Genomic DNA, 41,300 nt, shown 5'->3' with positions numbered 1-41,300 from the left:
CCCCCCCCCCCCCCCCCCCCCCCCCCCCCCCCCCCCCCCCCCCCCCCCCCCCCCCCCCCCCCCCCCACCCCCCCCCCCCAAATGAAGTACCTGGTCTCGTGGGCTCGGAGATGTGTATAAGAGACAGCCACCGGGCAAAAAACTACGATGCCGCAATAAACAGATCCCGCAGCTGATGCAGCTGATCGCGGATTTGCGCAGCCTCTTCGAACTCCAGATTCTGCGCGTGCTGCATCATCTGCCCTTCCAGCTCGTGGATCTTTTGCTGCAACGCTTTCGGGGTCAGCGCGACGGTATCCTCTTCCACCACTGAACGGGCCTTGCCGCGCCCTTTCGCTTTGGTCTTCGCAATGTTCTGACCCAGCGCCAGGATATCCACCACTTTCTTGTTCAGCCCCTGCGGCGTGATGCCGTGCTCTTCGTTATAGCGCTGCTGCTTCTCGCGACGACGTTCCGTTTCGCCAATCGCTTTGGCCATCGACGGGGTGATTTTATCCCCGTACAGAATCGCCTTCCCGTTGACGTTACGCGCGGCACGGCCAATGGTCTGGATCAGCGAGCGCTCGGAACGCAGGAAGCCCTCTTTGTCCGCGTCCAGAATCGCCACCAGCGACACTTCCGGCATATCCAGACCTTCTCGCAGAAGGTTGATACCCACCAGCACGTCGAACTCGCCCAGGCGCAGGTCGCGGATGATCTCCATACGCTCCACGGTATCAATATCCGAGTGGAGATACCGCACCTTCTCGCCGTGTTCTTCCAGATACTCCGTCAAATCCTCCGCCATACGTTTGGTGAGCGTGGTCACCAGTACACGCTCGTTGATGGCGGAACGGGCACGTATTTCCGAGAGCAGATCGTCCACCTGCGTCGCCACCGGACGCACCTCGATAATCGGATCCAGCAGCCCGGTCGGACGCACAACCTGGTCCACCACGTCATCACCGGATTTCTCCAGCTCGTAGTTGCCCGGCGTCGCCGATACGTAGATGGTCTGCGGAGCAAGCGCCTCAAATTCTTCAAACTTCATCGGACGGTTGTCCAGCGCTGACGGCAGTCGGAATCCGTACTCCACCAGCGTCTCTTTACGCGCGCGGTCACCGCGGTACATCCCGCCGATCTGGGGGATGGTAACGTGGGATTCGTCGATCACCAGCAGGCCGTCCGCCGGAAGGTAGTCAAACAGCGTCGGCGGCGCTTCGCCCGGCCCGCGTCCGGAGAGGTAGCGCGAGTAGTTTTCGATGCCGGAGCAGTAGCCCAGCTCGTTCATCATCTCCAGATCGAACTGGGTACGCTGGCTCAGGCGCTGCTCTTCCAGCAGCTTGTTGTTCGCCAGCAGCACCTTGCGGCGGTCTGCCAGCTCAATTTTAATCTCTTCCATCGCCTGTACGATACGCTCGCGTGGCGTCACGTAGTGCGTTTTTGGGTAGATGGTGAAGCGCTGGATCACCGACTCCACATGACCGGTCAGCGGATCGAACAGCGACAGGCGTTCAACCTCTTCATCGAACAGCTCCACGCGCAGCGCCATGTCGTCCGATTCCGCCGGGAAGATATCAATAACCTCGCCACGTACGCGGAAGGTCCCGCGCTGGAACGCCTGATCGTTACGGGTGTACTGCAACTCCGCCAGACGGCGCAAAATTGCCCGCTGATCGATGATCATCCCCTGCGTCAGGTGCAGCATCATCTTGAGATAGAGATCCGGATCGCCCAGGCCGTAGATCGCCGACACCGAGGCCACCACCACCACATCACGACGCTCCAGCAGCGCCTTGGTCGCCGACAAACGCATCTGCTCGATATGTTCGTTCACCGAGGCATCTTTCTCGATAAACGTGTCGGAGCTGGGAACGTAGGCTTCCGGCTGGTAGTAGTCGTAGTAGGAGACGAAATACTCCACCGCGTTTTCCGGGAAGAACTCTTTCATCTCACCATACAGCTGCGCCGCCAGCGTTTTGTTCGGCGCGAGAACCATCGTAGGACGCTGAAGATCGGCAATGACGTTGGCAATAGTGAAGGTTTTACCCGAACCGGTTACCCCCAGCAGGGTCTGGTGCGCCAGCCCGTCTTCCAGCCCCTCTTCCAGGCGACGAATGGCCTCGGGCTGATCCCCGGAAGGACGGAAAGCAGAATTCAATTTGAACGGTTTACTCATGGGCGACGACCTGATGACAGAATAAGCGGCAGGTGAGTAATTTTACTCGTTGTGGCCAGGATTGCCAGTAAAAAACACTGGATGGAAAACCAGTAGCGTGTCAGGATATTTAGCGTAGCGCAGAGAGGATTAGTGCGTTCGCGAGCTAAATTTCAACTGTGACAATATAAAACACCAGCCTCAGGGGGTTATCCCCAGAACTATTACTTTTTTAACATTTGTCAAGGGCGGTTATGAAAGTTTTATGGCAACAGGTGTCGCTGGCGCTGAGGGAATTGCTTTTATCTAATTCGTTAAAAAATATAGACTATTTCCTAAAGCCGCGTTTCGCATCAATTTGGGCGTAACCCGCGTGTTCTCTCGCTTATCGCGTGTTTTCTAACTCTAATGCACAAGGTTATCCACAGGAATAGTGGATAACTGCCTCCAGCCCGTACAGCATGCACTCCAGCAAATTCCCGGTTTTTCCCACGAAGCGGCAGTAAAAAATTTTTATCACTCTTTTTTGCCTGGAAAACGTTCATTTTTTCATAAGTAACCGGCGAGATCTTAATCACAATTCCGTCATTTTCCCTGCACCACGATTCGACACGCACGGCACCGGGAGCGTGCAATTCGAACAAACGTTAAGCTTTTAGCAGTGGGTTATTCCTAAAAATGGCTCTTTTTTAATCATTATTTTGTTTCTGGCAGGCGTTTTGCAGATATCAGCCTGAGCATTACCCCACACATTTTTAAGGAGAGAAAGATGTTGAGTCTGCGTGCTGTAAATCAGTTTTACGGAAGCCAACATACGCTATGGAACGTGAATATCGATTTCCCGCAAGGCATCTGTACGGGCATTGTTGGCCTGCCTGGCATGGGTAAATCCACGCTCATGAACTGCATTACCGGAAAGGTGCCCGTTGAGAGCGGCACCATCATCTGGCATGAGGCTGGCGCGCCGCCGCGTAATTTGCTCAGCCCTGCGTCAGCATTCACGGCGTCGCCAACGATAGGCTACGTCCCGCAGGATCGGCGGATATTTTCCCAGCTGACCGTCGATGAAAATCTTCATATCGCTATGCGGGCGACGGGGAAATCCGACCCGACATCAAAAAATGACGTGTACGCCCTGTTTCCGGAACTCTATCCGCTGCGACAGAGCCGTGCCTCTGCGCTGTCCCCCGACGACCAGTATCAGCTGGCCCTCGCCAGTGCGCTGGTTAATCGCCCGCGCGTGTTGATTCTGGATGAGCCCATGTATGGCGCAGGGCAAGGCTTCGCCCGCAGGCTGGGTCAACTGCTGGTACGGTTGAATCGGGAGCTGGGAATGACGGTGCTGTTAGCGGAGCAACAGCTGTCGTTTATCCGCCGGGTAGCGGATCGTTTCTGCATGCTCTATCGCGGGCGTAACGTGGCACAGGGCCACGTTAACGAGCTGGATGACGACCTTATTGCGCACTGGATGGCGCGGGACATAAGGCGCTGAGGTCAAGATAGCGTCCGGTTTCCGCCTGCTCTGCGCCGTCGGCAAGCCACGGGATCTCGCCGAGAAACGGCGCAGGCAGCACCCGCTTCAGCGTCGCCAGATACTCAGCATGACGTTTACCCGGCGCAACCACGTCATTGGCAATCCACCCTGCCAGACGCAACCCGGCCTGCTGCACGGCCTGAGCGGTCAGCATAGCGTGATTGATACAGCCAAGCTTCACGCCGACCACCAGAATGACCGGAAGCTGTTCGGCCAGCACCCAGTCAGCAAATGTCTGCTCGTCGGACAGCGGGGTAAACCAGCCGCCAGCCCCCTCCACCAGCACCCAGTCGGCCTGCGTTTCCAGGTTGCGTAATCCGGAAGAGAGCACCGAAAAATCAATCGGACGATCTTCATCGGCGCTGACGATGTGCGGCGAGGTGGGTTCAGCAAAGGTATAAGGGTTCACCGCAGAATAGGCCAGCGCAAGGCTGCTGTTACGCTGTAGCGCCAGCGCATCAGTATTGCGTAAGCCTTCCGGCGTCATCTCGCTGCCGGAGGCTACGGGCTTATACCCGGCCGTTGTTTTCCCCAGCAGACGCGCCGCCTGCAACAGCGCAGCGCTGGCAACCGTTTTACCGACCTCAGTGTCCGTACCGGTAACAAAATAACGTTCAGTCACGTTCAATAATCCCATGAAAAAGATGATAAGAGAGCGGGAACCGGCCTCGATCCTGCGGCCAGGCCAGCCCGAGACGCTGGAGTTGTCCGCGGGTAAGGGGTTTCTTCTCCCGACCGGCGTGCAGGTGCGTCGCGCCTATGCCCTTAAGAGAGCGCATGGCGCTTAACGCATCGCTAAATTCGAGGGTGACGGTCTGGACCTCGCTGCGATAACGCCAGCCTGCCAGCGCCTGAGTGACCTGTTCGTGCGAGAGAAACCGGTTGGCGTGCGGCTGCGCATCCACCGCCCTCCACGCCTGATTCAGCTCCGGCAACGAACTTTCCAGCAGGGTGGTAAAGGCCACCGCTCCGCCGGGCCGTGCCACGCGGTAAAGCTCGCGTAGCGCCTGCGACAGGCTGGTGCACCACTGCACCGCCAGATGGCTCCAGACGAGGTCAAACAGCGCATCCTCCAGCGGGATGGCCTCGATATCGGCCACCAGATAACGGTCTGCTGACTGCTGCTGGCGGGCTTCATCCAGCATCTGCGCGGATAAATCCAGCGCCGTGACGTGGCTGCCCGTTGCGCGCCAGTAGCGGCTATTGCCGCCTGGCCCGCAGCCCGCGTCCAGCACCTGCATAAAATGCCCCTCACCGAGCGCGGCCAGCAGCCCGCGCGCGCTCAGGCGTTGCAGCTCATCGTGCTGTGAATAGCTTTGCGCTGCCCGGCCAAACGCGGCGGCAACGGCCTGTTTATTGACGGGAGACATACAGTGCCTCCAGAAGCGTATCGATATCCTGCGGCTCGTGCGCTGCCGTAAGCGTCAGACGCAAGCGCGCGGTGCCTGGCGGCACGGTGGGTGGGCGGATCGCCGTGACCCACTGCCCGCGTTCTCGTAGCGCCTGTGCCAGCATCAGCGCCCGATGGTTTTCACCCACAATCACGGGCTGAATGGCGCTGTGCGAGTCGGTAAGCCGGTAAGGCAGTTCGCTTACCCCCCGGCGAAAACGCTGAATATGGTCGGCCAGGCGAGCCCGGCGTTCAGCGCCGTCTTCGCCGCGGATCACCGCAAGCGACGCAGAGAGTGCCACGGCCTGCGCCGGGGGCATGCTGGTGCTGTAGATCAGGTGCCGGGCGAACTGCACCAGGTAGTCGGCCACCGGCTCGCAGCACAACACCGCGGCACCGCTGACGCCGAAGCCTTTTCCAAAAGTGACCACCAGCAGTTCCGGCCTGACGCCCTGCTGATAAGCGCTTCCGCGTCCCTCCTCGCCGGTGACGCCAATGCCGTGGGCATCGTCGACCAGCAGCCAGGCGTTCTGCTGTTTTGCGACGTCATGCAAGGTGGCAAGGGGCGCGCTGTCGCCGTCCATGCTGAATACCCCTTCCGTCACCGCCAGCTGAAGCCCAGAACAGGGTTTACCCAGCAGGACGTTCAACTGAGAGGCATCGTTATGGGCAAAACGCCGCAGCTGCGCCGGGCTGAGACTGGCCGCTTCAAGCAGAGACGCGTGGCTCAGGCGGTCCGCGACGATGCGGTCGTCTTTGCCCATCAGGGCGGCAATCACCGCCTGATTCGCGGCAAAACCGGAGATAAACAGCAGCGCCCGCGGGTACCCCAGCCAGTCGGCCAGCTCTTCCTCCAGCGCGTGATGCGCCGTGGTGTAGCCGCTGACGTGCCCGGAGCCACCGCTGCCCACGCCGTAACGATCCGCGCCCTGCTGCCAGGCACGAACGATTTGCGGGTGCTGGCTCAGGCCCAGATAATCGTTGCTGGAGAAATTACAGAACCGCTCTCCTTCCCGGGTGAGAAAACGGCCTGCACCGTTTTCCACTACCCTGCGTACCCGAAACGCATCCGCCGCCCGCCGCTCGTCGAGCGCGGTCCTGATACGTGCCTGCCAGGTCATACGGCTGCCGCGTTGTAGAACTGGTCAGTGTCGGCGTTGAAAATCTGCTGCTCCAGCTGCTGCTGTTGCTCGTTATCCCCCGCCTGTACCCCAGTCTGGTGTGGGTTCAGCCCCAGCTTGCGGAACAGCTGAACGTCTTTGTCCTCTTCCGGGTTTGGTGTGGTCAGCAGTTTGCAACCGTAGAAGATGGAGTTGGCCCCGGCCATAAAGCACATCGCCTGGGTCTGCTCGCTCATCTGCTCGCGACCGGCAGAGAGGCGAACGTAAGAGGTTGGCATCATGATGCGCGCCACCGCGATGGTGCGGATGAAATCGAAGGCATCCACGTCCTCATTATCCGCCAGCGGCGTGCCTTTTACCTTCACCAGCATGTTGATGGGCACGCTTTCCGGAGGGGTCGGCAGGTTCGCCAGCTGTAACAGCAGGCCGGCACGATCTTTTACCGTTTCGCCCAGTCCCACGATCCCGCCGGAACAGACCTTGATCCCCGCATCACGCACTTTATCCAGCGTGTCCAGACGCTCCTGATAGGTGCGCGTGGTGATGATGTTGCCGTAGAATTCCGGCGAGGTATCGAGGTTGTGATTGTAGTAATCCAGCCCTGCCGCCGAGAGGCGCTGCGCCTGCTCCTCGTTCAGCGTACCCAGGGTCATGCAGGCTTCAAGCCCCATCTCCTTCACCCCCTTCACCATCTGCTCCAGATAGGGCATGTCGCGCTCATGGGGGTTTTTCCACGCCGCGCCCATGCAGAAGCGGGTTGAGCCAGCGTTTTTGGCCTTGCGCGCTGAGTCGAGCACCTGCTCGACTTCCATCAGGCGCTCGGATTCGAGACCGGTTTTATAGCGCGCGCTTTGCGGGCAATATTTGCAGTCTTCCGGGCAAGCCCCGGTTTTAATCGACAGCAGCGTGCTGACCTGAACATGACGCGGATCGAAGTGCTGGCGGTGCACCTGTTGCGCCTCAAATATCAGCTCCAGGAAAGGTTTGTTGAATAATTCAGTGACTTGCGACATCGTCCAGCGTGCGTGGTGAGCCATCGGGCTTCTCCAAAGGGTTTTGTTAATTGTCGGTTCGGTTTATACTTGTAAACCTAAAACTTTTCAAAATGGTTTACAAGTCGATTATGACCCAGGACGATCTCGCCTTCGACAAGCAGCATATCTGGCACCCTTACACCTCCACGACCCGCCCCCTTCCCGTCTATCCGGTAGCCTCGGCCCACGGCTGCGAGCTGCATCTCGCCAGCGGCGAGCGGCTTGTTGACGGGATGTCCTCCTGGTGGGCGGCGATCCATGGCTACAACCACCCGCGTCTGAACGCGGCGATGAAAGCGCAGATTGACCATATGTCACACGTGATGTTTGGCGGGATCACGCATCAGCCCGCGGTGGATTTATGCCGTCGCCTGGTAGCGATGACGCCTGAATCGCTGGAGTGTGTTTTCCTGGCTGATTCCGGCTCGGTGGCCGTGGAAGTGGCGATGAAAATGGCGTTGCAGTACTGGCATGCGAAGGGCGAAACGCGCCAGCGGTTCCTCACCTTCCGCAACGGCTATCACGGCGACACCTTCGGGGCGATGTCGGTGTGCGATCCGGACAACTCCATGCACAGCCTGTGGAAAGGCTACCTGCCGGAAAACCTGTTTGCGCCAGCCCCGCAGAGCCGCTTCGACGGCGAATGGGACGAGATGGACATGGTGGGCTTCGCGCGGTTGATGGCGGCCCATCGCCACGAGGTTGCCGCCGTTATTCTCGAACCGATTGTGCAGGGCGCGGGCGGAATGCGGATGTATCACCCCGAGTGGCTGAAGCGCATTCGGAAGATGTGCGACCGCGAAGGGATTTTGCTGATTGCCGATGAGATCGCCACCGGCTTTGGTCGTACCGGGAAGCTGTTTGCCTGCGAGCATGCGGGGATCGCGCCGGATATTCTGTGCCTGGGGAAAGCGCTCACCGGCGGCACCATGACGCTCTCCGCCACGCTCACCACCCGCCAGGTTGCCGACACCATCAGCGACGGCGACGCGGGCTGCTTTATGCACGGCCCGACGTTTATGGGCAACCCGCTGGCCTGCGCCGTGGCAAGTGAAAGCCTCGCCATTCTGGAGAGCGGCGAGTGGCAGACGCAGGTGGCGGCGATTGAGGCGCAGCTGAAGCAGCAGCTAAGCGTGGCGGCGGATGCGGAATACGTCGCGGACGTCCGCGTGCTGGGCGCCATCGGGGTGATCGAGACAACGCATCCGGTGAACATGGCCGCGTTGCAGCGCTTCTTCGTTGACCAGGGCGTTTGGGTGCGACCTTTCGGTAAGCTGATTTACCTCATGCCGCCGTACAGCATTTCTCCGGATCAGCTCCACAAGCTGACCGGGGCAGTGGTTAAAGCCGTTAACATATCAGCGCATTTCACGATTTAACCCCATGCGTTACACTTTCTGAATGAGTGAGTAACGAGGGAAATAGGATGAAAATCATCAGTAAAGATTTGCGCGACGGCGAAAAGCTGCCGGAACGTCACGTGTTTAACGGGATGGGTTATCAGGGAGATAATATCTCTCCCCATCTGGCGTGGGACGATGTACCAGCGGGAACCAAAAGTTTTGTCGTGACCTGCTACGATCCAGATGCGCCAACCGGCTCGGGCTGGTGGCACTGGATCGTGGCAAACCTGCCCGCCGACACCCGCGTGCTGCCGCAGGGTTCCGGTTCCGATCTGGTTGCCCTGCCCGACGGTGCGATTCAGACCCGCACGGACTTTGGCAAAGCGGGCTACGGCGGCGCGGCGCCGCCAAAAGGGGAAACGCACCGCTATATCTTCACGGTGCACGCGCTGGATGTGGACAAGATTGAGGTTGACGAAGGGGCGAGCGGGGCAATGGTAGGCTTTAACGTCCATTTCCATTCGCTGGGCAGCGCGTCGATTACGGCGATGTATTCATAAAAAAAGCCGGGTGGCGGCTACGCCTTACCCGGACTACATTTCGTATTCGTAGGCCCGGTAAGCGCAGCGCCACCGGGCAAAAAAATCACAGCACGGAAGGTAGCAGTCCTGCAAGGGTTTCTTCTTCCAGAAGCTGTATCGCCTTATCAATATCCGGCGCAAAAAAGCGGTCCTCATCGTAGTGCGTAACGTGCTCGCGCAGCGTATGACGCGCCTGCTCCAGCAGCGGGCTGGATTTTAGCCCTTCGCGTAAATCAATACCCTGACACGCCGCCAGCCATTCCACCGCCAGCACGCCGCGGGTGTTGGAGGCCATCTCCCACAGTCGACGCCCGGCAGCCGGGGCCATCGAAACGTGATCTTCCTGATTTGCTGACGTTGGCAGGCTGTCCACGCAGTGCGGATGCGACAGGGCTTTGTTTTCGCTTGCCAGTGCTGCGGCGGTGACCTGGGCGATCATAAAGCCCGAGTTCACGCCGCCGTTGCGCACCAGGAATGGCGGCAGCTGGGACATGTGTTTATCCATCATTAGTGCGATTCGACGCTCGGACAACGCTCCGATTTCGGCCATCGCCAGCGCGATATTATCTGCGGCCATCGCCACCGGCTCGGCGTGGAAGTTGCCGCCGGAGACCACCTCGTTTTCCTGAGCAAACACCAGTGGGTTGTCGGACACCGCATTGGCCTCCACCAGCAGCACTTCTGCCGCCTGGCGAAGCTGTGTCAGGCATGCGCCCATCACCTGCGGCTGGCAGCGCAGAGAATACGGATCCTGCACCTTCTCGCAGTTATGGTGTGATTCGGCAATGTCGCTGGTATCGGTAAGTACGTGGCGGTACATGGCTGCGGCATCAATCTGACCACGCTGGCCGCGCACCTCGTGGATGCGGGCATCGAACGGACGACGCGAGCCGAGCACCGCTTCAGTGGTCAGCGCACCACACACCACCGCGGAGGCGAACAGATCTTCCGCTTCAAACAGGCCGCGCAGCGCAAAGGCCGTCGACGCCTGCGTACCGTTGAGCAGCGCCAGCCCTTCTTTTGCCGCGAGGGTGATCGGCGCTAAGCCGGCTTTTTTCAGCGCCTCTTTCGCAGGCAGCCACTCCCCTTGCCAGCGCGCCTTGCCTTCACCCAGCAGGAGCAGCGACATATGCGCCAGCGGTGCCAGATCGCCGGAAGCTCCGACGGAGCCCTTCGCCGGGATCCACGGATAAACTTCAGCATTCACCAGCGCCATCAGCGCCTGGATCACGCTCAGACGAATGCCGGAAAACCCACGCGCCAGGCTGTTGATTTTCAACACCATCATCAGGCGGACGATCTCATCGTCCAGCGGCTGGCCAACCCCCGCCGCGTGCGACAACACCAGCGAACGTTGTAAATTCTCCAGATCGTGCGTGGCAATGCGGGTCTGTGCCAGCAGGCCAAACCCGGTATTGATGCCGTAGGCGGTGCGCCCCTCCGCTACAATCGCCTCCACGCAGGCCACGCTGTCGTTAATGGCACGGTGGGCGCTTTCATCAAGGGCGAGTGTCACCGGCTGACGCCAGACGTGACGCAGCTGTTTGAGCGACAAAGAGCCGGGAGTAAGTGTTAACGCGTTCATGCAGGCTTTCCTTGTGTGGCGGGGATCATCGGCAGGTTCAGGCCCTGCTCTTTGGCACAATCAATGGCAATCTCGTAACCCGCATCCGCGTGGCGCATTACGCCGGTTGCCGGGTCGTTATGCAGCACGCGAGCAATACGTGCCGCCGCTTCGTCGGTACCGTCACAGACGATGACCATCCCGGAGTGCTGGGAGAAGCCCATCCCGACGCCGCCGCCGTGGTGCAGCGACACCCAGGTTGCGCCGCTGGCGGTGTTCAGCAGGGCATTCAGCAGCGGCCAGTCGGAGACCGCATCCGAGCCGTCGCGCATGGCTTCGGTTTCACGGTTCGGACTGGCGACAGAGCCGGAGTCCAGGTGGTCGCGGCCAATGACGATCGGCGCGGAGACTTCGCCGCTGCGCACCATTTCGTTAAAGGCGAGGCCGAGTTTTTGCCGCCACTCCAGCCCGACCCAGCAGATACGCGCCGGCAGGCCCTGGAAGTTAATGCGCTCGCGCGCCATATCCAGCCAGCGATGCAGGTGTTCGTCGTCGGCGACAATCTCTTTCACTCTGGCGTCGGTTTTGTAGATATCCTCCGGGTCGCCGGACAGGGCAACCCAGCGGAACGGCCCGATGCCGCGGCAGAACAGCGGACGAATATAGGCGGGCACGAAGCCGGGGAAGTCAAAGGCGTTATTCACCCCCATCTCTTTCGCCATCTGGCGGATGTTATTCCCGTAATCAAAGGTCGGAATCCCCATCTTACTGAAGGCGAGCATCGCGGAGACGTGTTCCGCCATGGCGCGTTTAGCCGCCAGTACCGTGCCCTCAGGATCGGTTTCCGCTTTTTGCTGGTAGTCTTCCCACGTCCAGCCTTTTGGCAGATAGCCGTGGAGCGGATCGTGAGCGCTGGTCTGGTCGGTGACCAGATCCGGACGCACGCCGCGCGCCGCCAGTTCCGGCAGAATATCCGCCGCGTTGCCGCACAGGGCAACCGACACGGCTTTGCCTTCAGCGGTGTACTTTTTGATGCGCGCCAGCGCGTCATCGAGGTTGTCGGCCTGTTCATCGACATAGCGGGTACGCAGACGGAAATCGATGCGGCTCTGCTGGCACTCAATGTTCAGGGAGCACGCGCCGGCCAGCGTCGCGGCCAGCGGCTGCGCGCCGCCCATGCCGCCCAGTCCGGCGGTGAGCACCCAGCGGCCTTTCAGTGAGCCGTTATAGTGCTGTCGGCCCGCTTCCACGAAGGTTTCATAGGTGCCCTGCACAATCCCCTGGCTGCCGATGTAGATCCAGCTACCCGCGGTCATCTGGCCGTACATGGCCAGCCCTTTTGCGTCCAGCTCGTTGAAGTGTTCCCACGTCGCCCAGTGCGGCACCAGGTTGGAGTTGGCAATCAGCACACGGGGCGCATTTTTATGGGTTTTGAATACGCCAACCGGCTTGCCGGATTGCACCAGCAGCGTTTCGTCGTTTTCGAGATTCGTCAAAGACTCGACAATCGCGTCATAGCACGCCCAGTTGCGCGCGGCGCGGCCAATGCCGCCGTAGACCACCAGCTCATGGGGATTCTCTGCTACCTCAGGATCAAGGTTGTTCATTAACATGCGCAGCGGTGCTTCGGTGAGCCAGCTTTTTGCGGTGAGCGTGGTGCCGCGCGCGGCGCGGACATCCTGCTTGCGGTATTTATCTGACGACATTGTGTGTTCCTCATAAGGGACAGGTGATGCATTTAGATATACTTGTATAGACAAGCACACACAAGGTCGGATTTAACAAAAAAGATACAATTTTGCTATATTGCGTTAGCGATCACGCTTATAAAACTTATGACATAAAGTGGCCCTGCAACCGGTAACGATTCCCCGGGAACAGCAGCTTCGCATGCGATACAATTTGCGAGGACGACCAGGTACGACGGCGGATCAGCAGGCAGGGATCGTGCTCTTTAATACGCAACAACTCGCACTCCTGAGGCGTGGCGCGCACGGCCTCCACGATATGCTCCCCTTCCGTCAGCGGGGCGACGAGCGAGAGATACGCATGCGGTGTGGTTTGGGTGTAATCCTGGTTCAGGTAGTCCGGGATCCGCTCCGCGTTGACGCAGCGATCTTCAATCTGGACCGGAATATCGTTCTCATAATGCACCATCACCGAATGGAAGATCCGGGTGCCCTCTTTAACGTTCAGCTCGATGGCCTGTTCGGCGCTGGCCTGCGTCGCTTCAAGCACCAGCACTTCGCAGTGGTGCTGATGGTTGCGGGCGGCAATTTCATCGGCAATGCTGCGGATTTCAAACAGCGCCGACTGTCCTTTTGGCTCGGCGACAAAGGTTCCGACACCCTGCAAACGCACCAGCAACCCTTCATCGGTCAGTTCCCGCAGCGCCCGGTTAATGGTCATTCGACTAAAGCCAAACTGCGCGACCAGTTCAGCTTCGGAGGGAATACGGTCGTGCGGACGCCAGACGCCGGCAGCAATTTTTTCGCTGATCGCCTTTTTCACCTTCTCATAAAAAGGTGCGGGTGGGCTGGAGGGTTGCTGCGGTGAGCGTGAAAACATGCTGACTCCTGTAATGTGGTTATGCCCACCAGTGAGCAATTTGCCAGGCCAGTCGGGCGGCAAGCTTCGCCCCCTGACCGTCCCGGTCGTAGTGCGGATTATATTCCACCAGATCCGCCGCCTGTAGTTTACCGCTTCGGCAGATACGCTCAATCACCGGGAACAGATCCAGCGCCGGGATCCCCAACGCCGCAGGGGCGGATACGGCGGGCATTTCTGCGGCGGGCAGCACATCGAGGTCAACGGTGAGATAAACCCGGTCTGCCTGCGCAAGCACGCTATCCAGCGCGGATAGCGCATCCCGGCGAAAATCGAGATCTTCAACCAGCATCACGTTCAACCGTTCAGCTTCCTCCCACAGCGCCTGGGTATTCGCCGCACGGCTTACCCCCAGGCAGGCGTAGTGAAACGACCGCGACTGCGACGCGCAGTAGTGCGCCAGCTGGCGGAACGGCGTGCCGGACGTAGCCCGTTCAGCCTTACGCAAATCGAGATGCGCATCCAGGTTGATCACCGCAATGCAATCGTTCGGAAAGGCATCCAGCACGCCGCGCCCGTGCGCCCAGGCGGTTTCATGTCCACCGCCGAAAACCAGAGTACGCATCCCGGATTGCTGGCACGCGGTAATGGCCTCGCTCAGCGCCTGCTGTGCCGCCTCCAGCGCATTGCCTTCAACAAAAATGGAGCCCATATCCACGAGGCGCGCATGCCCCTGATGGCTCGCCATATTCGCCAGCGCGCCGCGCAGCACATCGGGAGCCTGTGCAGCACCGGGCCTGCCCTGGTTACGCTTAACCCCTTCATCACATTCAAAGCCCAGCAGGGCGATGCCTGACGGCACGGGTGCAAAGTGTTCGCGCTGCTGTATGGTCTGGAAGAGACGTTTCGCGGTGCTGGATTCGGCGCTGTCGTCACGACCCTGCCAGACCTGCGGGGAAACGGGATGCCACAATTTCATGCTACCTGCCCCCGAAACACGCGTTGATATAAAGGATTCCGCCCCGGCTCGTAAACCATCTCAACCGGATGATTCGCCTCCCAGACGACGAAATCAGCCACATAACCGGGCTTTAACTGCCCGTGCGTCGCGCCACGACCTAGCGCCTGCGCCGCATGCCGCGTCACGCCAGCCCAGGCCTCTTCCGGCGTGAGGCCAAACTGGACGCAGGCCATGTTCATTGCCAGATGCAGGCTGGCAAACGGGCTGGTGCCCGGGTTGTAGTCGGTAGCCACCGCCATCGGCACGCCCTGCTCTCTGAGCTGCGCCACCGGTGGACGCTGGCGCTCCTGAAGAAAATAGAACGCGCCGGGGAGCAATACCGCCACCGTGCCGCTTTGCGCCATCGCCTGAATACCTGCATCATCGAGATACTCAATATGATCGGCCGACAGCCCCTTATACTGGCTGACCAGCGCCGCGCCGCCCAGATTCGACAGTTGCTCTACATGCCCTTTAACCGGTATCCCGAGCGCGGCGGCGGCCTGGAACAGGCGCTCGGTTTGCGCCGGGGTAAAGCCGACGTTTTCACAAAATACGTCCACCGCTTCAAATAACTCTTTTTGCCACAGCGTGGGCATGATCTGCTCAGAGACCAGCGTGAGATAGGCATCCGGATCCTGTCGGTACTCGGCAGGAACGGCGTGCGCGGCCAGCAGCGTCGGGCTGATATCGACCAGATTGTTCAGGCTGAGCTGGCGGGCAACCAGCAGCATTTTCTCTTCGGCCTGGACGTTCAGTCCGTATCCCGATTTGATTTCAATGGTCGTTACGCCTTCATTCATCAGCCGCTGGAGCCGCTGCTGCGCCACCGTCAGGAGCATTTCCGGCGAACTGTTGCGGGTCGCCGTGACCGTGGCGTTAATACCGCCGCCCTGCGCGCTAATGGTCTGATACGACACGCCGTTAAGCCGTTGTTCCCATTCCGCTGCGCGATCGCCGCCGAACACCAGATGGGTGTGGCAATCGATCAGGCCGGGAGTAACCAGACGCCCGCCGAGATCGACACACTGACGATGCCCGGAGGGGATCTCGGCTTCAGGAATAACGGCCGCAATCGTCTGGCCGCGCACGACGAGGGCATGTTGTTCTTTCAGACCATAGGGTTCCGGCTCACCTGTTGCCAGGGTCGCCAGTCGCGCATTTCGCCATATCACATCATCGGGATGAAGCTGCTGCATGTGCCTTCCGCTTGTCATGGGTTGTATAGACATTTATTTTCATCTGTCACCTGCTGTCAACCGCCTTGCAGGAAAATGTTATTTATTTGTGATGACTTTCCCGTCGCCTGCGGGCAAAAATGCAACTTTTCCCGTTTTTATCTTCCCGTTTCGCTCAACTTAGTATAAAAAAGCAGGCTATTTCGTCTATTCAGATAAGACTTGCATACCCAGGAGCATAACCTTGAATATTTCCAGGATTTCCCGTCTGGCGTTGGCACTCGCCTTTGGCGTGACTTTATCCGCTTGCAGTTCAACACCACCGGATCAGCAACCTTCTGAGCAGGTTGCTCCGGGCACCGCTTCCCGTCCGATCCTGTCAGCGGCTGAAGCGAAGAACTTCACCCGTGCGCACTATTTCTCGGCGATGGATCCCAATGCAGCCCCATGGACGCCTTCTTCTATTAACCTGCCGAAACAGCCAGACTTCGTTGTCGGCCCGGCCGGAGCAGAGGGCGTTACGCACACCTCAATTCAGGCAGCTGTTGATGCCGCAATCACCAAACACAGCGCATCTCGTCAGTACATTGCCATCCTGCCGGGTGAATACGAAGGAACCGTTTATGTTCCGGCTGCACCGGGAAGCATTACGCTTTACGGACTTGGCGAAAAAGCGGTCGACGTGAAAATTGGCCTGGCGATTGATTCAGAGATCGACAGCACCACCTGGCGCCATCTGGTGAACCCGGCCGGTAAATACATGCCAGGTAAACCGGCGTGGTATATGTTTGATAACTGCCAGCGCAAACGTGCCGCCACCATTGGCGTGATGTGCTCGGCAGTATTCTGGTCACAGAACAACGGCCTGCAATTGCAGAACCTGACCATTCAGAACACCCTGGGCGACAGCGTTGACGCCGGTAATCACCAGGCCGTGGCGCTGCGTAGCGATGGCGACAAGGTACAGATTAACAACGTCAATATCCTGGGCCGCCAGAATACCTTCTTCGTGACCAACAGCGGCGTGCAGAATACCCTTCAGAACAATCGTCTGACGCGTACTCTGGTCACCAACAGCTACATTGAAGGCGACGTGGATATGGTCTCCGGTCGCGGCGCGGTGGTATTTGATAACACCGACTTCCGCGTGGTGAATTCACGTACGCAGCAGGAAGGTTACGTCTTTGCCCCGGCCACGCAGTCCAATCTGTTCTATGGCTTCCTGGCCGTGAATAGCCGCTTTACTGCTGCTGGCGATGGCGTGGCGCAGCTTGGCCGCTCTCTGGACGTGGACTCCGCCACTAACGGCCAGGTCGTGATCCGCGACAGCGTGATTAACGAAGGCTTTAACATGGCGAAACCGTGGGCGGATGCGGCGATCTCGAAACGTCCTTTCTCCGGCAACACCGGCACGGTGGATGATAAAGACAACGTGCAGCGTAACCTGAACGACGCTAACTTCAACCGCATGTGGGAATACAACAACCGCGGTCTGGGTAGCAAAGTGGTTGCTGAACCGAAGCAGTAAAATGCCTGCTGCCGGGTGGCGGCTACGCCTTACCCGGCCTACCTCATGCATTAACCACGCATAAAAAAACCTCGCATGTGCGAGGTTTTTTTTCGTCTACGGATCAGTGAGCGTTAATCACAACCCACATCGGCCCTTGTCCGACCGCATAGCGTCCTTTCTCTTCCAGTAGACCCTGCACGCCTTTGATTTCATAGAGCGCGATGTGGTGGGATTTCTGCCCCGCCGCAATCAGGTATTTGCCGCTGTGATCGACATTAAAGCCGCGCGGCTGGGTTTCTGTCGGCTGGAAGCCCTCAACTGCCAGAACGCTGCCGTCTTCTGAGACGCTGAAGATGGTGATCAGACTGGAGGTACGGTCACAGGCATACAGGTGGCGGCCATCCGGCGTGATGTGAATGTCTGCCGCCCAGCGTGTGTCGGAGAAATCAGCTGGCATCATGTCCAGCGTCTGTACGCACTCGATCTGCCCGTTAGGATCGTTCAGCTCCCAGACATCTACCGAGCTGTTCAGCTCGTTAACGACATAGGCATACTGCTGATTCGGGTGGAAGACCATGTGGCGCGGGCCTGCGCCTTCCACGGTGGTGACTTCCGCCGGGCTCTGCGCGACCAGATGACCGTCATCGCTCAGGGTAAACAGGCAGATGCGATCCTGCTTCAGCGCTGGCACCCACAGCGTGCGGTTATCCGGCGAAATGTTGGCGGAGTGGCAACCCTCAAGCCCTTCTACCACGTCGACGGTTTCAACGGGAATACCGTCTTCCAGGCGGGTGACGCTCACGCAGCCTGCATTGTAGGAGCCGCTGAAGATAAAGTTGCCTTTATGGTCGGTAGAAATATGGGTCGGGCTGCCCGGCAGCGGCGCTTCTGCGGTATAGGTCAGCGCGCCGTCATCCGGGGAGATGCGGTATGCGAGTACGCGGAATTCCGGGCGTACCCCGACATAAAGAAAACGTTTATCCGGGCTGACGACCATCGGCTGCACCTGGCCTGGCACATCAACAACCTGAACCAGCGTAAGCGAACCTTCTGTATTCAAACGCCAGACATGGATCTGCTGACTTTCAGGACTGGCGGTATAAACGGTTTGTTTCATGAATACTCCTGATTATTTTTAACGGTGAATGCTGAATTGTAGTCCGGGATTTTGCAGGGTTCCGCTCTCGGTGTACCATCCCGACAGACCTTAAATTCAACATTAACCCGGAAGAAAAAATGACCTCGCGAGTGATTGCCCTGGATTTAGACGGAACACTGCTTACCCCTCAGAAAACCCTGCTCCCCTCTTCTCTTGAGGCCCTCAAACGAGCCCGGGAAGCGGGGTATCAACTTCTCATCGTAACGGGTCGACATCACGTAGCCATTCATCCTTTTTATCAGGCACTGGGCTTAGATACACCTGCAATTTGTTGTAATGGCACTTATTTGTATGATTATCAGGCAAAAAAGGTTTTAACCTCTGATCCGCTTCCCGTTCCGCAGGCGCTGCAATTGATTGATTTACTGGATGAGCACGCGATTCATGGCCTGATGTATGTGGATAACGCCATGCTGTATGAACGCCCTACCGGCCATGTGATCCGCACCAGCAACTGGGCCCTGTCTTTGCCGGAAGCGCAGCGACCGGTGTTTACTCAGGTTTCCTCCCTGCGCCAGGCGGCGGAAGACGTCCAGGCAATCTGGAAATTTGCCCTGACCGATGAAGACACCGCCAAACTGAACACCTTCGCAAAACATGTCGAGCATACGCTGGGTCTGGAATGTGAATGGTCCTGGCACGATCAGGTTGATATCGCCCGTAAAGGCAACAGCAAAGGAAGGCGTCTGACCCAGTTCGTTGAATCGCAGGGCGGATCAATGCAGGACGTGATTGCCTTCGGCGATAACTATAACGACATCAGCATGCTGGAAGCGGCCGGAACGGGCGTGGCGATGGGCAACGCCGATGACGCGGTGAAAGCGCGCGCTGACGTGGTGATTGGCGATAACATCACCGACAGCATCGCGCAGTATATTTATACCCACCTGCTGTAATCAGGCGGTGATAGAGACGCTCTTGATTTGCGCGTAAAGCCACAGGCCAGGCTTGATGCCTAACTCATCCCTGGCCCACGGGCTGATGCGCGCCCACAGCGTTCTGTTGCCTACTTCCAGCTGCACTTCCACCTGGCCGTTATCATCAAAACACTGCGCCACTTTTGCGCGCAAAATATTGCGGATACTGGTTTGCAGCGGCGGTTGCAGCACCAGGGAGACATCCGACGCCTGAATGCGGATCCGTAACGTGGACTGAATCGGCGTATCGATTTTATTCACCCACAAATGCTGGTCACCCAGCGCCAGCGCGGTCATCGCATAATGTGGATGGTGCTCCAGCACGCTCACCTTCAGAATGCTGCTCTGCTGCTCCTTTGGTAGCCACGGATGCATAACGCTGCTGCCCCATACCTCTTCCAGATTGCCGAATGCCTTCACCCTGCCCGCTTCCAGCACCAGCACTTTGTCGGCCAGATGTAAAATCTCATCCAGCGAATGGCTGACGTAGAGCATGGGCACGTTGATTTCCCGCGCCAGACGTTGCAGATACGGCAGCAGCTCGCGCTTGCGCGGAATATCCAGCGAGGCCAGCGGCTCATCCAGCAGCAACAGTTCCGGCGCGGTTAACAGGGCGCGGCCAATCGCCACGCGCTGTTTTTCACCACCCGACAGCGACGACGGGAGACGATCCAGCAGCGGTTCGATGCCCAGCAGCGCCACCAGCTTATCGAACTGTCCGGCCATGCTTTTTGCCATGCCGTAACGCAGGTTCCCGCGAACGCTGTAGTGCGGAAACAGGCGCGCATCCTGAAACACATATCCGATACGGCGTTTGTCCGGTGACAGGCAGACCTTCTTCTCCGCGTCATTTAAGACGCGGTTATTTAGCACAATACGGCCAGACTGGGGACGCGTCAGGCCGCTAATCGCATTAATCAGAGACGTTTTCCCCGCCCCGGACACGCCAAAAATGGCGGTGATACCGCTGGCAGGCAGCGTTTCGTTGAGCGTCAGAGTGTGACTGCCCAGGGTTTGCGTAAAGTTGAGTTCCAGCATCACGATTTCCCCATCCGTTCACGGCTGAGGCGCGCCAGCCACTCAGACACCAGCAGCGAGACCAGAGCGAGCACAATCGAAATAATACACAGCCGGGCCGCCGCACCTTCGCCGCCCGGGGTCTGAATCAGGGTATACATGGCCGACGGGATGGTCCGCGTCTCGCCGGGAATGTTCGACACAAAGGTGATGGTCGCGCCAAACTCACCCAGCGAACGGGCGAAGGCTAACACCGTACCGACGATAATGCCCGGTAACGTAAGCGGAAGCGTAATGGTCAGGAATACTCGCCAGCGGCCTGCACCCAGCGTGCGGGCGGCCTGCTCTAGCCGGATATCCACCCCTTCCAGCGCCAGGCGGATAGCGCGCACCATTAGCGGGAAGGACATTACTGCCGCGGCCAGAACCGCGCCGCGCCAGCTGAAAGCAAAGGTCAGGCCGAACCAGTCGTACAGCCATTCGCCGATAAAACCGCGTCGCCCCATGGAGATCAGCAGCAGATAGCCGACCACCACAGGCGGTAACACGAGCGGAAGATGGAGAACACTGTCGAGCAGGGCTTTGCCTGGAAACTTCACGCGAACCAGTAACCAGGCAAAGAACACCCCAAAGGGCAAACTCAGCGCAACCGCCAGGGAAGAGACTTTCAGGCTCAGCAGCACGGCCTGCCATTCAGGTTCGGTCAATATCATTCGTGAGTCGTAAATCCGTAACGTTTAAAGATAGCGGACGCTTCAGGCCCCTTCAGGTAGTCAACGAAGGCCGTCACGGTCGCATTTTTATGTCCATCAACTATCGCAACAGGATATTCTACTTTCTTATGCGAGTCTTCCGGGAAGGTACCGACCACCTTCACACCTTTACTGGCGACGGCGTCGGAGCCGTAAACGATCCCGAGTGGCGCTTCGTTACGCTCCACAAGCGCCAGCGCGCCGCGCACATCTTCTGCGGGAGCCAGCTTCGGCGATAAGGTCTCCCATGCGCCCAGTTTTTGTAGCGCTTCTTTCGCATAAATCCCGGCAGGAACATGCTCCGGATCGCCCACCGCCAGACGGCCACCGTTGAGCAGACGGGTCCAGTCCGTCTGTTTGTTGATGGCGATGTCGCCCTGCTTGCTGTTTGCGGGCGCGACCACCACCAGGCTATTTCCCAGCAGCGTTTCGCGGCTAGCCGTATCAACAGATTTTTTCTCCACCGCGTAGTCCATCCATTTCTGATCGGCAGAGATGAACAGATCAGCCGGTGCTCCCGCTTCGATCTGGCGGGCCAGCGTCGACGAGGAGGCAAACGACGAAACGACCTCGACGTTTTTCTCTTTTTTGTATACCGCAGCAATATCCTGCATCGCGTTAGTCAGCGACGCCGCCGCAAAGACCGTGATTTTTCCTTCATCCGCCAGCGCGTGGCCAGTGAGTGAGAGAGTCAGCGTTGCCCCTGCGAAAAGGCGTACCCATGAACGTGCCATTTGAAGCTCCTGTGCGTATCGTTATATACAAACAAATATAACGACATATCGCAGGCGTTCCTAGCGCTAAATCGTACCCATTAATGCGTAAACTCAAGGAACGTTGTAAAAGATATCGGCGGGAGAGGAATAAACTTGAGAGCAAAACGCCCGGGCTGGCCGGGCGTTTTGGAGGAAATCATTGCTGCTTTTTAGGCTGGTCACGACGATGACCAATGTTCGAAAAGACGTTGAACACTTCACCCAGGCCGTAGATGGCACCGAGGATGATAGCCATCACTACTGGCACCATGATTACCGCGAATACCAGACTTTTCAACAACTCTAACATGGTTTTCTCCAGATCTTGTGAACGGCTTATTCTACCCTGAAAAGTAAGAAAAACATCCCCTTTTGTGCGGTGCGCTTTCCGCACCCGGACATTTGGGTCACAATAACCTTTTTGCCGGGACATTGTTATGCAGGCCGAAATTCTCCTCACCCTACGACTTCAGCAGAAGCTTTTCGCCGATCCGCGACGCATCGCCCTGTTAAAACAAATAGAACAAACTGGCTCGATTAGCCAGGGAGCCAAAAACGCCGGCATCAGCTATAAAAGCGCCTGGGATGCGATTAACGACATGAACACCCTGAGCGAACAAACGCTGGTAGAGCGCGCCACCGGCGGAAAAGGCGGCGGCGGCGCCGTGTTGACGCGTTACGGGCAACGCCTGATCCAGCTCTATGACTTACTGGCGCAGATCCAGCAAAAAGCATTTGATGTGCTGAGCGATGACGACAACCTGCCGCTGGACAGCCTGCTGGGCGCCATCTCCCGCTTCTCTTTGCAGACCAGCGCCCGCAACCAATGGTTTGGTACGGTGACGGGGCGCGATCATTCGCAGGTGCAGGAGCATATTGAGATCCTGCTCGCGGACGGCACAACGCGCCTGAAAGCCGCCATCACCGCGCAAAGCGGTCAACGCCTCGGGCTGAACGAAGGTCAGGAAGTGCTGGTATTACTCAAAGCGCCCTGGATCAGCATCACGCTTAACCCTGAGCAGGCCGCCGAGGCCGACAACCAGCTACGCGGGCGTATCAGCCACATCGAGCGCGGCGCAGAACAGTGTGAAGTGCTGATGACCCTGCCGGATGGACAGTCGCTCTGCGCCACCGTTCCGGTGAACGACGCGACCGAATTAGATGAAGGTGCTGTGGTGACCGCATATTTCAATGCAGACCGGGTAATTATCGCCACATTGTGCTAAGCGCATTGACAACCCCACCAACACTGAGTATCCCTGACATCTGTTGCTGCAAAAAATGGGATAACACATGTCATCATTGCATATTTCGCAAGGCACGTTTCGTCTTAGCGATACCCGTACCTTATTGTTGCCAGAATTAACCTTACGCGCCGGAGAAAGCTGGGCGTTTGTGGGCACGAATGGCAGCGGAAAATCCGCGCTGGCCCGCGCTCTGGCAGGCGAATTAACCCAGCTGAAGGGTGAGCGTCAGTGCACCTTTACCCGGCTGACGCGCCTTTCCTTTGAACAGCTGCAAAAGCTGGTCAGCGATGAGTGGCAGCGTAACAATACCGATTTGCTCAGCCCCGGCGAAGAAGATACCGGCCGCACGACGGCGGACATTATCCAGGATGAGATAAAAGATCCTGCCCGCTGTCAGCAGCTGGCGGAGCAATTTGGCATTACCGCCCTGCTTAACCGCCGCTTTAAATATCTCTCTACCGGCGAGACGCGCAAAACGCTGCTGTGCCAGGCGCTGATGAGCGAGCCGGAACTCCTGATTCTGGATGAACCGTTTGACGGACTGGATGTGCAGTCCCGCGCGCAGCTGGCAGCGTTGCTGGCGTCGCTTAACCAGCAGGGATACACCCTTGTGCTGGTCCTTAACCGCTTTGATGAGATCCCGGATTTCGTACATTACGCGGGCGTGCTGGCGGACTGTAGCCTGACCGAAACCGGCGAGAAAGCCGTACTGCTCCGGCAGGCGCTAATTGCACAGCTGGCCCACAGCGAGAAACTGGACGGTATTGCGCTGCCGGAGCCGGATGCCCCTTCGGCACGCCACGGGCTGGATCCTGACCAGCCGCGCATTGTGCTGCGCGATGGGGTGGTTGCTTACGACGATCGCCCTATTCTTAATCATCTCAGCTGGACGGTTAATCCTGGTGAGCACTGGCAGATCGTCGGCCCCAACGGGGCGGGTAAATCCACGCTGCTAAGCCTGATCACTGGCGATCACCCGCAGGGTTACAGCAACGATTTGACCCTCTTCGGCCGCCGCCGCGGCAGCGGGGAAACCATCTGGGATATCAAAAAGCATATCGGTTATGTCAGCAGCAGCCTGCATCTGGACTACCGGGTGAGCACTACGGTGCGAAACGTGATCCTCTCTGGCTTCTTCGACTCCATTGGTATTTATCAGGCGGTATCCGACAAGCAGCACAAGCTGGCGCAGCAGTGGCTGGATATTCTGGGTATGGACAACCGGGTAGCCGATGCGCCATTCCACAGCCTGTCGTGGGGGCAGCAGCGGCTGGCATTGATCGTCCGCGCGCTGGTTAAGCATCCTACTCTGCTGATTCTTGATGAACCGTTGCAGGGGCTGGATCCCCTCAACCGTCAGCTGATCCGCCGCTTTGTGGATGTCCTGATTAGCGAAGGTGAAACCCAGTTGCTGTTTGTCTCCCACCATGCTGAGGATGCCCCATCTTGCATCACCCATCGGCTGGAATTTGTGTCTGACGGCGAGCATTACCGCTACCTGCTGAGCAAAATCGATTAACGCGTGGAGGGCGCTGCCCTCCGCTTTTCAGACAACCTGCAACAATACATCTCTATCTCTTTGATCTACAATGCACTCAGTCTGTGAAAAAGCGCCTGTGAAAACCAGTGTAAACGATACCACTATTTTATCCCATGTCACACTTTTCGCGTCTCTGATATGCTATGGTTAATTCATACCATAAGCCTAATGGAGCGAAATATGCGAGTTCTGGTAACAGGTGGTAGCGGTTACATAGGAAGTCATACCTGCGTACAACTTCTGCAAAGCGGCCACGATGTCGTCATTCTTGATAACCTGTGCAACAGTAAGCGCAGCGTGCTGCCGGTCATTGAACGCCTTTCGGGTAAACAGCCGACTTTCGTGGAAGGAGATATCCGCAATGAAGCATTGATGACTGAAATCCTTCACGATCACGCGATTGAAACCGTTATCCACTTCGCGGGCCTGAAAGCGGTGGGCGAATCGGTAGCAAAACCGCTTGAGTACTACGACAACAACGTCAACGGTACCCTGCGTCTGATCTCCGCCATGCGTGCGGCGAACGTTAAAAACTTTATCTTCAGCTCTTCCGCGACCGTCTACGGCGATCAGCCAAAAATTCCTTACGTTGAAAGCTTCCCGACCGGTACGCCGCAAAGCCCGTATGGCAAAAGCAAGCTGATGGTCGAGCAGATCCTGACCGACCTGCAAAAAGCCCAGCCTGAGTGGAGCATCGCGCTGCTGCGCTACTTCAACCCGGTTGGCGCGCATCCGTCAGGCGACATGGGTGAAGATCCGCAGGGCATTCCAAATAACCTGATGCCGTATATCGCGCAGGTTGCCGTAGGGCGTCGCGACTCCCTGGCGATTTTTGGTAACGATTATCCCACCGAAGACGGCACCGGCGTGCGCGATTACATTCACGTGATGGATCTGGCCGACGGCCACGTGGCGGCGATGCAGCAGCTGGCGGATAAACCGGGCGTGCATATTTACAACCTCGGCGCCGGCGTCGGCAGCAGCGTGCTGGATGTGGTGAATGCCTTCAGTAAAGCCTGCGGCAAGCCAGTGAAGTATCACTTCGCGCCGCGTCGTGATGGCGACCTCCCGGCTTACTGGGCCGATGCCACCAAAGCGGATAAAGAGCTTAACTGGCGTGTTACCCGCACGCTTGATGAAATGGCACAGGATACCTGGCACTGGCAGTCACGCCATCCGCAGGGTTATCCGGATTAAGGATTTGTCATGACACAATTCAATCCCGTTGATCACCCGCATCGTCGTTTTAACCCGCTCAGCGGGCAATGGATTTTAGTTTCACCGCATCGCGCCAAGCGCCCCTGGCAGGGGGCGCAAGAGACGCCTGCCAAACAGTCGCTGCCGCAGCACGATCCGGACTGCTTCCTCTGTCCGGGCAACACGCGCGTGACGGGCGATACAAACCCGAACTACAAAGGCACCTTCGTTTTCACTAACGATTTTGCGGCGCTGATGACCGACACGCCGGACGCGCCGGAAAGCCATGACCCGCTGATGCGCTGCGAAAGCGCCCGCGGCACCAGCCGCGTGATCTGCTTCTCTCCCGATCACAGCAAAACGCTGCCGGAGCTGAGCGTTGAGGCGCTGAAAGAGGTGGTCAGCACCTGGCAGGCGCAAACGGCGGAGCTGGGCCAGACCTATCCGTGGGTGCAGGTATTTGAAAATAAAGGCGCGGCGATGGGCTGCTCTAACCCGCATCCGCACGGCCAGATCTGGGCGAACAGCTTCCTGCCGAACGAAGCCGAACGTGAAGACCGGCTGCAAAAAGCCTATTTCGCCCAGAACGGTTCGCCGATGCTGGTGGATTACACCCAGCGTGAACTGGCGGACGGCAGCCGCACTGTGGTGGAAACCGAGCACTGGCTTGCGGTAGTCCCTTACTGGGCGGCGTGGCCGTTTGAAACGCTGCTGCTGCCAAAGGCCCATGTTCAGCGTATTACGGACCTCAGCGACGCCCAGCGAGACGACCTTGCCCTGGCGCTGAAAAAATTGACCAGCCGCTACGACAACCTGTTCCAGTGTTCCTTCCCCTACTCCATGGGCTGGCACGGTGCGCCGTTTAACGGCGAAGAGAATCAACACTGGCAGTTACATGCACACTTCTATCCGCCGCTGCTGCGTTCTGCGACGGTACGTAAATTCATGGTGGGCTATGAAATGCTGGCGGAAACCCAGCGCGACCTGACGGCGGAACAGGCGGCAGAACGCCTGCGTGCCGTTAGCGACGTCCATTACCGCGAATCAGGAGTTTAAAAATGAGTCTGAAAGATAAAACACAATCCCTGTTTGCTGAAAAATTTGGCTACCCTGCCACCCATATTATCCAGGCGCCAGGCCGCGTTAATCTGATAGGCGAGCACACCGACTATAACGACGGTTTTGTCCTGCCGTGTGCCATCGACTACCAGACGGTGATCGCCTGCGCGAAACGTTCAGATCGTAACGTGCGAGTGATCGCCGCGGATTACGGCAACGAAATTGACGAATTTTCCCTCGATGCGCCGATCGTGACCCACGACAGCCAGCAGTGGTCGAACTATGTTCGCGGCGTGGTGAAGCATCTTCTGAAGCGTAACAAGAATTTCGGCGGGGCCGATCTGGTGATCAGCGGCAACGTGCCGCAGGGGGCGGGATTAAGCTCTTCCGCATCGCTGGAAGTGGCGGTCGGCACCGTGTTCCAGCAGCTTTATCATCTGCCGCTGGACGGGGCGCAGATCGCCCTCAACGGTCAGGAAGCGGAAAACCAGTTCGTGGGCTGCAACTGCGGCATTATGGATCAGCTGATTTCCGCGCTGGGCAAGAAAGAACATGCTTTGCTGATTGACTGCCGTTCTCTCGGAACCAAAGCGGTTCCGCTGCCAAAAGGTGCGGCTGTGGTGATCATCAACAGCAACTTCAAACGCACCCTGGTGGGGAGCGAGTACAACACCCGCCGCGAGCAGTGTGAAACCGGCGCGCGCTTCTTCCAGCAGCCAGCCCTGCGTGATGTCTCACTTGACGAATTTAACAAGGTTGCCCACGAACTGGATCCGGTTGTCACGAAGCGCGTGCGTCACGTGCTGACGGAAAATGCCCGTACCGTAGAAGCCGCCTCCGCGCTGGCGAAAGGTGACCTGAAACGGATGGGCGAGCTGATGGCCGAATCGCATGCCTCCATGCGCGACGATTTCGAAATCACCGTGCCACAAATCGACACCCTGGTTGAAATTGTGAAAGCCACGATTGGCGACAAAGGCGGCGTGCGTATGACCGGGGGGGGATTTGGCGGCTGTGTCGTCGCCCTGGTGCCGGAAGAGCTGGTCCCTGCCATTCAGGACGCGGTGGCTAAACAGTACGAAGCCAAAACGGGCATCAAAGAAACTTTCTATGTCTGCAAAGCATCACAAGGAGCCGGACAGTGCTAAACGAAACACCTACTCTCGCACCGGATGGTCTGCCGTATCGCCTGTTAACCCTGCGCAACAGCGCCGGGATGGTGGTTACGCTGATGGACTGGGGCGCAACGTTACTTTCTGCCCGCGTACCAATGCCTGACGGCAGCGTGCGCGAAACCCTGCTCGGCTGCGCATCGCCCGAGCAATATATCGAGCAGACCGCTTTTCTGGGCGCATCCATAGGCCGCTACGCCAACCGCATCGCCAGAAGCCGGTTTACGCTGGACGGCGTAACCTATTCCCTGCTTGCCAGCCAGGGTGAAAATCAGCTGCACGGCGGCCCGGAAGGGTTTGATAAACGTCGCTGGAAGATTGTGCAGCAAAATGACGGTGAGGTCTGGTTCTCTCTGGACTCCCTCGACGGAGACCAGGGCTTCCCGGGCAATCTCACCGCAACCGCGCGCTTTACCCTGACCGAAGATAATCGTATCGCCATTGAGTACCGCGCGACCGTCGACAAGCCGTGCCCGGTCAACCTGACTAACCACGCCTATTTCAACCTTGACGGCAATCAGACCGATGTCCGCAGCCACAAACTCCAGATCCTGGCGGACGCGTATCTGCCGGTCGATGAGATGGGGATCCCTTATCAGGGGCTGAAACCGGTAAGCGGTAATAGCTTTGATTTCCGTCAGCCGAAAACCATCGCCCAGGATTTCCTGAGTGATGACGATCAGCGCAAGGTGAAAGGCTACGACCACGCTTTCCTGTTGCAGGCGAAAGGCGATCTTTCTCAACCTGCCGCACAGGTCTGGTCTGCGGATGAGAAGTTACAGATGACGGTCTACACCACCGCCCCTGCCCTGCAGTTCTACTCCGGTAACTACCTGGAGGGGACCACGGCACGTGAACATAACGACTACGCCGCCTGGCAAGGTCTGGCGCTGGAGAGCGAGTTCCTGCCGGACAGTCCTAACCATCCTGAATGGCCGCAGCCTGACTGTGTGCTGCGTCCGGGTGAAGAGTACGTAAGCGTCACAGAGTATCATTTCATTCCGCGCGCATAATGTCCGGCGGCGCTACGCGTGCACGGGCCTACGAATGTAGGCCGGATAAGCGAAGCGCCATCCGGCAAAAAGCCTGGCCCTCACCGCGAGGGCTTTTTTCCGCTCAGCTTGCTGAAAATAGCGGCGATCGCAGACAAAATCATAACCCTGGATTCACATGCATCTTACACTCTCGAACTATTTTCGCTATGGTTAGGGTTAAGCGTTGCTGCTGGCACAGTCACGGCAATATAATGAGAATTGTTATCATTCAAAATGCTTGAGGAGTAAGAAATGGCTAATACTAAGCTTGTCCTGGTGCGCCACGGCGAAAGCCAGTGGAACAACGAAAACCGCTTCACCGGTTGGTATGACGTTGATCTGTCCGAGAAAGGCGTGAGCGAAGCAAAAGCGGCAGGTAAACTGCTGAAAGAAGAAGGCTTCACCTTTGACTTTGCTTACACCTCTGTGCTGAAACGTGCCATCCATACCCTGTGGAACATTCTGGACGAGCTGGATCAGGCCTGGCTGCCGGTTGAGAAATCCTGGAAACTGAACGAGCGTCACTACGGTGCGCTGCAAGGTCTGAACAAAGCAGAAACCGCAGAAAAATACGGTGACGAGCAGGTTAAGCAGTGGCGTCGTGGTTTTGCGGTCACGCCTCCAGAGCTGAGCAAAGATGACGAGCGCTACCCGGGCCACGATCCGCGTTACGCGAAGCTGACTGAAGCTGAACTGCCGCAGACCGAAAGCCTGGCGCTGACCATCGACCGCGTTGTGCCTTACTGGAACGAAACCATTCTGCCACGCCTGAAAAGCGGCGAGCGCGTCATTATCGCTGCTCACGGTAACTCCCTGCGTGCGCTGGTGAAATACCTGGACAACATGGGTGAAGATGAAATCCTCGAGCTGAACATCCCTACCGGCGTGCCGCTGGTGTACGAGTTCGACGAAAACTTCAAGCCAGTTAAACATTACTACCTGGGTAACGCCGACGAAATCGCTGCAAAAGCGGCGGCCGTGGCGAACCAGGGTAAAGCGAAGTAATTTTCGCCGGACATAAAAAAAGCGTGGAGCAATCCACGCTTTTTTATTGCCCGCGATAAACTTAACCGCGACGCGCTTTTACCGCATCCGCCAGCTGACGCAGGATCGCATCGGTATCATCCCAGCCAATGCAGGCATCCGTCACGCTCTTACCGTAGACCAGCGGCTCGCTGCCCTCCAGGTTCTGATTGCCTTCCACCAGATGGCTCTCAATCATCACCCCAATCACTGCGCGTTCACCGTTGGCGATTTGCTGACAAACGTCTGCACCAACTTCCATCTGCTTTTTGAACTGTTTGCTTGAGTTCGCATGGCTGAAATCGATCATGATCTGCGGCGCCAGTCCCGCTTTCTCCAGACCCGCCTTCACTTCCGCCACGTGTTTTGCGCTGTAGTTAGGCTCTTTACCGCCGCGCAGAATGATATGGCAATCGCCATTACCGCTGGTATTCACGATAGCCGAGTGGCCCCACTTAGTCACCGACAGGAAGCAGTGCGGCGCGCCAGCCGCATTGATGGCATCAATAGCGACTTTGATGGTGCCATCAGTGCCGTTTTTGAAACCCACCGGGCATGACAGGCCAGACGCCAGCTCACGGTGAACCTGCGATTCAGTCGTACGCGCACCAATAGCGCCCCAGCTCATCAGGTCAGCCAGATACTGCGGGGTGATCATATCGAGGAATTCTCCGGCAGCAGGCAGCCCGCTGTCGTTAATCTCCAGCAGCAGCTTACGCGCAATACGCAGGCCGTCGTTGATCTGGAAACTGTTGTCCATGTGCGGATCGTTGATCAACCCTTTCCAGCCCACGGTGGTACGCGGTTTTTCGAAATAAACGCGCATCACAATTTCCAGTTCGCCCTTCAGCTCTTCGCGCAGGGTGAGCAGACGTGACGCGTACTCTTTGGCCGCAGCAGGATCGTGAATGGAGCACGGTCCGATGACCACCAGAAGACGATCGTCGCTACCTTTCAGGATCTTGTGGATCGCCTTGCGGGCATGAGACACCGTGTTGGCGGCATTTTCGGTGGCGGGGAATTTTTCAAGGAGCGCTACGGGAGGTAATAACTCATTGATCTCTTTAATGCGTAAATCGTCGTTCTGATAATTCATCTTCTTTCCGGCTCTGCCATATCTTTAGTAATGAAAGCAATGCTTTCAATCTAACTTGTCGATCACGAAGTGTAAACGGGATTTTACACTTCGCGCAGATAATTCCTGGAATTCGCCTAAAATACGCAACAAAATAGCGAAAAATGAGATCTCGCCTAAGCTTTTTACTTGTAACGACTGTTTTTAAATATTTATACGCGATTCCATCCTGACATAATTCAGGAATCTGGGATCTTTCGCCACTGAACAAGATGCACTGTTGGAGAATGTTATCCAGCGTAACGATAAGAACAGGAGCACCATGATGAAAATGACGAAACTGACTACGCTTTTCCTGACGGCAACCCTTACCCTGGCAAGCGGTAGCGTACTGGCAGCCGATACAGGCTCCTCCGGCAGCAACGGCGACGCGAATGCCGCTGCCGAAGCGGGCCAGGTTGCGCCGGATGCAAAACAGAATATCGCGCCAAATAATGTTGATAACAGTAATATCAACACGGGCAATACCAACACCGGCGGTACGAATACCGGCACGATGAACCATGACGGTATGAGCACTGACGAAGTTCACAAAAACTCAATGTGTAAAGACGGGAAATGCCCGGACCCGAATGACAAAGTGGGCAGCGATGCCAATACCAAAACGGACGGTACTACCCAGTAACCTTCCGTAAGGTAAAAGAGGGAGAGCGAATGCTCTCCTTTTTTATTTAAGCTCTTAAAAACGCTACACTAAAAATAATAATAAATCAGGAACGATACCATGCCGCACTCCCACTCCCATTCCCACTCCACTGGCGATGAAAATGCCAAACGGCTTCTGCTGGCTTTTGGCGTCACTGCCACCTTTATGATTATTGAGGTGACAGGCGGACTGATCTCCGGATCGCTGGCGCTGCTGGCCGATGCCGGGCATATGCTGACCGACGCTGCCGCGCTCCTGTTTGCTCTGCTGGCCGTGCAGTTTGCCCGTCGCCCTCCCAATGCCCGCCACACCTTTGGCTGGCTCAGACTGACCACACTTGCTGCGTTTGTGAATGCGATTGCACTGGTGGTTATTACCATTCTTATCGTCTGGGAGGCGTTTCAGCGCTTTCGTCATCCACAACCGGTAGCCGGAACGACGATGATGGTGATTGCTATTGCCGGGTTGGTCGCCAATATTCTGGCATTCTGGATATTGCACCGCGGCAGCAGCGAAAAAAATCTGAACGTACGGGCCGCGGCGCTTCACGTGCTGGGCGATCTGCTGGGTTCCGTAGGTGCCATCGTCGCCGCGCTGATCATTATGGGTACGGGCTGGACCCCCATCGACCCGATTCTTTCCGTGCTGGTATCGTGCCTTGTATTACGCAGTGCCTGGCGGCTGTTGAAAGAGAGCGTGAATGAACTGCTGGAAGGCGCTCCCACGTCGCTGGATATTGGCGAGCTAAAACGCAATCTGTGTCGTTCCATTCCTGAAGTCCGTAACGTTCACCACGTTCACGTCTGGCTGGTGGGTGAGAAACCGCTTATGACGCTGCACGTTCAGGTTATTCCGCCCCACGATCACGATGCGTTGCTTGAACGTATTCGGCACTTCCTTGAGCATCACTACGAAATTGCGCACTCCACCATCCAGATGGAGTATCAGCCCTGTAACGGGCCAGACTGTCACCTGAACGAGGCGCAGTCCGGCCACTCACACGAGCATCACCATTAGCGGGAAAGCGCGCGAGAGCCACGCTCACGCGCGCTGTTGATCCACATGCGGCTACCGTTCAGGGCAATGACGGTCAGCAGCATATACTCCAGCGACATGGCATAAACGCCCTGACGGGCAAAAATCACCACGCTAATCACGTTGATGACCACCCACAGCAGCCAGTTTTCAACGTATTTACGGGTCATCAGGATCATTGCGGCAATCGACAGCACCATCATGCAGGAATCCCAGAACGGGAAGGCATCAGGCTGAAGCTCAGGCATCGTCACGTTTAATCCCAGACCCGACATGACCGAGACCGCCACGCGCGTCAGGAAGGCAAATACCGGGTCAATAAAGATGGTCATAAAGCCGATTGCCACCACGCAGGCCGCGAGCCAGGCAATGGCTTTTGGCAACGGCAGCCAGCGGATTTGCAGCTCCGCCTCCTGCTGACTGTTTTGCCGCGACCAGGCGTACCAGCCATAGATATTGGCCGCGAAGAAGAACAGCTGCAGAAGCAGGCTGGCGTAGAGCTGGATCTGGAAGAAGATGATCGCAAACAGCGTGACGTTTATCAGCCCGAACGCATAGTTACTGATCTTCTCAAGGCTGGCCAGCCAGATACAGAGTAAACCGGCCAGCGTACCTACCGCTTCAATCCACGACAGGTCATAGCCGCCCGCACCAATCGGGATATGAACCAGGATGTTCTGTGTGCTAAAAAAATCCATTTTTTCTCCGGGGCGTAATAAGTTAAGTACGTAGTGTAGCCGCAAAATCCAGCATACGGTTAAGCGGAATTAACGCGCCTTCGCGCAGGGCGGCGTCCACGTGGATCTCATGCGCTGCGCCCCCGTTTTCCAGCCCCTCCGCAATCGGCTTAAGCCCATTCATCGCCATCCACGGGCAGTGCGCGCAGCTTCGACAGGTCGCCCCTTCTCCGGCGGTTGGCGCTTCGAGCAGCTCTTTTTCTGGTACGGCCTGCTGCATTTTATAGAAGATACCGCGATCGGTCGCCACGATGAGCTGCTTATGCGGCAGGGTTTTTGCCGCGTTTATCAACTGGCTGGTTGAGCCGACGGCGTCCGCCATCTCAACAATCGACTGCGGCGACTCCGGATGCACCAGAATTGCGGCCTGCGGGTATAAGCGTTTCATCCTGGTCAGTGCCTGGGTTTTAAACTCGTCGTGAACGATACAGGCGCCCTGCCAGCACAGTACATCCGCACCGGTCTGTTTTTGTACGTAGTTTCCCAGGTGACGATCGGGCGCCCAGATGATTTTCTCCCCCAGGCTGTCCAGATGTTCAATCAGCTCAACGGCAATACTGGACGTTACTACCCAGTCTGCCCGGGCTTTCACCGCCGCAGACGTATTGGCATAGACCACCACGGTACGGTCAGGGTGGGCATCACAGAAGGCGGTGAACTCATCAATCGGGCAACCGAGGTCAAGAGAACATTCGGCATTCAGCGTAGGCATCAGAATCGTTTTTTCCGGGCTGAGGATTTTTGCCGTTTCACCCATAAAACGAACCCCCGCGACCAGCAGCGTGGAGGCTGAATGCTTAGCACCGAAACGCGCCATCTCCAGGGAGTCTGAGATACAGCCGCCCGTCTCTTCCGCCAGCTGCTGAATTTCCGGGTCGGTGTAGTAATGCGCCACCATCACCGCATCACGCTCTTTAAGGAGGCGCTTGATTTTTTCACGATAGAACTGCTTCTCATCCCGGCTTAGCGGAGCTGGCTTCGGCGGGAAGGGATAGATTGCGGTTTCGGGATCAAACATCACACTCATTATGGCTTCTCGTTTTACTGGCTTAACAATATTGCCTTTGTTTTGCATGAGATAACAAAAATGAGGCAATGGTGTTTTGTATACTAAACAAGATAGCGAATTTGAGGGGGAATGTCATCGGGAATTGATGCCGGTAGCATCTGTCGGGTGGCGGCTTCGCCTTACCCGACTTACAAGGCACTGGCGAACGACAGATAGCAAAAAGGCGCCTTTAGGGCGCCTTTCTACATTGGTGGGTCGTGCAGGATTCGAACCTGCGACCAATTGATTAAAAGTCAACTGCTCTACCAACTGAGCTAACGACCCCTTGCGGGATGTACTTCAAATCTATTCAGGCTGGTGGGTCGTGCAGGATTCGAACCTGCGACCAATTGATTAAAAGTCAACTGCTCTACCAACTGAGCTAACGACCCATTCGGGTGTTGCCTGAATTATCACTCGGAACCAATAAAATTGGTGGGTCGTGCAGGATTCGAACCTGCGACCAATTGATTAAAAGTCAACTGCTCTACCAACTGAGCTAACGACCCGAGTGGTGGGTGATGACGGGCTCGAACCGCCGACCCCCTCCGTGTAAAGGAGATGCTCTACCAACTGAGCTAATCACCCACTCTGTACTGCCGGAACTGCTTTAAGTGGTGGGTCGTGCAGGATTCGAACCTGCGACCAATTGATTAAAAGTCAACTGCTCTACCAACTGAGCTAACGACCCACTTTTGCGCTGCTTTCACGTTGTTTGATATCCCGTGGCAACGGCGGCATATATTACTGATTTAAGAATTCTGCGCAACAAAAATTTCGATGAAGATCACTTAACTGCTTAGGAATCATGCTGCACGACCAGAAATAACGCGATTTCTGGTCATGCGATAATCAACCCATCGAACTCAAACGTTTTTGCGCTTGTTTGGCGCCGTCTGTACCCGGGAATTTTGCAACCACCTGCTGATAAACCGCTTTGGCTTTTGCAGTGTCGCCTTTGTCCTGCATGATCACGCCGACTTTATACATCGCATCAGGCGCTTTCGGTGATTTCGGGTAATTTTTCACCACAGAGGCAAAATAAAACGCCGCATCATCCTTTTTACCCTTGTTGTAATTCAACTGACCCAGCCAGTAGTTCGCATTTGGCTGGTAAGTGGAATCAGGGTACTTCTTAACGAAGTTCTGAAACGCAACGATAGCATCGTCCTGGCGCGATTTATCCTGCACCAGGGCAATGGCCGCGTTATAGTCCGTATTCGCGTCACCGCTCTGTACAGGCGCACCAGACGACGCGGAGGCATCTGCCGCAGGTGCAGGCGTTGCCGCACCGCTTTGATCGCCTGCTGCTGGCTGTGCTGCTGCTCCGCCGCTGTTCAGGCTATCCATCTGCAACAAAATTTGCTTCTGGCGCTCCACAACCTGATTAAGCTGATACTGACTCTCCTGGATCTGACCACGAAGGGAATCAATATCATTCTGGTTATCGGAAAGCTGCTGCTGGAGTTGAGTTAAAAGCTGGCTGTGAGCGTTAGAAATACGCTCGAGTTGAGTGACCCGGTCTTCTACCGAGCCTGAGCCGACACTACTGATTGGTGCCTGAGCAAAAGCGGCCCAGGGGGCCGCTATTCCAACCAGTAACGACAGACTCATCAGATGATGTCTGAAGTTACTGCTCATGCAATTCTCTTAGTAAACGAGTACGGCACGACGGTTTTTGGAGTAAGCCGCTTCGTCGTGACCCAGTACTGCTGGTTTTTCTTTACCGTAAGAAACGATGGAGATCTGGTCAGCAGAAACGCCTTTACCCTGGAGGTACATTTTAACAGCGTTTGCACGACGTTCACCCAGGGAGATGTTGTACTCCGGAGTACCACGTTCGTCCGCATGACCTTCTACGGTGACTTTGTAAGACGGGTTGCTACGCAGGAAGTTTGCGTGCGCATCCAGCATTGCAGCGAAGTCAGAACGGATGTCGTATTTATCCAGATCGAAGTAAACGATGTTGTTCTGCTGTAACTGCTGCATCTGAAGACGCGCTTGCTCTTCAGAAGACATATTGCCATTGCCGTTAGCGTCCATACCGGTGCCGGCACCCATCATGCCTTCGCCGCTCTGGTCATTGCTTGCGTTCTTGTTAGAAGAACACGCTGCGATTGCCATAACAGGCAGAGCGATCATCAGCCCCTTCAGCACTTTGTTCAGTTGCATTTCTAAGATTCCTTTAGTAATCAATTAATTATTATTACAGATACGGCGACCAGGCAGGTGATTTTACCTGTCCATCAGTTGCCGGAAGACGCGCTTTGAAACGCCCATCTGTAGAAACCAGATTCAGCACGGATCCCATCCCCTGAGAAGAGCTGTAGATTACCATGGTGCCGTTAGGTGCCAGACTTGGCGTTTCATCCAGGAACGTTGACGACAGTATTTGTACGCCTCCCGTTACCAGATCTTGTTTGGCAATGTGCTGCTGACCACCCGCAGTGCTGACCATTACCATTGTTTTACCATCGGCACTGACGTCAGCATCCTGGTTCTGAGAACCTTCCCAGGTAATACGCTGCGCTGCTCCGCCGTTGATATTCACTTTATAAACTTGTGGACGACCCGCCTGGTCGGACGTAAAGGCCAGATTCTGGCTGTCCGGGAACCAGGTTGGTTCAGTGTTATTGCTACGACCATCCGTGACCTGACGGATCTGACCAGAACCAATATCCATTACGTACAGATTCAGGCTACCGGTTTTAGACAGGGCAAACGCCAGTTTGGTACCGTCCGGAGAGAACGCAGGTGCACCGTTGTGACGTGGGAATGACGCAACCTGACGCACGGCACCGTTAGAGAGCGTCTGGATGACCAGCGCGGAGCGGCCGCTTTCGAAGGTCACATACGCCAGCTTTGAGCCGTCCGGAGACCATGCCGGAGACATCAGCGGCTGCGGTGAACGGTGTACGGTGAACTGGTTGTAACCATCGTAGTCAGAGACGCGCAGCTCATAAGGGAACTGGCCGCCGTTGGTCTGTACCACGTACGCGATACGGGTACGGAACGCACCTTTAATACCGGTCAGCTTCTCAAACACTTCGTCACTCGCCGTGTGGCCTGCGTAACGCAGCCACTGCTTGTTCACTTTATAGGTGTTTTGAGCCAGAACGGTACCCGGCGCACCGCCGGTATCCACCAGCTGATAAGCGACGTTATAGCCGCCGTCTGGCGCAGGGGTAACCTGCCCGACAACTACCGCATCAATACCCAGCGCAGACCATGCAGCAGGCTGAACGTCCTGCGCAGTACCCGGCTGCTGAGGCAGACGAGAACGATCTAAGGGGTTAAATTTACCGCTGTTACGCAGGTCAGCGGCAACGATGCCGCCAATATCTTCAGGCGCAGCGCCCGGGCCTGCCCACTGGAACGGAACGACACCAATCGGACGCGCCGAGTCCACCCCTTGGGTGATTTCGATACGTACTTCTGCGTGCAGTACAGCTGCCCACAGCATTAAAAAACTAACTGCTACACGTAATGCCTGCTTCATCATATCTCCCTTATCTGGGTAACCTTACCCACGATAATTTAGCAGAATGTTAACAAACCCAAATAGACAAAACTACTTATCCTGTTTACGACCATAGACTGTTTTTCATACTTCCGTTAGAAGAGTTGATTACAGCTTAAAGTCCAGTTTGGCATCTTTTATCCTTTCATAAACAGCCTCGCTAGGCGGTTTAGGAATGTTCGCCGATCTGGCTGCGGCCAGCGCAGCCTGACAGAGCGCAGGATCGCCCCCTTCAGACGTCACGCTTTTCAACCTGCCGTCTGGCGCAAGATTGATGTGCAGTACGCATTGCTTGCCCTGATACAGGCCTGCATCAAAGAGTCGGCTCTGAATCGCAACCTGGATCTGTTTGGCATAAGCACTGATATCTGCACCTGTTGCCCCACCGTTGGCTCCGGAGGTACCGCTGTCTTTTGACGGCTGTCCATTTCCTTTCGCCCCACCGCCCGTTTTCGGTGCATTCTTACCGGAACTCAGGTCGCCCAGCAGATCGTCAACTCCTGCGGCTGCGGCAGCTTTCTCAGCGGCAGCGGCCTTTTTAGCAGCGGCTTTTTCGGCTGCTGCTTTCTTATCGGCAGCGGCTTTCTCAGCTGCAGCTTTTTTATCAGCAGCGGCTTTTTCCGCAGCGGCGGCTTTTTCTGCCGCAGCTTTCTCAGCGGCAGCCGCTTTCTTCGCCGCTTCGGCGGCCGCTTTTTTCTCTGCTTCCTGGGCGGCTTTCTTCGCGGCTTCTGCTTCGGCTTTCTTCTGTGCGTCAGCAGCGGCTTTTTTCGCGGCTTCGGCTTCCGCTTTCTTCTTCGCATCAGCAGCCGCTTTCTTTGCGGCTTCTGCTTCGGCCTTCTTCTGCGCGTCAGCAGCGGCTTTTTTCGCTGCTTCTGCGGCTACTTTCGCCTGAGCATCTGCCTGCGCCTTCGCATCTGCTGCGGCCTTGGCTGCCGCCTCTTCCGCTTGCTTCTGCTGTTCCTGAGCTTTCTTCGCGGCGGCTTCAGCCTGTTTCTGCTGCTCCGCCTGCTCTTTCGCCGCTTCCTGTGCCTGCAAACGCTCTTTCTCAAGCTGCTTCAGACGCTCCTGCTCGGCTGCCTGCTTTTCACGTAGCTCTTCCGCCTGCTGTTGCGCCTGTTTTTCACGCTGCTCTTCAGCGCGTTTTGCGCTCGCCTGCTGCTGTTGCTGACGATTATAGTTCTGCACTACCGCACCGGGATCTACCATGACGGCGTCGATGGATGAGCCTCCACCACCGCCCGATGCATCAATGTGCTCATCGAACGAACTCCAGATCAGCGCTGCAAAAAGAATCACGTGCAGCACTGCGGAGACGATTATCGCTCGCTTAAGCTTGTCGTTCTGTTCGGTTGCCTTTGACACTATCGGTTCCCAAAAACTACGCAGATGATCAAATAGGCTGAGTCATTAAGCCAACTGACTTAACGCCCGCGCTATGTAGCAAGTTCAGCGCTTTGATAATTTCATCATATGGTACGTCTTTCGCACCACCGATTAAGAAGACCGTCTTCGGATTTGACTCCAGGCGTCGTTGCGCTTCAGCAATAACCTGCTCTGGGGGGAGCTGATCCATACGATCCTTCTCGACCACCACGCTGTACTGCCCTACGCCGGAAACCTCAATGATGACCGGAGGATCGTCATTGGTGCTTACCGCCTGTGATTCTGTCGCATCCGGCAGATCCACTTCCACGCTCTGGGTGATGATGGGGGCTGTCGCCATAAAGATCAGCAGCAGCACCAGCAGCACGTCCAGTAACGGAACGATATTGATTTCGGACTTGAGCTCGCGACGACCTCGTCCACGCGATCTGGCCATGGTTTACCCCTTGTTGCTCTCGGTGCTGGTAAACGCCTGACGATGCAGAATCGCGGTGAACTCTTCCATAAAGTTGTCGTAGTTCAGTTCCAGTTTATTCACGCGCTGGTTCAGACGGTTATACGCCATTACCGCCGGAATTGCCGCGAACAGACCGATTGCGGTCGCGATCAGTGCTTCTGCGATACCCGGTGCCACCATCTGCAAGGTTGCCTGCTTCACCGCCCCCAGGGCGATAAAGGCGTGCATGATCCCCCACACCGTACCAAACAGGCCGATATACGGGCTGATGGAGCCAACGGTACCGAGGAAAGGAATATGCGTTTCAAGATTTTCCAGTTCGCGATTCATGGAGATGCGCATCGCACGCGACGCACCTTCTACCACGGCTTCCGGCGCATGGTTGTTAGCACGGTGTAAGCGAGCGAACTCTTTGAAACCGCTATAAAAAATTTGTTCGGAGCCTGAAAGGTTATCACGGCGTCCCTGGCTTTCCTGATAGAGACGAGAAAGCTCTATACCCGACCAGAACTTATCTTCAAACGCTTCGGCTTCGTGGCCAGCGGCATTGAGGATACGCGTTCTCTGGATGATGATGGCCCAGGATGCGATTGAAAAACCAATCAAAATCAACATGATAAGTTTAACCAGAAGGCTTGCCTTCAGGAACAAATCAAGGATATTCATGTCAGTCACTGCTTAAACTCCGCGACAATAGACTTAGGAAGCGCACGAGGCTTCATTATGGTTGGATCAACACAGACAATCAGGACTTCAGCTGAGTTCAGTACCGTGTTCTCTGCATTGACTATCCGCTGCGTGAAAACCAGTGAAGTTCCGCGCATTGATGTAATTTCTGTTTGGACTTCGAGCATATCGTCGAGTCTGGCAGGCGCAAAATACTCAAGCGTCATCTTGCGTACCACGAAGGCAACTCGCTCAGCCAACAGCACCTGTTGACTAAAGTGATGATGGCGCAGCATCTCTGTGCGTGCCCGTTCATAAAAAGCAACGTAGCTGGCGTGGTAGACCACACCACCGGCATCGGTATCTTCGTAATAGACACGTACCGGCCATCGAAACAGCGTTGTATTCACTTTACATCCCGGTAATACAAGAAAAGTTGGAGCTTTCAAACTTCGCTACTATACGCGCGGGAATGATGGTTTGGAATGGGGGAAAGTAAACGGAGAGTAAATTTTTATGGGCTCGGGTAAGCCCATATCATTAACGGACATTTCTTATTCAGAAGAAGAAGAAAATCAAACCGGCGAGAAGAACCAGATCGGCAATCAGCGGGCAGAAGATACCCTGCCAGTGAAGCGCTTTCGGATGAAAGCCGACACCGTGAATCACACCTGCACACACCGCCCACATAATCAGGAAGCCGTGCCAGATCTCAAGCTCGCTGGTTTTAGCCGCGAAGCGCGACGGGTCCCAGAAGATACAGCCCGCCAGCAGTAATGCCATAATGAGGGAAAGCGCCCGCAGGGGGCGCTTGTCCATTACCGCATATAACGTTGCGATAATATTCATTAGTGCTTATCTT

General features: G+C 56.6%; 41 protein-coding genes and 5 tRNA genes (1 of these 46 only partly in view). 14 read left to right on the top strand and 32 right to left on the bottom strand.

Going from position 1 to position 41,300, the window contains the following annotated elements; all coding sequences use genetic code 11:
• Nucleotides 1–142: 142 nt before the first annotated feature.
• Entirely contained in the window at nucleotides 143–2,158 is a 2,016-nt protein-coding gene (gene uvrB, locus ACNQ0T_RS18330) for an excinuclease ABC subunit UvrB (protein ID WP_003858519.1), read from the bottom strand.
• A 748-nt stretch (nucleotides 2,159–2,906) separates the two neighbouring features.
• On the opposite strand from uvrB, the gene ACNQ0T_RS18325 reads away from it, so the two are divergent.
• Nucleotides 2,907–3,629 carry an ABC transporter ATP-binding protein gene (locus ACNQ0T_RS18325; RefSeq protein ID WP_417930299.1) on the top strand — a complete coding sequence of 241 codons (723 nt, stop codon included), beginning with the start codon at nucleotides 2,907–2,909 and terminating at the stop codon, nucleotides 3,627–3,629.
• Here ACNQ0T_RS18325 and bioD read toward each other — a convergent pair.
• Genes bioD through bioB form a run of 4 tightly spaced genes read right to left on the bottom strand, consistent with a single transcriptional unit; the run spans nucleotide 3,592 to nucleotide 7,219 of the window.
• Nucleotides 3,592–4,293, bottom strand: a complete 702-nt coding sequence (gene bioD / locus ACNQ0T_RS18320; RefSeq protein WP_417930298.1) for a dethiobiotin synthase — start codon at nucleotides 4,291–4,293, stop codon at nucleotides 3,592–3,594. The two genes, ACNQ0T_RS18325 and bioD, sit on opposite strands and share 38 nt — an antisense overlap.
• On the bottom strand, nucleotides 4,286–5,041 hold the full coding sequence (bioC, locus tag ACNQ0T_RS18315; RefSeq protein WP_022647496.1) for a malonyl-ACP O-methyltransferase BioC: 756 nt from the start codon (nucleotides 5,039–5,041) through the stop codon (nucleotides 4,286–4,288). The genes bioD and bioC overlap by 8 nt, the downstream gene beginning before the upstream one ends.
• Entirely contained in the window at nucleotides 5,025–6,182 is a 1,158-nt protein-coding gene (gene bioF, locus ACNQ0T_RS18310; protein ID WP_417930297.1) for an 8-amino-7-oxononanoate synthase, read from the bottom strand. The genes bioC and bioF overlap by 17 nt, the downstream gene beginning before the upstream one ends.
• On the bottom strand, nucleotides 6,179–7,219 hold the full coding sequence (bioB, locus tag ACNQ0T_RS18305; protein WP_063152800.1) for a biotin synthase BioB: 1,041 nt from the start codon (nucleotides 7,217–7,219) through the stop codon (nucleotides 6,179–6,181). Before bioB ends, bioF begins: the two co-directional genes overlap by 4 nt.
• Nucleotides 7,220–7,305: 86 nt before the next feature.
• Here bioB and bioA point away from each other — a divergent pair, with 86 nt between their 5' ends.
• Nucleotides 7,306–8,595: an adenosylmethionine--8-amino-7-oxononanoate transaminase gene (gene bioA, locus ACNQ0T_RS18300; RefSeq protein ID WP_417930296.1), complete on the top strand. Its 1,290-nt coding sequence runs from the start codon at nucleotides 7,306–7,308 to the stop codon at nucleotides 8,593–8,595.
• A gap of 47 nt (nucleotides 8,596–8,642) precedes the next feature.
• A complete protein-coding gene (locus ACNQ0T_RS18295; RefSeq protein WP_003858531.1) occupies nucleotides 8,643–9,119 on the top strand; it encodes a kinase inhibitor in 477 nt (158 codons plus the stop codon).
• An 85-nt stretch (nucleotides 9,120–9,204) separates the two neighbouring features.
• Here ACNQ0T_RS18295 and hutH read toward each other — a convergent pair whose 3' ends face one another.
• From hutH to hutI, 5 genes are all read right to left on the bottom strand, one after another.
• Nucleotides 9,205–10,725 carry a histidine ammonia-lyase gene (gene hutH / locus ACNQ0T_RS18290; RefSeq protein ID WP_417930295.1) on the bottom strand — a complete coding sequence of 507 codons (1,521 nt, stop codon included), beginning with the start codon at nucleotides 10,723–10,725 and terminating at the stop codon, nucleotides 9,205–9,207.
• On the bottom strand, nucleotides 10,722–12,410 hold the full coding sequence (gene hutU / locus ACNQ0T_RS18285; RefSeq protein ID WP_126291937.1) for a urocanate hydratase: 1,689 nt from the start codon (nucleotides 12,408–12,410) through the stop codon (nucleotides 10,722–10,724). The genes hutH and hutU overlap by 4 nt, the downstream gene beginning before the upstream one ends.
• A gap of 127 nt (nucleotides 12,411–12,537) precedes the next feature.
• Nucleotides 12,538–13,272 (bottom strand): histidine utilization repressor, encoded by a 735-nt coding sequence (locus ACNQ0T_RS18280; RefSeq protein ID WP_417930294.1) that lies wholly within the window; start codon nucleotides 13,270–13,272, stop codon nucleotides 12,538–12,540.
• A gap of 19 nt (nucleotides 13,273–13,291) precedes the next feature.
• Nucleotides 13,292–14,230: a formimidoylglutamase gene (hutG, locus tag ACNQ0T_RS18275; RefSeq protein ID WP_417930293.1), complete on the bottom strand. Its 939-nt coding sequence runs from the start codon at nucleotides 14,228–14,230 to the stop codon at nucleotides 13,292–13,294.
• Entirely contained in the window at nucleotides 14,227–15,450 is a 1,224-nt protein-coding gene (gene hutI, locus ACNQ0T_RS18270; protein WP_417930292.1) for an imidazolonepropionase, read from the bottom strand. Before hutI ends, hutG begins: the two co-directional genes overlap by 4 nt.
• Nucleotides 15,451–15,673: 223 nt before the next feature.
• On the opposite strand from hutI, the gene ACNQ0T_RS18265 reads away from it, so the two are divergent.
• Nucleotides 15,674–16,957 carry a putative acyl-CoA thioester hydrolase gene (locus tag ACNQ0T_RS18265; protein ID WP_017384948.1) on the top strand — a complete coding sequence of 428 codons (1,284 nt, stop codon included), beginning with the start codon at nucleotides 15,674–15,676 and terminating at the stop codon, nucleotides 16,955–16,957.
• A gap of 103 nt (nucleotides 16,958–17,060) precedes the next feature.
• Here ACNQ0T_RS18265 and pgl read toward each other — a convergent pair whose 3' ends face one another.
• A complete protein-coding gene (gene pgl / locus ACNQ0T_RS18260) occupies nucleotides 17,061–18,056 on the bottom strand; it encodes a 6-phosphogluconolactonase (protein WP_022647487.1) in 996 nt (331 codons plus the stop codon).
• Between the two features lie 119 nt (nucleotides 18,057–18,175).
• On the opposite strand from pgl, the gene ACNQ0T_RS18255 reads away from it, so the two are divergent.
• Nucleotides 18,176–18,994: a pyridoxal phosphatase gene (locus tag ACNQ0T_RS18255; protein WP_417930291.1), complete on the top strand. Its 819-nt coding sequence runs from the start codon at nucleotides 18,176–18,178 to the stop codon at nucleotides 18,992–18,994.
• Here ACNQ0T_RS18255 and modC read toward each other — a convergent pair whose 3' ends face one another.
• The 4 genes from modC to ACNQ0T_RS18235 form a co-directional block, all read right to left on the bottom strand.
• Nucleotides 18,995–20,053, bottom strand: a complete 1,059-nt coding sequence (modC, locus tag ACNQ0T_RS18250) for a molybdenum ABC transporter ATP-binding protein ModC (RefSeq protein WP_017384950.1) — start codon at nucleotides 20,051–20,053, stop codon at nucleotides 18,995–18,997.
• The gene (gene modB, locus ACNQ0T_RS18245) at nucleotides 20,053–20,745 is read right to left on the bottom strand and encodes a molybdate ABC transporter permease subunit (protein ID WP_003858545.1); all 693 of its coding nucleotides are present in this window, start codon (nucleotides 20,743–20,745) and stop codon (nucleotides 20,053–20,055) included. The genes modC and modB overlap by 1 nt, the downstream gene beginning before the upstream one ends.
• Nucleotides 20,742–21,518: a molybdate ABC transporter substrate-binding protein gene (modA, locus tag ACNQ0T_RS18240; protein WP_023299624.1), complete on the bottom strand. Its 777-nt coding sequence runs from the start codon at nucleotides 21,516–21,518 to the stop codon at nucleotides 20,742–20,744. The genes modB and modA overlap by 4 nt, the downstream gene beginning before the upstream one ends.
• Before the next feature lie 178 nt (nucleotides 21,519–21,696).
• On the bottom strand, nucleotides 21,697–21,849 hold the full coding sequence (locus tag ACNQ0T_RS18235) for an AcrZ family multidrug efflux pump-associated protein (protein WP_003858549.1): 153 nt from the start codon (nucleotides 21,847–21,849) through the stop codon (nucleotides 21,697–21,699).
• Nucleotides 21,850–21,976: 127 nt separating this feature from the next.
• Here ACNQ0T_RS18235 and modE point away from each other — a divergent pair, with 127 nt between their 5' ends.
• The 7 genes from modE (at nucleotide 21,977) to gpmA (ending at nucleotide 29,793) form a co-directional block, all read left to right on the top strand.
• Nucleotides 21,977–22,765 (top strand): molybdenum-dependent transcriptional regulator, encoded by a 789-nt coding sequence (gene modE, locus ACNQ0T_RS18230; protein WP_022647484.1) that lies wholly within the window; start codon nucleotides 21,977–21,979, stop codon nucleotides 22,763–22,765.
• A 67-nt stretch (nucleotides 22,766–22,832) separates the two neighbouring features.
• Nucleotides 22,833–24,305 carry a molybdate ABC transporter ATP-binding protein ModF gene (modF, locus tag ACNQ0T_RS18225; protein WP_417930290.1) on the top strand — a complete coding sequence of 491 codons (1,473 nt, stop codon included), beginning with the start codon at nucleotides 22,833–22,835 and terminating at the stop codon, nucleotides 24,303–24,305.
• Nucleotides 24,306–24,506: 201 nt separating this feature from the next.
• Nucleotides 24,507–25,523: a UDP-glucose 4-epimerase GalE gene (gene galE / locus ACNQ0T_RS18220; RefSeq protein ID WP_023299622.1), complete on the top strand. Its 1,017-nt coding sequence runs from the start codon at nucleotides 24,507–24,509 to the stop codon at nucleotides 25,521–25,523.
• Nucleotides 25,524–25,532: 9 nt separating this feature from the next.
• Complete coding sequence (gene galT, locus ACNQ0T_RS18215) at nucleotides 25,533–26,579, top strand: galactose-1-phosphate uridylyltransferase (protein ID WP_063147998.1); 1,047 nt, start codon at nucleotides 25,533–25,535, stop codon at nucleotides 26,577–26,579.
• A 2-nt stretch (nucleotides 26,580–26,581) separates the two neighbouring features.
• A complete protein-coding gene (gene galK / locus ACNQ0T_RS18210) occupies nucleotides 26,582–27,730 on the top strand; it encodes a galactokinase (protein ID WP_023305717.1) in 1,149 nt (382 codons plus the stop codon).
• Entirely contained in the window at nucleotides 27,724–28,767 is a 1,044-nt protein-coding gene (gene galM / locus ACNQ0T_RS18205) for a galactose-1-epimerase (RefSeq protein ID WP_023299620.1), read from the top strand. The genes galK and galM overlap by 7 nt, the downstream gene beginning before the upstream one ends.
• Nucleotides 28,768–29,040: 273 nt before the next feature.
• A complete protein-coding gene (gene gpmA / locus ACNQ0T_RS18200) occupies nucleotides 29,041–29,793 on the top strand; it encodes a 2,3-diphosphoglycerate-dependent phosphoglycerate mutase (protein WP_003858562.1) in 753 nt (250 codons plus the stop codon).
• Nucleotides 29,794–29,854: 61 nt separating this feature from the next.
• On the opposite strand, the gene aroG is transcribed toward gpmA, so the two are convergent.
• Complete coding sequence (aroG, locus tag ACNQ0T_RS18195) at nucleotides 29,855–30,907, bottom strand: 3-deoxy-7-phosphoheptulonate synthase AroG (RefSeq protein ID WP_022647478.1); 1,053 nt, start codon at nucleotides 30,905–30,907, stop codon at nucleotides 29,855–29,857.
• Nucleotides 30,908–31,211: 304 nt separating this feature from the next.
• On the opposite strand from aroG, the gene ACNQ0T_RS18190 reads away from it, so the two are divergent.
• On the top strand, nucleotides 31,212–31,571 hold the full coding sequence (locus tag ACNQ0T_RS18190; RefSeq protein WP_022647477.1) for a protein YbgS: 360 nt from the start codon (nucleotides 31,212–31,214) through the stop codon (nucleotides 31,569–31,571).
• A gap of 99 nt (nucleotides 31,572–31,670) precedes the next feature.
• A complete protein-coding gene (zitB, locus tag ACNQ0T_RS18185) occupies nucleotides 31,671–32,609 on the top strand; it encodes a CDF family zinc transporter ZitB (RefSeq protein ID WP_058677413.1) in 939 nt (312 codons plus the stop codon).
• Here zitB and pnuC read toward each other — a convergent pair.
• From pnuC to cydX, 16 genes are all read right to left on the bottom strand, one after another.
• A complete protein-coding gene (gene pnuC, locus ACNQ0T_RS18180; RefSeq protein WP_199125581.1) occupies nucleotides 32,606–33,325 on the bottom strand; it encodes a nicotinamide riboside transporter PnuC in 720 nt (239 codons plus the stop codon). The genes zitB and pnuC overlap by 4 nt on opposite strands.
• A gap of 22 nt (nucleotides 33,326–33,347) precedes the next feature.
• Nucleotides 33,348–34,391 carry a quinolinate synthase NadA gene (gene nadA, locus ACNQ0T_RS18175; protein WP_417930289.1) on the bottom strand — a complete coding sequence of 348 codons (1,044 nt, stop codon included), beginning with the start codon at nucleotides 34,389–34,391 and terminating at the stop codon, nucleotides 33,348–33,350.
• A gap of 230 nt (nucleotides 34,392–34,621) precedes the next feature.
• Nucleotides 34,622–34,697: transfer RNA gene (locus tag ACNQ0T_RS18170), tRNA-Lys, on the bottom strand.
• A gap of 31 nt (nucleotides 34,698–34,728) precedes the next feature.
• Nucleotides 34,729–34,804, bottom strand: a tRNA-Lys gene (locus ACNQ0T_RS18165).
• A 41-nt stretch (nucleotides 34,805–34,845) separates the two neighbouring features.
• Nucleotides 34,846–34,921, bottom strand: a tRNA-Lys gene (locus ACNQ0T_RS18160).
• A gap of 3 nt (nucleotides 34,922–34,924) precedes the next feature.
• Nucleotides 34,925–35,000 (bottom strand) — tRNA-Val (locus ACNQ0T_RS18155).
• Between the two features lie 27 nt (nucleotides 35,001–35,027).
• A tRNA-Lys gene (locus ACNQ0T_RS18150) sits at nucleotides 35,028–35,103 on the bottom strand.
• A 161-nt stretch (nucleotides 35,104–35,264) separates the two neighbouring features.
• Nucleotides 35,265–36,053, bottom strand: a complete 789-nt coding sequence (cpoB, locus tag ACNQ0T_RS18145; RefSeq protein ID WP_003858574.1) for a cell division protein CpoB — start codon at nucleotides 36,051–36,053, stop codon at nucleotides 35,265–35,267.
• Between the two features lie 9 nt (nucleotides 36,054–36,062).
• Entirely contained in the window at nucleotides 36,063–36,584 is a 522-nt protein-coding gene (gene pal, locus ACNQ0T_RS18140) for a peptidoglycan-associated lipoprotein Pal (protein ID WP_003858578.1), read from the bottom strand.
• 34 nt (nucleotides 36,585–36,618) lie between these two features.
• Nucleotides 36,619–37,911, bottom strand: a complete 1,293-nt coding sequence (gene tolB / locus ACNQ0T_RS18135) for a Tol-Pal system beta propeller repeat protein TolB (protein ID WP_022647472.1) — start codon at nucleotides 37,909–37,911, stop codon at nucleotides 36,619–36,621.
• A 129-nt stretch (nucleotides 37,912–38,040) separates the two neighbouring features.
• Complete coding sequence (gene tolA / locus ACNQ0T_RS18130) at nucleotides 38,041–39,294, bottom strand: cell envelope integrity protein TolA (protein ID WP_023299616.1); 1,254 nt, start codon at nucleotides 39,292–39,294, stop codon at nucleotides 38,041–38,043.
• Between the two features lie 28 nt (nucleotides 39,295–39,322).
• Entirely contained in the window at nucleotides 39,323–39,751 is a 429-nt protein-coding gene (gene tolR, locus ACNQ0T_RS18125) for a colicin uptake protein TolR (protein ID WP_003858589.1), read from the bottom strand.
• A 3-nt stretch (nucleotides 39,752–39,754) separates the two neighbouring features.
• Entirely contained in the window at nucleotides 39,755–40,447 is a 693-nt protein-coding gene (tolQ, locus tag ACNQ0T_RS18120) for a Tol-Pal system protein TolQ (RefSeq protein WP_417930288.1), read from the bottom strand.
• Complete coding sequence (gene ybgC, locus ACNQ0T_RS18115; RefSeq protein WP_003858593.1) at nucleotides 40,444–40,848, bottom strand: tol-pal system-associated acyl-CoA thioesterase; 405 nt, start codon at nucleotides 40,846–40,848, stop codon at nucleotides 40,444–40,446. The genes tolQ and ybgC overlap by 4 nt, the downstream gene beginning before the upstream one ends.
• Nucleotides 40,849–40,996: 148 nt before the next feature.
• Nucleotides 40,997–41,287: a cyd operon protein YbgE gene (gene ybgE / locus ACNQ0T_RS18110; protein ID WP_023305710.1), complete on the bottom strand. Its 291-nt coding sequence runs from the start codon at nucleotides 41,285–41,287 to the stop codon at nucleotides 40,997–40,999.
• Nucleotides 41,287–41,300, bottom strand: the final stretch of a protein-coding gene (gene cydX / locus ACNQ0T_RS18105; protein WP_014169181.1) for a cytochrome bd-I oxidase subunit CydX. The gene runs 100 nt beyond the window's last position; 14 of the gene's 114 nt are visible here — the last part of the coding sequence; its start codon lies beyond the right edge, outside the window — the gene reads right to left on this strand; the stop codon is at nucleotides 41,287–41,289. The genes ybgE and cydX overlap by 1 nt, the downstream gene beginning before the upstream one ends.

Origin of the sequence: Enterobacter cloacae complex sp.6700776 (assembly GCF_048284255.1) — a bacterium.
GTDB lineage: Bacteria > Pseudomonadota > Gammaproteobacteria > Enterobacterales > Enterobacteriaceae > Enterobacter > Enterobacter intestinihominis.
Note: the sequence above shows the minus strand (reverse complement) of the source record. Positions and strands in the feature narration are given on the sequence as shown.

Coding starts and splice junctions, on each gene's coding strand:
- ACNQ0T_RS18280 (WP_417930294.1), bottom strand. CDS start 13,272: ATGTTTTCACGCTCACCGCAGCAACCCTCCAGCCCACCCGCACCTTTT.
- hutG (WP_417930293.1), bottom strand. CDS start 14,230: ATGAAATTGTGGCATCCCGTTTCCCCGCAGGTCTGGCAGGGTCGTGAC.
- galT (WP_063147998.1), top strand. CDS start 25,533: ATGACACAATTCAATCCCGTTGATCACCCGCATCGTCGTTTTAACCCG.
- bioB (WP_063152800.1), bottom strand. CDS start 7,219: ATGGCTCACCACGCACGCTGGACGATGTCGCAAGTCACTGAATTATTC.
- aroG (WP_022647478.1), bottom strand. CDS start 30,907: ATGAATTATCAGAACGACGATTTACGCATTAAAGAGATCAATGAGTTA.
- tolR (WP_003858589.1), bottom strand. CDS start 39,751: ATGGCCAGATCGCGTGGACGAGGTCGTCGCGAGCTCAAGTCCGAAATC.
- pgl (WP_022647487.1), bottom strand. CDS start 18,056: ATGAAACAAACCGTTTATACCGCCAGTCCTGAAAGTCAGCAGATCCAT.
- bioF (WP_417930297.1), bottom strand. CDS start 6,182: ATGACCTGGCAGGCACGTATCAGGACCGCGCTCGACGAGCGGCGGGCG.
- ACNQ0T_RS18255 (WP_417930291.1), top strand. CDS start 18,176: ATGACCTCGCGAGTGATTGCCCTGGATTTAGACGGAACACTGCTTACC.
- gpmA (WP_003858562.1), top strand. CDS start 29,041: ATGGCTAATACTAAGCTTGTCCTGGTGCGCCACGGCGAAAGCCAGTGG.
- modC (WP_017384950.1), bottom strand. CDS start 20,053: ATGCTGGAACTCAACTTTACGCAAACCCTGGGCAGTCACACTCTGACG.
- ACNQ0T_RS18190 (WP_022647477.1), top strand. CDS start 31,212: ATGAAAATGACGAAACTGACTACGCTTTTCCTGACGGCAACCCTTACC.
- pnuC (WP_199125581.1), bottom strand. CDS start 33,325: ATGGATTTTTTTAGCACACAGAACATCCTGGTTCATATCCCGATTGGT.
- ACNQ0T_RS18235 (WP_003858549.1), bottom strand. CDS start 21,849: ATGTTAGAGTTGTTGAAAAGTCTGGTATTCGCGGTAATCATGGTGCCA.
- modE (WP_022647484.1), top strand. CDS start 21,977: ATGCAGGCCGAAATTCTCCTCACCCTACGACTTCAGCAGAAGCTTTTC.
- bioA (WP_417930296.1), top strand. CDS start 7,306: ATGACCCAGGACGATCTCGCCTTCGACAAGCAGCATATCTGGCACCCT.
- modB (WP_003858545.1), bottom strand. CDS start 20,745: ATGATATTGACCGAACCTGAATGGCAGGCCGTGCTGCTGAGCCTGAAA.
- ybgE (WP_023305710.1), bottom strand. CDS start 41,287: ATGAATATTATCGCAACGTTATATGCGGTAATGGACAAGCGCCCCCTG.
- modA (WP_023299624.1), bottom strand. CDS start 21,518: ATGGCACGTTCATGGGTACGCCTTTTCGCAGGGGCAACGCTGACTCTC.
- nadA (WP_417930289.1), bottom strand. CDS start 34,391: ATGAGTGTGATGTTTGATCCCGAAACCGCAATCTATCCCTTCCCGCCG.
- galK (WP_023305717.1), top strand. CDS start 26,582: ATGAGTCTGAAAGATAAAACACAATCCCTGTTTGCTGAAAAATTTGGC.
- zitB (WP_058677413.1), top strand. CDS start 31,671: ATGCCGCACTCCCACTCCCATTCCCACTCCACTGGCGATGAAAATGCC.
- galE (WP_023299622.1), top strand. CDS start 24,507: ATGCGAGTTCTGGTAACAGGTGGTAGCGGTTACATAGGAAGTCATACC.
- bioC (WP_022647496.1), bottom strand. CDS start 5,041: ATGTCTCCCGTCAATAAACAGGCCGTTGCCGCCGCGTTTGGCCGGGCA.
- hutH (WP_417930295.1), bottom strand. CDS start 10,725: ATGAACGCGTTAACACTTACTCCCGGCTCTTTGTCGCTCAAACAGCTG.
- hutI (WP_417930292.1), bottom strand. CDS start 15,450: ATGCAGCAGCTTCATCCCGATGATGTGATATGGCGAAATGCGCGACTG.
- uvrB (WP_003858519.1), bottom strand. CDS start 2,158: ATGAGTAAACCGTTCAAATTGAATTCTGCTTTCCGTCCTTCCGGGGAT.
- pal (WP_003858578.1), bottom strand. CDS start 36,584: ATGCAACTGAACAAAGTGCTGAAGGGGCTGATGATCGCTCTGCCTGTT.
- ACNQ0T_RS18295 (WP_003858531.1), top strand. CDS start 8,643: ATGAAAATCATCAGTAAAGATTTGCGCGACGGCGAAAAGCTGCCGGAA.
- tolB (WP_022647472.1), bottom strand. CDS start 37,911: ATGAAGCAGGCATTACGTGTAGCAGTTAGTTTTTTAATGCTGTGGGCA.
- modF (WP_417930290.1), top strand. CDS start 22,833: ATGTCATCATTGCATATTTCGCAAGGCACGTTTCGTCTTAGCGATACC.
- ACNQ0T_RS18325 (WP_417930299.1), top strand. CDS start 2,907: ATGTTGAGTCTGCGTGCTGTAAATCAGTTTTACGGAAGCCAACATACG.
- cpoB (WP_003858574.1), bottom strand. CDS start 36,053: ATGAGCAGTAACTTCAGACATCATCTGATGAGTCTGTCGTTACTGGTT.
- hutU (WP_126291937.1), bottom strand. CDS start 12,410: ATGTCGTCAGATAAATACCGCAAGCAGGATGTCCGCGCCGCGCGCGGC.